This is a genomic window from Streptomyces sp. NPDC001787 (genome assembly GCF_040297465.1).
GTDB lineage: Bacteria > Actinomycetota > Actinomycetes > Streptomycetales > Streptomycetaceae > Streptomyces.
In genome coordinates this window covers 1-55168 of the sequence record NZ_JBEOZE010000040.1, presented here as the reverse complement: position 1 = coordinate 55168, position 55168 = coordinate 1, and the positions used below count along the sequence as shown (strand labels likewise).

Annotated in this window: 54 protein-coding genes and 2 pseudogenes (1 of these 56 cut by a window edge); 25 read left to right on the top strand and 31 right to left on the bottom strand. The window is 70.4% G+C overall.

Annotated features, from left to right (window positions below):
• The 5 genes in view from ABT170_RS35780 to ABT170_RS35760 are tightly spaced (each overlapping or abutting the next) and all read left to right on the top strand, a layout consistent with a single transcriptional unit that may run on beyond the window.
• On the top strand, positions 1 to 174 hold the 3' portion of the coding sequence (locus ABT170_RS35780) for an ABC transporter substrate-binding protein (protein ID WP_351874534.1). It extends 1392 nt beyond the left edge of the window; the window shows 174 of its 1566 coding nt (coding positions 1393-1566); its start codon lies off the left edge, out of view; the stop codon is at positions 172 to 174.
• On the top strand, positions 171 to 1130 hold the full coding sequence (locus tag ABT170_RS35775) for an ABC transporter permease (protein ID WP_351874531.1): 960 nt from the start codon (positions 171 to 173) through the stop codon (positions 1128 to 1130). Before ABT170_RS35780 ends, ABT170_RS35775 begins: the two co-directional genes overlap by 4 nt.
• A complete protein-coding gene (locus tag ABT170_RS35770; protein WP_351874528.1) occupies positions 1117 to 1989 on the top strand; it encodes an ABC transporter permease in 873 nt (290 codons plus the stop codon). The genes ABT170_RS35775 and ABT170_RS35770 overlap by 14 nt, the downstream gene beginning before the upstream one ends.
• Positions 1986 to 3029: an ABC transporter ATP-binding protein gene (locus ABT170_RS35765; protein WP_351874525.1), complete on the top strand. Its 1044-nt coding sequence runs from the start codon at positions 1986 to 1988 to the stop codon at positions 3027 to 3029. The genes ABT170_RS35770 and ABT170_RS35765 overlap by 4 nt, the downstream gene beginning before the upstream one ends.
• Positions 3026 to 4039: an ABC transporter ATP-binding protein gene (locus ABT170_RS35760; RefSeq protein ID WP_351874522.1), complete on the top strand. Its 1014-nt coding sequence runs from the start codon at positions 3026 to 3028 to the stop codon at positions 4037 to 4039. The genes ABT170_RS35765 and ABT170_RS35760 overlap by 4 nt, the downstream gene beginning before the upstream one ends.
• Positions 4040 to 4114: 75 nt before the next feature.
• Here the strand turns inward: ABT170_RS35760 and ABT170_RS35755 are convergent, their stop codons facing one another.
• Entirely contained in the window at positions 4115 to 4720 is a 606-nt protein-coding gene (locus ABT170_RS35755) for a TetR/AcrR family transcriptional regulator (RefSeq protein WP_329943510.1), read from the bottom strand.
• A 100-nt stretch (positions 4721 to 4820) separates the two neighbouring features.
• On the opposite strand from ABT170_RS35755, the gene ABT170_RS35750 reads away from it, so the two are divergent.
• On the top strand, positions 4821 to 5966 hold the full coding sequence (locus ABT170_RS35750; RefSeq protein ID WP_351874519.1) for an agmatine deiminase family protein: 1146 nt from the start codon (positions 4821 to 4823) through the stop codon (positions 5964 to 5966).
• Between the two features lie 42 nt (positions 5967 to 6008).
• On the opposite strand, the gene ABT170_RS35745 is transcribed toward ABT170_RS35750, so the two are convergent.
• The 4 genes from ABT170_RS35745 to ABT170_RS35730 form a co-directional block, all read right to left on the bottom strand.
• The gene (locus ABT170_RS35745) at positions 6009 to 6674 is read right to left on the bottom strand and encodes a HemK2/MTQ2 family protein methyltransferase (protein ID WP_329943508.1); all 666 of its coding nucleotides are present in this window, start codon (positions 6672 to 6674) and stop codon (positions 6009 to 6011) included.
• A gap of 39 nt (positions 6675 to 6713) precedes the next feature.
• The gene (locus ABT170_RS35740; RefSeq protein ID WP_329943507.1) at positions 6714 to 7703 is read right to left on the bottom strand and encodes an L-histidine N(alpha)-methyltransferase; all 990 of its coding nucleotides are present in this window, start codon (positions 7701 to 7703) and stop codon (positions 6714 to 6716) included.
• Between the two features lie 325 nt (positions 7704 to 8028).
• Positions 8029 to 8517 (bottom strand): GNAT family N-acetyltransferase, encoded by a 489-nt coding sequence (locus ABT170_RS35735; protein WP_329943506.1) that lies wholly within the window; start codon positions 8515 to 8517, stop codon positions 8029 to 8031.
• A 176-nt stretch (positions 8518 to 8693) separates the two neighbouring features.
• Positions 8694 to 9431: a DJ-1/PfpI family protein gene (locus ABT170_RS35730; protein WP_329943505.1), complete on the bottom strand. Its 738-nt coding sequence runs from the start codon at positions 9429 to 9431 to the stop codon at positions 8694 to 8696.
• 205 nt (positions 9432 to 9636) lie between these two features.
• On the opposite strand from ABT170_RS35730, the gene ABT170_RS35725 reads away from it, so the two are divergent.
• Complete coding sequence (locus tag ABT170_RS35725) at positions 9637 to 10656, top strand: GlxA family transcriptional regulator (protein WP_351874515.1); 1020 nt, start codon at positions 9637 to 9639, stop codon at positions 10654 to 10656.
• 53 nt (positions 10657 to 10709) lie between these two features.
• Here the strand turns inward: ABT170_RS35725 and ABT170_RS35720 are convergent, their stop codons facing one another.
• Both ABT170_RS35720 and ABT170_RS35715 read right to left on the bottom strand, forming a co-directional pair.
• The gene (locus ABT170_RS35720) at positions 10710 to 11372 is read right to left on the bottom strand and encodes a lysophospholipid acyltransferase family protein (RefSeq protein ID WP_351874512.1); all 663 of its coding nucleotides are present in this window, start codon (positions 11370 to 11372) and stop codon (positions 10710 to 10712) included.
• 73 nt (positions 11373 to 11445) lie between these two features.
• Positions 11446 to 13269, bottom strand: coding sequence for a flavin-containing monooxygenase (locus tag ABT170_RS35715; protein WP_351874509.1), 1824 nt, complete (start codon positions 13267 to 13269; stop codon positions 11446 to 11448).
• Positions 13270 to 13470: 201 nt separating this feature from the next.
• Here ABT170_RS35715 and ABT170_RS35710 point away from each other — a divergent pair, with 201 nt between their 5' ends.
• Positions 13471 to 14487, top strand: coding sequence for an SMP-30/gluconolactonase/LRE family protein (locus ABT170_RS35710; RefSeq protein WP_329943501.1), 1017 nt, complete (start codon positions 13471 to 13473; stop codon positions 14485 to 14487).
• A 12-nt stretch (positions 14488 to 14499) separates the two neighbouring features.
• On the opposite strand, the gene ABT170_RS35705 is transcribed toward ABT170_RS35710, so the two are convergent.
• From ABT170_RS35705 to ABT170_RS35690, 4 genes are all read right to left on the bottom strand, one after another.
• Positions 14500 to 15090 (bottom strand): TetR/AcrR family transcriptional regulator, encoded by a 591-nt coding sequence (locus tag ABT170_RS35705; RefSeq protein WP_329943500.1) that lies wholly within the window; start codon positions 15088 to 15090, stop codon positions 14500 to 14502.
• 185 nt (positions 15091 to 15275) lie between these two features.
• Complete coding sequence (locus ABT170_RS35700) at positions 15276 to 16016, bottom strand: hypothetical protein (RefSeq protein ID WP_351874505.1); 741 nt, start codon at positions 16014 to 16016, stop codon at positions 15276 to 15278.
• 251 nt (positions 16017 to 16267) lie between these two features.
• A complete protein-coding gene (locus tag ABT170_RS35695) occupies positions 16268 to 18097 on the bottom strand; it encodes an alkyl/aryl-sulfatase (protein ID WP_351874502.1) in 1830 nt (609 codons plus the stop codon).
• A 129-nt stretch (positions 18098 to 18226) separates the two neighbouring features.
• On the bottom strand, positions 18227 to 18649 hold the full coding sequence (locus ABT170_RS35690) for an arsenate reductase ArsC (protein WP_351874499.1): 423 nt from the start codon (positions 18647 to 18649) through the stop codon (positions 18227 to 18229).
• 90 nt (positions 18650 to 18739) lie between these two features.
• Between ABT170_RS35690 and ABT170_RS35685 the strand changes: the two genes are divergently transcribed.
• Together ABT170_RS35685 and arsB are read left to right on the top strand one after the other, a co-directional pair.
• Positions 18740 to 19048: an ArsR/SmtB family transcription factor gene (locus ABT170_RS35685; RefSeq protein ID WP_329943496.1), complete on the top strand. Its 309-nt coding sequence runs from the start codon at positions 18740 to 18742 to the stop codon at positions 19046 to 19048.
• Positions 19045 to 20208 (top strand): ACR3 family arsenite efflux transporter, encoded by a 1164-nt coding sequence (gene arsB, locus ABT170_RS35680; RefSeq protein WP_351874495.1) that lies wholly within the window; start codon positions 19045 to 19047, stop codon positions 20206 to 20208. The genes ABT170_RS35685 and arsB overlap by 4 nt, the downstream gene beginning before the upstream one ends.
• Positions 20209 to 20290: 82 nt before the next feature.
• On the opposite strand, the gene ABT170_RS35675 is transcribed toward arsB, so the two are convergent.
• Entirely contained in the window at positions 20291 to 20674 is a 384-nt protein-coding gene (locus ABT170_RS35675) for an ArsR/SmtB family transcription factor (RefSeq protein ID WP_329943494.1), read from the bottom strand.
• 105 nt (positions 20675 to 20779) lie between these two features.
• On the opposite strand from ABT170_RS35675, the gene ABT170_RS35670 reads away from it, so the two are divergent.
• Positions 20780 to 22174, top strand: coding sequence for an FAD-dependent oxidoreductase (locus ABT170_RS35670; protein WP_329943493.1), 1395 nt, complete (start codon positions 20780 to 20782; stop codon positions 22172 to 22174).
• A gap of 434 nt (positions 22175 to 22608) precedes the next feature.
• Here the strand turns inward: ABT170_RS35670 and thpR are convergent, their stop codons facing one another.
• Positions 22609 to 23211, bottom strand: coding sequence for an RNA 2',3'-cyclic phosphodiesterase (gene thpR, locus ABT170_RS35665; RefSeq protein ID WP_329943492.1), 603 nt, complete (start codon positions 23209 to 23211; stop codon positions 22609 to 22611).
• Positions 23212 to 23460: 249 nt separating this feature from the next.
• On the opposite strand from thpR, the gene ABT170_RS35660 reads away from it, so the two are divergent.
• From ABT170_RS35660 to ABT170_RS35640, 5 genes are all read left to right on the top strand, one after another.
• Positions 23461 to 23673: a hypothetical protein gene (locus ABT170_RS35660; RefSeq protein ID WP_329943491.1), complete on the top strand. Its 213-nt coding sequence runs from the start codon at positions 23461 to 23463 to the stop codon at positions 23671 to 23673.
• 470 nt (positions 23674 to 24143) lie between these two features.
• Positions 24144 to 24671 carry a hypothetical protein gene (locus tag ABT170_RS35655; RefSeq protein ID WP_329943490.1) on the top strand — a complete coding sequence of 176 codons (528 nt, stop codon included), beginning with the start codon at positions 24144 to 24146 and terminating at the stop codon, positions 24669 to 24671.
• Between the two features lie 117 nt (positions 24672 to 24788).
• Entirely contained in the window at positions 24789 to 25745 is a 957-nt protein-coding gene (locus tag ABT170_RS35650) for a GlxA family transcriptional regulator (protein WP_329943489.1), read from the top strand.
• Positions 25746 to 25852: 107 nt separating this feature from the next.
• Entirely contained in the window at positions 25853 to 26851 is a 999-nt protein-coding gene (gene gap, locus ABT170_RS35645) for a type I glyceraldehyde-3-phosphate dehydrogenase (RefSeq protein WP_329943636.1), read from the top strand.
• Between the two features lie 212 nt (positions 26852 to 27063).
• Positions 27064 to 27702, top strand: a complete 639-nt coding sequence (locus ABT170_RS35640; protein ID WP_329943488.1) for a LysE family translocator — start codon at positions 27064 to 27066, stop codon at positions 27700 to 27702.
• Positions 27703 to 27755: 53 nt separating this feature from the next.
• Here the strand turns inward: ABT170_RS35640 and ABT170_RS35635 are convergent, their stop codons facing one another.
• Positions 27756 to 28007, bottom strand: a complete 252-nt coding sequence (locus ABT170_RS35635; RefSeq protein ID WP_351874487.1) for a hypothetical protein — start codon at positions 28005 to 28007, stop codon at positions 27756 to 27758.
• A 560-nt stretch (positions 28008 to 28567) separates the two neighbouring features.
• Between ABT170_RS35635 and ABT170_RS35630 the strand changes: the two genes are divergently transcribed.
• Both ABT170_RS35630 and ABT170_RS35625 read left to right on the top strand, forming a co-directional pair.
• Positions 28568 to 29374 (top strand): hypothetical protein, encoded by an 807-nt coding sequence (locus tag ABT170_RS35630; protein ID WP_351874484.1) that lies wholly within the window; start codon positions 28568 to 28570, stop codon positions 29372 to 29374.
• Positions 29375 to 30099: 725 nt separating this feature from the next.
• Positions 30100 to 31506, top strand: coding sequence for a lamin tail domain-containing protein (locus tag ABT170_RS35625; RefSeq protein ID WP_351874481.1), 1407 nt, complete (start codon positions 30100 to 30102; stop codon positions 31504 to 31506).
• 124 nt (positions 31507 to 31630) lie between these two features.
• Here the strand turns inward: ABT170_RS35625 and fabV are convergent, their stop codons facing one another.
• The 3 genes from fabV to ABT170_RS35610 all read right to left on the bottom strand — a co-directional run bounded on the left by fabV (position 31631) and on the right by ABT170_RS35610 (position 34520).
• Complete coding sequence (gene fabV / locus ABT170_RS35620; RefSeq protein ID WP_351874478.1) at positions 31631 to 32845, bottom strand: enoyl-[acyl-carrier-protein] reductase FabV; 1215 nt, start codon at positions 32843 to 32845, stop codon at positions 31631 to 31633.
• Positions 32846 to 33047: 202 nt separating this feature from the next.
• The gene (locus ABT170_RS35615; RefSeq protein ID WP_351874475.1) at positions 33048 to 33845 is read right to left on the bottom strand and encodes a class I SAM-dependent methyltransferase; all 798 of its coding nucleotides are present in this window, start codon (positions 33843 to 33845) and stop codon (positions 33048 to 33050) included.
• Between the two features lie 141 nt (positions 33846 to 33986).
• A complete protein-coding gene (locus ABT170_RS35610; protein ID WP_351874472.1) occupies positions 33987 to 34520 on the bottom strand; it encodes a GNAT family N-acetyltransferase in 534 nt (177 codons plus the stop codon).
• 187 nt (positions 34521 to 34707) lie between these two features.
• On the opposite strand from ABT170_RS35610, the gene ABT170_RS35605 reads away from it, so the two are divergent.
• Positions 34708 to 35229 (top strand): hypothetical protein, encoded by a 522-nt coding sequence (locus tag ABT170_RS35605; RefSeq protein ID WP_351874469.1) that lies wholly within the window; start codon positions 34708 to 34710, stop codon positions 35227 to 35229.
• Between the two features lie 111 nt (positions 35230 to 35340).
• On the opposite strand, the pseudogene ABT170_RS40740 reads toward ABT170_RS35605, so the two are convergent.
• The 5 genes and pseudogenes from ABT170_RS40740 to ABT170_RS35585 all read right to left on the bottom strand — a co-directional run.
• Positions 35341 to 35573, bottom strand: a pseudogene (locus ABT170_RS40740) (IS982 family transposase); the annotation flags it as partial.
• An 18-nt stretch (positions 35574 to 35591) separates the two neighbouring features.
• Positions 35592 to 36251 (bottom strand): TOPRIM nucleotidyl transferase/hydrolase domain-containing protein, encoded by a 660-nt coding sequence (locus tag ABT170_RS35600; protein ID WP_329943635.1) that lies wholly within the window; start codon positions 36249 to 36251, stop codon positions 35592 to 35594.
• 167 nt (positions 36252 to 36418) lie between these two features.
• Complete coding sequence (locus ABT170_RS35595; RefSeq protein WP_351874466.1) at positions 36419 to 37732, bottom strand: mandelate racemase/muconate lactonizing enzyme family protein; 1314 nt, start codon at positions 37730 to 37732, stop codon at positions 36419 to 36421.
• A 13-nt stretch (positions 37733 to 37745) separates the two neighbouring features.
• Positions 37746 to 38711, bottom strand: coding sequence for a D-2-hydroxyacid dehydrogenase (locus ABT170_RS35590; protein WP_351874463.1), 966 nt, complete (start codon positions 38709 to 38711; stop codon positions 37746 to 37748).
• Positions 38705 to 39661, bottom strand: a complete 957-nt coding sequence (locus ABT170_RS35585) for a DUF6807 domain-containing protein (protein WP_351874460.1) — start codon at positions 39659 to 39661, stop codon at positions 38705 to 38707. The genes ABT170_RS35590 and ABT170_RS35585 overlap by 7 nt, the downstream gene beginning before the upstream one ends.
• Positions 39662 to 40174: 513 nt before the next feature.
• On the opposite strand from ABT170_RS35585, the gene ABT170_RS35580 reads away from it, so the two are divergent.
• On the top strand, positions 40175 to 41017 hold the full coding sequence (locus ABT170_RS35580; RefSeq protein ID WP_351874457.1) for an alpha/beta fold hydrolase: 843 nt from the start codon (positions 40175 to 40177) through the stop codon (positions 41015 to 41017).
• A gap of 177 nt (positions 41018 to 41194) precedes the next feature.
• Here the strand turns inward: ABT170_RS35580 and ABT170_RS35575 are convergent, their stop codons facing one another.
• The 3 genes from ABT170_RS35575 to ABT170_RS35565 all read right to left on the bottom strand — a co-directional run bounded on the left by ABT170_RS35575 (position 41195) and on the right by ABT170_RS35565 (position 45607).
• Positions 41195 to 42007, bottom strand: a complete 813-nt coding sequence (locus tag ABT170_RS35575; protein WP_502970617.1) for a L,D-transpeptidase — start codon at positions 42005 to 42007, stop codon at positions 41195 to 41197.
• Positions 42008 to 42252: 245 nt separating this feature from the next.
• A complete protein-coding gene (locus tag ABT170_RS35570; RefSeq protein WP_351874454.1) occupies positions 42253 to 44715 on the bottom strand; it encodes a choice-of-anchor A family protein in 2463 nt (820 codons plus the stop codon).
• 292 nt (positions 44716 to 45007) lie between these two features.
• Positions 45008 to 45607, bottom strand: coding sequence for a DinB family protein (locus ABT170_RS35565; protein WP_351874451.1), 600 nt, complete (start codon positions 45605 to 45607; stop codon positions 45008 to 45010).
• A 278-nt stretch (positions 45608 to 45885) separates the two neighbouring features.
• Between ABT170_RS35565 and ABT170_RS35560 the strand changes: the two genes are divergently transcribed.
• Positions 45886 to 46422 carry a hypothetical protein gene (locus ABT170_RS35560; RefSeq protein WP_329940717.1) on the top strand — a complete coding sequence of 179 codons (537 nt, stop codon included), beginning with the start codon at positions 45886 to 45888 and terminating at the stop codon, positions 46420 to 46422.
• A 148-nt stretch (positions 46423 to 46570) separates the two neighbouring features.
• Here ABT170_RS35560 and ABT170_RS35555 read toward each other — a convergent pair whose 3' ends face one another.
• Positions 46571 to 47035, bottom strand: a complete 465-nt coding sequence (locus ABT170_RS35555) for a PPOX class F420-dependent oxidoreductase (protein ID WP_351874448.1) — start codon at positions 47033 to 47035, stop codon at positions 46571 to 46573.
• Positions 47036 to 47117: 82 nt separating this feature from the next.
• Positions 47118 to 47690, bottom strand: a complete 573-nt coding sequence (locus ABT170_RS35550) for a dihydrofolate reductase family protein (protein ID WP_351874445.1) — start codon at positions 47688 to 47690, stop codon at positions 47118 to 47120.
• A gap of 229 nt (positions 47691 to 47919) precedes the next feature.
• Between ABT170_RS35550 and ABT170_RS35545 the strand changes: the two genes are divergently transcribed.
• On the top strand, positions 47920 to 48162 hold the full coding sequence (locus tag ABT170_RS35545) for a hypothetical protein (protein ID WP_329940720.1): 243 nt from the start codon (positions 47920 to 47922) through the stop codon (positions 48160 to 48162).
• A 139-nt stretch (positions 48163 to 48301) separates the two neighbouring features.
• Here the strand turns inward: ABT170_RS35545 and ABT170_RS35540 are convergent, their stop codons facing one another.
• The 4 genes from ABT170_RS35540 to ABT170_RS35525 form a co-directional block, all read right to left on the bottom strand.
• Positions 48302 to 49129 (bottom strand): alpha/beta fold hydrolase, encoded by an 828-nt coding sequence (locus tag ABT170_RS35540; RefSeq protein WP_329940721.1) that lies wholly within the window; start codon positions 49127 to 49129, stop codon positions 48302 to 48304.
• Between the two features lie 497 nt (positions 49130 to 49626).
• A complete protein-coding gene (locus ABT170_RS35535; RefSeq protein WP_329940722.1) occupies positions 49627 to 50559 on the bottom strand; it encodes an aminoglycoside phosphotransferase family protein in 933 nt (310 codons plus the stop codon).
• 153 nt (positions 50560 to 50712) lie between these two features.
• Positions 50713 to 51282 (bottom strand): GNAT family N-acetyltransferase, encoded by a 570-nt coding sequence (locus ABT170_RS35530; RefSeq protein ID WP_351874440.1) that lies wholly within the window; start codon positions 51280 to 51282, stop codon positions 50713 to 50715.
• A gap of 326 nt (positions 51283 to 51608) precedes the next feature.
• Positions 51609 to 53084, bottom strand: coding sequence for an amidohydrolase family protein (locus ABT170_RS35525; protein WP_329940724.1), 1476 nt, complete (start codon positions 53082 to 53084; stop codon positions 51609 to 51611).
• Positions 53085 to 53533: 449 nt separating this feature from the next.
• Between ABT170_RS35525 and ABT170_RS35515 the strand changes: the two genes are divergently transcribed.
• The 3 genes and pseudogenes from ABT170_RS35515 to ABT170_RS40735 all read left to right on the top strand — a co-directional run.
• The gene (locus tag ABT170_RS35515; protein ID WP_329940725.1) at positions 53534 to 54205 is read left to right on the top strand and encodes a class I SAM-dependent methyltransferase; all 672 of its coding nucleotides are present in this window, start codon (positions 53534 to 53536) and stop codon (positions 54203 to 54205) included.
• 243 nt (positions 54206 to 54448) lie between these two features.
• A complete protein-coding gene (locus tag ABT170_RS35510; RefSeq protein WP_329940726.1) occupies positions 54449 to 54967 on the top strand; it encodes a toxin-antitoxin system HicB family antitoxin in 519 nt (172 codons plus the stop codon).
• An 87-nt stretch (positions 54968 to 55054) separates the two neighbouring features.
• A pseudogene (locus ABT170_RS40735) lies at positions 55055 to 55168 on the top strand (DUF4097 family beta strand repeat-containing protein); the annotation flags it as partial.

The following is a 55168-nucleotide window of genomic DNA, read 5'->3' as shown; positions in this document are numbered from 1 at the left end:
CGAGGCACCGCCTACGACAAGGCGGCCAGGACGATCGTCGGGGATGCCCCGATGCTCTTCCTCACCGAGAACCGGACCGGCTTCCTCGCCACGGCCGAGGTCGGCGGCCTGCCCGACCTGTCCCGGCGCACCGTCATCAGCCTGTCCCCGGCCGGCCTGTGGGTGAAGAAGTGACCCCTCGGATCCTCCGCGCGGCAGCGCCACTGGGCCGGGCCGTCGCCGTACTGCTGCTGGTCACGCTCGCCGCGCTCACCCTGCCGCACCTGATGCCCGGCTCCCCGGCGCTCGCCGCGCTCGGGCCCACCGCCACCCCTGAACAGATCACCGCGTACGAGGCGCGGCTGGGGCTGGACGAGAACGTGCTGTCGGCCACCTGGCGCTGGCTCGGCGACGCCCTCCACGGCGACCTCGGGCAGTCCCTGAGCACCGGTGCCCCGGTCACCGGCGAGCTCGCGGACCGGATCCCGGTCACGCTCGAACTCTTCGTCGCCGCCCAGCTGGTGGCGCTCTGCGTCGCCGTGCCGGTGGCGCTGTTCTCGGCCTGGCGGCCGGACGGGCCGGTGGACCGGATCGCCACCGCCGGCGCCTTCGTCTGGCTCGCCGTACCCGGTTTCGTCCTCGGCCTGCTGCTGATCTGGATCGCCGCCGTCCAGCTGCGGATCCTGCCCGCGACGGGCTGGACGCCGTTCGGCGAGGACCCGCTCGGCAACCTGCGGCACCTGGTGCTGCCCGCGCTCACCCTGGGCCTCACCGAGGCCGCCGTCTTCACCCGCACACTGCGCGGGCAACTGCTCGACACCCTCGACCAGACCTACATCTCCGCCGCCCGCAGCCGCGGGATGGGAACGGCACGGCTGATGCTGAGGCGCGCGCTGCGGCCGTCCTCGCTGCCGCTGGTCACCCTGATCGGCATCGGCGTCGGAACCTCGCTCGGCGGATCCGTGCTGGTCGAGACGTTGTTCGGGGTCCCGGGCGTCGGCAGCCTCGCCGCCGGCTCCATCAACGCCCGCGACTTCCCCGTCATCCAGGCCGTCACCGTGATCAGCGCCGCCGCCGTCGTCGCCGCCACGCTCGCGGTGGAACTGCTGTACCGCACGCTCGACCCGAGGATCGCCCATGGCCACCGCTGACACCGCCCCGGCGAAGCCCGCCGCCACCGCTCCCGCCCGCACCGCCCGGCGGCGGCCCTCGGCCGGGGTGCTCGTCGCCGGCGCCTGGCTGAGCGCCGTCGCGCTCGCGGCACTGGTGCTGCCGCTGCTGCCCGGATTCGACCCGCTGCACGGCGACTTCGCCGCCCCCTCCGCACCGCCGGGCCCCGGTCACTGGCTGGGCACCGACGCCTCGGGCCGCGATGTCCTCCAGCGCACCGTCGCCGGCGCCCGCGCCTCCTTCGCGGTCGCCGGGCTGACGATCACGGTCGGTCTGCTCGGCGGTGGCGCGCTGGGGCTGGCCGCGGGCTGGTTCCGCGGCCCGGTCGACAGGGCCATCGGGTTCGCCACCGACGTCCTGATGTCCGTGCCCACGCTGATCCTCGTGATGATCGTGGTCTCGCTGCGCGGCCCCAGCCTGCCCGTGATCGGCACGCTGATCGGCGTGTTCACCGTTCCGCACTTCACCCGGGTGGTGCGCGCCGTGGTGCTCTCGCTCAGCGAGCGCGGCTTCGTCCAGGCCGCCCGGATGATCGGCACGGCGCCGCTGCGCGTGCTGCGCCGCGAGATCGTGCCGCATGTCGCGTCGGCCTCCCTGGCCTTCGCCTTCACCGCGACCACGGTCGCCATCGTCGCCGAGGGCTCCCTCAGCTTCCTCGGCTTCGGGCTGCGCCCGCCGGAGCCGTCCTGGGGCGGAGTCATCGCCGAGGGCCGCACCATGCTCGGCAGCGCTCCCTGGATCTCCCTCGCCCCGGCCGCGGTGCTCTGTCTGACCGTCCTGGCCCTCAACTACCTCGGCGAACAGCTGCGTTCGCCCGACCGGAAGGGATCACGCGCATGAGCGTCCCGACCCCCGTGCCGAGCGCCGCAACGGGTCCCGGCCCCCGCGCCACCCCGGTGCTGGACATCCGCTCGCTCGACACCACCCTGCACACCCCCGACGGCCGGGCGCTGCACATCCTGCACGGCGTCAGCCTCACCATCGACGCGGGCGAATGCCTCGGGGTGGTCGGTGAGTCCGGCTCCGGAAAGTCGGTCCTCGCCCGCACGGTGCTCGGTGTCCACCCCCGTACCACCACCGTCAGCGCCACCGGGCAGGTGCTCCTCCACGGCGAGGACCTGCTCGCCGCCGCCCCCGCACGGCGCTCCGAGCTCCTCGGCACCGGCGTCGCCATGGTCCACCAGGACCCGATGACCTCGCTCAACCCCGTCGTGCGGATCGCCGAGCAGGTCACCGAATCGATCACCAACCGGCGCCGGCTCTCCCGCCGCGCCCGCCATGAGCGGGCCACCGAACTCCTCGCCTCCGTCGACGTCCCCGACCCGGCCCGGCGCGCCCGCGCCTACCCGCACGAACTCTCCGGCGGTCTGCGTCAACGTGTCGGCATCGCCGCGGCCCTGGCCGGCTCCCCGGCCCTCCTGCTCGCCGACGAACCCACCACCGCGCTCGACGTCACCGTCCAGCGCACCGTCCTGGACCTGCTCGACCGCCACCGCGAGAACCGCGGCCTGGCCACCCTGCTCATCACCCACGACATCGGCCTGCTCCACGGCCGGGCACGCAGGGTCGCGGTCATGTACGGCGGCCGGATCGTCGAGACCGGCCCCACCGGGACCGTCACCGAGCACCCCGCCCATCCCTACACCGCCGCGCTGCTGCGCTCCGTCCCCCGCGTCACCGGCCCGCTGCGGCGCACCCTGCCGGCCATCCCCGGTACCCCGCCGGACCTCTCGCGTCCGGCGCCCGGCTGCCCGTTCGCGCCGCGCTGCGAGCGCGCCGAGACCGTCTGCGCCACGACCGCCCCGCCCGTCATCGAGGCGGGCCCCGGCCGCACGGCCACCTGCCACTTCCCCCTGACCAGGTCGGAGAACGCCGCATGACCGCCGTCCTGCACGCCACCGGACTCTCGGTGGTCCACCGCACCCGCTCCGGACCGCTGCACGCCGTCAGCGACGTCGACCTGACGCTGCACGAGCGCCGCACCCTCGCCCTGGTCGGCGAGTCCGGCTCCGGCAAGAGCAGCATCGCCAAGGCCCTGCTCCGGCTGCCCCCGCCCACCGCCGGCACCGTCAGCCTCGCCGGCACCGACCTCGCCACCCTGACCCCCCGTGCGCTGCGCGCCCTGCGTCCCCGGATACAGATGGTCTTCCAGGACCCGCTCTCCTCGCTCAACCCACGGCGTCAGGTCAGCGACCTGGTCGCCGAACCGCTCGACGCCCACCCCGACGCCTCTCGCGACCGCGCGGCCGTCATCGAGCGACAGCTCAACGCGGTGGGCCTGCCGCCCGCCCTGTTCGGCGACCGCCGGCCGGGCCAGCTCTCCGGCGGCCAGGCCCAGCGCGTCGCCATCGCCAGGGCGCTGGCCGCCGAACCCCGCGTGCTCATCGCCGACGAGGCCGTCTCCGCCCTCGACGTCTCCGCCCAGGCCACGGTGCTCAACCTGCTCCGCGCGCTCACCGAGGAACGCGGCCTGGCAAGCCTGTTCATCTCCCACGACCTCGGCGTCGTACGGGCGGTCAGCGACGACGTCGCCGTACTCCAGCTCGGCCGGCTCTGCGAGCAGGGCCCCACCGAAGAGGTCCTCGCAGCCCCGGCCCATCCCTACACCGCCGCGCTGCTCGCCGCCGTCCCCGAACCCGGCCGCCCCCTCGGCGACACCGGCCTGCTTCCCACCGACCCGCCGTCCCCGCTCGCCCCGCCCTCCGGCTGCCGCTTCCGCACCCGCTGCCCGCTCGCCGACGCCCGCTGCGCCGACGAGACACCGGCGCTGCGCGAGATCGCCCCGCGCCGAACGGTCGCCTGCCACAGGCCTCTGATCACCCCCAGCACACCACCGGCACCTCACGCGCCGACAGCCGCCCTGTCGTCCGGCCCCCGGACAACCGGCTGACGGACCCCGTGCGGGAACAACCGGCCCTCGGCGGTGGGGGAAGCGTCCGGGAACGGTCGGAGGTGCGGCCGGCGGTCAGTCGCGGTGCGGCTCGGTCTCCCGGGACGCCGGCCTGCGGAGTTCCATGGCGATGGCGTCACGGAGCAGCTCGTGGGCGCGTCGCAGTGGTGTGGTCCCGCTCAGCCATCGTTCACTCAGGCCCTCGACGAGGGCGGTGAGGCGTTCGGCCGCGGCGCTCGGGGCGATCTCGGGGCCGGCCAGACCGGCGGCTTGGGCCCGGCGTACGAGGTCTGCGAGGTCCTCGACCCATTCACCGGTCGAGGTGGCGAGCTGTTCCCGCAGGTCGGGGTCGAAGATCGCGGTGGCCCGGAACTCGCCCCAGGCCGCGCTGTTCTCCCTGACCCGGGGGGTGTCCTGCAGTTCCAGGAGCAGCATTTCGGTGAGCTGGGTACACGGATCGTCGGAGGGGTCCAGGGCGGCGTCGGTGTAGCGCACGGCGCGCTGGTTGATGAACTCCAGCGTGCGGCGCAGCAGCCCGGCGCGGTCCTTGAAGTGGTAGTAGATCAGTGCGGTCGAGACGCCCGCCTCTGCGGAGACCTCCTCGACGCGCAGTCCGCGCACGCCGTGCCGGGCGATCAGCCGGGCGGCGGCTTCGAGGATCTGGGTACGCCTGTCCGGCATCAAGTGCTCCCACTGCCTGAAGTGTCAACATGTGGCTCGGGTCGATCATGCCCTACTATCGTACTGACCAAATTTTCAGTCAGGGAGTTGGATCGTGCGAATGTCCAGGCGTCAGACCCTGCGGGCAGGGGCCCTCGCCGCCCTCGGTGTGGCGCTGAGTGCCTGTAGCACCCAGGACAGCGGCCGCCCGGCGCGGGACGGAGGGACGACGTCGGCCGGGGGGTGGCGGATGCCCGACGAGGCGCACCCCCACGAACTGACCTACATGTCATGGCCCACCCGGCAGATCTGGAAGTCGGACATCCACGGCGTGCGGGAGGACATCGCGCGGATCGCGCGGACGATCGCCGAGTTCGAGCCGGTGGTCCTCCTGGCCGATGACCGGGAGGTGAAGGCGGCCCGGAAGGCCTGCGGCTCCGGGGTGGAGGTCGTCCCGATCGCGGTGGACGACCTGTGGATGCGCGACATCGGGCCGACCTTCGTACTCGGGCCCGACGGCATCGCCGGAGTCGACCTCAACTTCAACGGCTGGGGCGACAAGCAGGCCCACGGCCGCGACAGTCAGGTCGCGGAGGCGATCCTGGACGACGAGCACATCAGCAGGATCAAGGCGCCGATCATCGGTGAGGGCGGCTCGATCGAGGTCGACGGCAGGGGCACCCTTCTGGCGACCGAGAGTTCCCTGGTCAACGGGAACCGCAATCCCGGCAAGTCCCGTGACGACATCGAGCAGGCGCTCAGGGCCCTGTTCGGCGTCACCGCGGTGATCTGGGTGGACGGCGTCAAGGGCAAGGACATCACGGACTACCACATCGATGGGCTGGCGCGGTTCTCCGAACCCGGCGTCGTGGTCATGAGCACACCGGACGAGGAGGCGCCACGAGACGTCTGGACCGACGCCTTCGACCAGGCCAGGAAGGTGCTTGACAGGGCCGTGGACGCCCGGGGCGAGCGGCTCGAAGTCGTCGAGCTGCCCGAACCGGTCGACATCGGGCGCCGCGGGGACGGATTCCTCGCCAGCTACGTGAACTACTACGTGGTCAACGGCGCGGTCATCGCACCCGGCTTCGGCGACAGGAAGGCCGACAGCGACGCGGCGTCCATCCTGCGCGATCTGTACCCGGGGCGGAAGGTCGTGCAACTGCCCGTCGACACCCTCGGCGAGGGAGGAGGCAGCATCCACTGCTCCACCCAGCAGCTCCCCAGACCTGCGGGGCAGGCGCTCGGGCAAGGCCGCGGGCGATGAACGACAGCTCTCGCCGCCCGGTGCCCGTGCTCCGATTCCGCGCTACGGCGGGGGATCGCGCCTGTCACCACGGATCACCACCAGTTCCTCTTCGCGTTGTCCGGCCCTGATGACCCCCCGGTCCTCCAGCAGCGCGATGCGGCGTCTCATGACCGGTCCGAAGGGAACCGTCCGCCGGGCCACCACCGCGGCCTTCAGGCCTCCGCCGCGCAGCAGTTCCACCGTGGTCTCCACCCCGCACACATCGGAGTGCACGATCAGCAGCATGCCGCCGTCGGCGAGCATCCCGGGAGCGTTGGCGCACAGGGGGTCCAGCAGTGCCCGTCCGTCCCGCGCGGCGTCCCAGGCCCTGGCCGGTCCGCTCCGGGGAAGCTCCTGCCGCGGGGACGGTACGTACGGCGGGTTGGCGAGTATCACGTCGAACTGCCGGCGGGCGGGGAGTGTCAGCGCGTCCCTCCGCTCGACCCGGACGGGGATCCGACGCACCCGGGTGTTGAACCGCGTCGTGAGCGCGGCACGGCGCGAGATGTCCACGGCCGTGATGTGCCCCGCGCCCACGCCGGCGGCGGCGATGGCCAGGGCGCCGGTGCCGGTGCACATGTCCAGGACCCGTGCGCCGAAGGGGATTCCCGCATCACGGAGCGTCTGGGCCAGCAACCAGGTATCGGCCTGGGGCCGGTAGACACCAGGAGGTCTCAGTAACCACACGGCACAATCCGCACATCGAAAGTACTGCCCTTTCCCATGTCAGATCTCATGCGTGCGCTCACGGAGATCGTGCGAGCGTGTGAAGAGGAAGATTCCGTACTGCCATTCCTCGTCGATCCACTCCGCGCGCAGGCCGAGACCGCGCGAGGTGACATCGGATACGAATTGCTCGCGCCGGAACTTGTGGGAAAGTCCGACGTTGATCGATTCTCCGCGCCTCAGGTTCAGTTCAAGATTCAATGCACGGAGCGCGACGAAATGGTCTTCCTTCGCGTAGACCCGGGCCTCGACAGCAGAGGCGTCGGGGTCGAAGTGGGCCCGCACCTCGAAATTACGGGAGTCGAAATTACCGTCGAAGCGCCGATTGAGGTGATCCAGGTGATTGAACCGGAATCGCGTGAACGCCGACCGGCCGGGCGGATCGTTGTAGGCGGCTTCGAGTGTCCCGGCCGACTTCAGGAGATCGACGGATACCAGGAATCCGTCGCCGGGCCGGAGCGTACCGACGATCTCGGACAATAGTCCGTCCAGCTCTGCCGGTGTCATATTCCCGAGATTGCTCCCGAGGAATGACACCACCACCGGCTCGGGCTCACTGTCCCGCAGCCAGGCCAGCCCGGCCTCGTACCGGCCCCACAGCCCCCGCACTCTCACGGAGGGGAGCGCGGCGGCCAGATCTCGCCCGCTGGCCTCAAGCATCTCGCGGCTGACGTCGATCGGCAGGTAGGAGGTCGGGCGGCGAGCGGCACAGGCCGCCAGCAACAAGCGGGTCTTCTTGGCGCTCCCGCTGCCCAGTTCGGCGATCGACCCGCATCCGATCAGGTCGGCCATTTCGTCGGCGTGCCGCTTCAGCAGCCCGAACTCGACGCGAGTGAGATAGTAATCGGGCAGCTCGGTGATCAACTCGAACAGGTCCGACCCGAGAGCGTCGTACCCGAAATGAGCTGGAATCCGTGGAGGCTCCTCCCCGAGGCCGGCCAGGAGAGCCGACCGGTCATCCCAAAATGCGGCACCTTTGTCAACCGCCACGATTTCGACTCGACTCAGCACTGCAACGCCCCTCCTGGCTCCCCGGACCGGCGTGCCCGATCAGCAGCCGTAGTCCCATGCCTGCCGTGCGTGCTCCGATCAAACAGGATGCATAGGCCGTCGACGTTCCGGCCGCCCCTCGTGGATTCTGCCACTGCTCAAGAGAGCGCAAACCGCCGCGTCCGGCGAATTCACCTTCCGGCTTCGGAGCGGTACAGAATTCGGCCATGGAACGAGTTCTTGGTCACCGATGCGCCGTCGATTGCCCGTGGGAGGAGCCGGCGCTCACTCATGTGCTCGCGCGAAGGCGCATCGGGACCTGTCTTCAGAGAAGGTCCTTACGCATCAGGGTGCACACCGTTTCGTAGCGGCGCACCGACCCGTCCGGGGCCTGCTCGTCCCACGAATCCGGCTGACGGTCATACGCGGCATAGCCCAGTCGTTCGTACAGCACCCGCGCCCGGGGGTTGCTCTCCTCCACGCCGAGCTCGGCGTGGAGGAGTCCCCGGGCCCTGATGCGTTGCTCCGCGGCGCCGACGAGGAAGGTACCGATCCCGCACGACTGCAGTGCGGGATGCACCGCGATCTGCCACAGAGTGCCGACGCCCCGCTTGGCCAGGTAGTCGACACCCCCCTTCGCCACGGGGATGTCCGTCACGGGGCAGACCGCGAGGTAGTCGACCTCTCCGAGCCGTACGCGGTCCAGCTGCTTCGCGACGTCGGCCAGGTGGTGTCGGGACCCCGACCACCCGCACGACGCCAGGTCCGCGGGCACCAGATCGCGCGCCGACAGTCGCAACTCCACGCTGAACATCCTCAGATCTCCCCAGTCGTACGTCGATCGGCTCCGGCGACGACAGGGCTCCGGGTGACACCGGCCGGAGGCCGCCCCTGCCCCGGAGCCCGTCGTCGCCCGGACCATGTTCCCCTGCGGCCGGCGGGCACGCGCGAGCAGGTGCCCCTTCCTTCAGGGCAACCGCGGCCGGTCACTCACTGATCGCTCAGCTGTGCCAGCAGGGCCGGGTGGCCGGCCAGGGCGCTCTGGAGCAGTTCGCGGGCGAAGGGCGCGTACTGCCCGCTGTCGGCGGCCTTCCAGTCGATCGGGCCGAAGGGCGGCTCGGGGTCGTACTCGATGAACAACTGGACCATCCGCGCGACCTCCTCACCGGCGAGACGGCCGACGAGGTGCAGCGCCATGTCGATGCCCGCCGAGACTCCCGCGGCGGTGATGACATGGCCGTCCTCGACCCAGCGCCGGGTGACCGGGGTCGCCCCGAACCTGGCCAGGAGGTCGCGGTACATCCAGTGCGTGGTGGCCCGGCGGCCCTCCAGGAGCCCTGCCGCCCCGAGCAGCAGCGAGCCGGTGCACACGGAACCGACGACCTGGGACCGCGCCGCGGTCTCCCGCAGGTTCCGCAGCAGATCCTCGTCGGCCATCGCGGCGAGGGTGGGAACGAGGCCGCCGGGCACGATCATCGCGTGCGGATCCGGTATCCCGTCGAAGGTGTGACTGGGCACGAGGGACAGCGGGGTGTCGCTCGCCATCGGCTCGATCCGCTCACCGACCACGACGGTGCGGTAGCCGGGAACGAGATCGCCCAGCGCCGCGAAGACCTGTAGCGGGCCGACGATGTCCAGCGGAGTGATCCCGGGGTACAGCACGAACGCGATGGTCTTCGTCGGGTCCTCGGTCGGCGCGGGCGAGGCTGTGGGTGAGGTCTCGGTCATGACAGGGCTCCTGGATACAGGCGGGCGGTTGGCGGATTCCCGGCGGATTCTCCGGGCGGCGTGCTGCCGCCCGGCAAGCCTCGCCCGTCCTCGGCGCCGAGGAGGTACGGCTCCGGGCTTCGTGTCCGAATTTCTGGGATACCTGTCCTCCGGACACATGCGTGCGCCCGCCGGGGACCACGGGACAGCGTTTAGGGTCGTCGGCATGACGAAAGCTGTCCGCCACCACGTGGTGGTCGTGGCCTACGACGACGTGGAACTCGTGGAGGTCGCCTGTGTGACCAGCGCCTTCGACGGGGCGAACCGCCTCAGCGCGAACCCGCCCTACGAGGTGCGCCTGGTCACTCCGGAGGGCCGCCCGGTGCGCTGTTCCTCCGGGCTGGTCCTGGGCTCGCAGGCGGCCCTGGAACGTACCCGCGGCCCGGTCGACACCCTGCTGGTGGTCGGCGGTCCGGGCCATGGGGCGGCGGCGCGGAACGCCCGGCTGGTCGAGCATGTGCGCCGTCTGGCGGGTCTCGGCGGCCGGGTCGCGTCGGTGTGCACGGGCGCGAGTGTCCTGGCGGCGACGGGCCTGCTCGACGGCCGGCGCGCCACGACCCACTGGGCGTACGCGCACGACCTCGCGGAGCGTCACCCGGCCGTCCACGTCGACGCCGCGCCGCTCTATCTGCGCGACGAGCACGTCTGCACTTCGGCGGGGGTCACCGGGGCGCTCGATCTCGCCCTCGCGTTCGTCGAGGAGGACCAGGGACCGGCCCTCGCGCGGACGCTGGCGCGGATGATGGTGACCTATCTCCAACGTCCGGGAAATCAGGCCCAGATCAGCATGTTCGTCGACGCGCCGGCCCCGGGGCACCGGACCGTGCGGCAGGCGGTGGAGCACATCACCGGGCATCTCGACGGCGATCTCACCACAACGGCCCTCGCCACGCGCACCGGAGTCAGCGGGCGCCATCTGGCCCGGCTGTTCCTCGACCACCTCGGGCAGAGTCCCGCACGGTTCGTACGGACCGCACGGGCCGAGGCCGCCGCCCAGCTCCTCGTCTCCACACCGCTCTCCCTGGCCTCGATCGCGAGACGCTGCGGGTTCAGCTCGGCCGAGACGATGAGGCAGGTGTTCCTGGAGCACTACGGAACCACACCGAGCCAGCACCGAACGGTCCACGGCTCCGCACGGCACACGCCCGCCACCGGCGATCCGGTTCCCCGCCGGGACGGCCGGTAGGACTCCCTCCCGTCGCCGGCCGGCCAGCGGCGTGAACCCGCGGCGAGCCCGGCCTACACGGCGAGGGCGGCGGGTTCGCCGAGGCGGGCGGCAGCCGTGCGCCACGCCGTGGTCACCGCGCTCCGGGCCCGCGTGGTGCGCATGGCCCGGTCGCCGCTCAGTTCCAGCGGTGCCCCCACATGGACGTGCAGAGCGGGCCGGCGCAGCGGTGCCGTGGCCAGCCCGGCGAGCTGCTTGGCCACGCTTCCCGAGGTGACGCGGCGGGCGCCGGCCTGGCCCACGGGCACGACGGGGGCGCCGGTGCGTTCGGTGAGCCGGGCCAGGCCGCTGTGGAAGGTGCCCGGGGCCGCCTCCGCCGCGTCCGTGCGCCGGGGCAGGCCGCCTTCGGCGTAGATGAGGATCAGCCTGCCGTGCGCGAGAGCCTCCGCCGCCGCGTCGATCGCCCCCGCGGCACGCCGGTCCCGGCGGAACACGGGGATGTGCCCCTCCCGGGCGAGGATCCGGCCGAGCAGGGGAACGCGCCACAGCCCGGCCGCCGCCATGACGACGGGCTCGACGCCGAGGCGGTACAGGGCGGCGAGCACGATGGCGGGGTCGGCGAGCGAGGTGTGGTTCGCGACGATGATGCTGCCCGGCGTGAGGCCGGTGCCGGAGTCGGTGGTCACCGACAGACGGCCGACGCCCGGCGCCAGGACGCCGGCGATACGGCTGAGCATGCGTGGTCTCCGTTTCGACGATGGTGTTCCTCATCGTCGGCGGCGGGAGGCGCCGGGGCGTGAGTCGTCGTACTCATCTTCCCGGCCGCCGTGGCGAGTTCCCGTTCCCGGCCCGGAGGATTCCGGCCATGGACTCTTCGCGCCATCGCCTCAGGAGCTCGTGGAAGGCGTACGCGCCATGAGGGTAGGCGATCGGGCCGTTCGGCCGGCCGCGCCCTTCGCGGTTGTAGTAGCCGGGGGTGCACTCCGCGTGGAACCACTCGTGGTCGGGGGCGTCCTCGGCCAGGACGGCGAGCCAGGCGTCCTCGGCCGCGCGGGACGGTTCGATGAGCGCGCCCTCGGCTTCGGCCGCCGCGACGAGCGCGGCGGCATGGACGGCCTGCTCGTCCAGAATGTGCGTGAAGTTGACGCTGCTGGCGTTCTGGAGCGTCCCCATCTGGATCAGGTTCGGGAAGCCGTTGCTGGTGAAGCCGTGCAGAGTGCGCGGGCCCTGTCGCGCCCAGGTGTGCAGCAACTGGGCGCCGCCGCGGCCGTGGACGGGGAGCTTGCCGGAGTGGATGCCGGAGGTCCCGACGGAGAACCCGGTGGCGAAGATCAGGCAGTCGAGCTCGTAGGTGGTGTCGCCGACCACGACGCCGTGTTCGGTGACGCGCTCGATGCCATGGGTGTCCGCGGTGTCGACCAGGGTGACGTTGGCGCGGTTGAACGCCGGGTAGTACCTGTCGGAGAAGGTGGGGCGCTTGCAGGCGTAGCGGTACCAGGGTTTGAGCTTCTCCGCCGTGTCCGGGTCGGTGACGGTCTGTTCGACGCGGGTGCGGAGTTCGTTCATCTTGGCGGCGTCGGCCGCCTCGTAGGCGGCTTCGAAGACCTTCCGGTCGCCCTGCCGGCGGAAGCTCGGCAGGAGCTTCTCCAGGAGGTGGGCCGACATGGTCCAGCGGTCCGCCACGAGATCCCGTTCGGCCGTCTCGCCGGAGACGATCCGCAGATAGTTCTCACGGCGTTCTCGCGCCCAGCCGTCGTGGTCGGCGCCGACGTCCCGGGCGGTGGTGGGGCGGTTGGCACGCACGTCCACGGTGGAGGGGGTGCGCTGGAAGACGTGGACGTGCCGGGCGTCCTCGGCCAGCATGGGTATGACCTGGACGCCGGTGGCCCCGGTGCCGACGACGCCGACCCGTTTCCGCGCGAGACCGGTCATGCCTCCGTCCGGGGTGCCGCCGGTGTAGGCGTAGTCCCACCGGGACGTGTGGAAGGTGTGACCCCTGAAATCCTCGATGCCGGGTATCCCGGGGAGCTTCGGCTCGGAGAGGGTCCCGGTGGCCGTGACGACGTACGTGGCCCGGAACGCGTCGCCGCGGTCGGTGGAGACGGTCCATGTCCCGGACGCCTCGTCCCAGGCGAGTGAGGTGACCGCGGTGGAGAACAGTGCGTCGGTGTAGAGGGTGAACTTCCGTGCGACCCGCATCGCGTGGCGGCGTATCTCCTCACCGGGAGAGTACTTCCACTCCGGAACGTACCCGGTCTCGTCGAGCATCGGCAGGTACACGTGCGACTCGATGTCGCAGTGGATGCCCGGGTACCGGTTCCAGTACCAAGTGCCCCCGAAGTCACCGCCCTTCTCCACGATCCGGACGCGCTCGACGCCCTGCTGCCGCAGCCGTGCCCCGGCGAGGATGCCGCCGAATCCACCACCGACCACCGCGACGTCGACGATGTCGTGCAGCGGCTCCCGCCCGGCCGGCTCCCCCGCGTACGGATCTGCGGCGTAGTAGCCGAACTCGGCGTCGGTGTCGCGGTATTGGCGGGCGCCGTCGGGCCGTACGCGCCGTTCACGTTCGAGGCGGTACCGCTCCCTCAGCGCGGCGGGTCCGTCGGGGGCCGACGCTTGAGAGGTTGTCATGTGGGGGGACCTCAATCCTGTCGATCGGGGCCGCCCCGGATCGAGCGGCCGTCCGCTACGGTAGCAACTACCGGACAACGGTGTCCGGTTGACGCACGGGTGCACACGGCGCTCGTCCGGAGCCCGTCCGCGCCCCGGGCGGCAGCCGCCGGGCCCGGCCGAAGGCACCCGCACACCGCGGACAGGAAGAGTGATCCCCCCATGCCACGACTCTCCATCCGGCCCCTGGCCGTCCTCGCCATGACCGGCACCCTGATCCTCACCGGATGCGGCACCCAGACAGGTGACCCGGGCGCCGGGGCGGCCGTCGGCGCGGACAGGATCATCCGCGCGCACAAGGTCATGCGGCTGACAGAGGTGCATGAGGAGACCGGGATGACGCTGCTGGAGGGCCCGGTCTTCGGCGAGGACGGCGACCTGTTCGTCGTGGACGTCACCGCGCCCGCGGGCCGTCCCAAGGTGATACGCGTCGATGTCGGGAAGAGGACGTCGCGGGCGGTCCACACCGACGACCGGGGGGCCTACACCTCGGCGCAGTTCAGCCCGTACGACGGACGGCTCTACCTGACCGACTACGCCCACGGCGAGGTCGTGAGCCTGGCCCCGGAAGGCGGTGATCCGCGGACCTTCTTCTCCGGCGAGGTCGACGGGGCACGGATGAACCCCGACGACATCGCCTTCGACGAGGAGGGCAACCTGTACGTCAGCGACTCCCGCGGCCTGGCCGAGGGCGAGAAGCACGGGCGTGTGGTGCGGATCGACCGCGACGGCGAGAAGGCCACCGTCCTGGCCGGGAATCTGGCCTCGACGAACGGAATCTCCTTCGACGTGGACTACCGAGGGCTGTGGATCAGCGAGCTGACCGAGAACCGGATCTCCTACCTCCGCCTCGACGGAAACGGGGGCGTGGCTTCCCGGCACACCGCCATCCGCGTCGACGGGGGAATCGCCCAGACCGACTCGATCGCCGTGGACGCGGACGCCAACCTCTACCAGGGACTGCACGGCAGGGCCGCGATGGCCGTGTACGACCAGCACGGTGGGCGCATCGCGACGGTGGAGATCCCCTCCCGCGCCAAGGGCCTCGAATCGGTGACGAACGTGGCGATCACACCCGGCGGGACCAAGGCCTACATGACCGTCAGCGGGCCCGCCGGAGGGTTCCTGTACTCCTTCGACGCCCCGGCGGAAGGGATCCGGCAGTCCAACGGCGGCTGACGCCGGCCGCGCTCATCCCTCGAAGGGCCGTACCGGTCCCACCTCGACGCCGAGCAGCCGCCAGGCGGCCAGCGCCCGGTGCTCGCGCTCCTCGCGGGTGGGGCCGGTGACCGCTCCGGAGACCATGGCGACCGCGAGCATCAGGTCGTTCGCCCCACCCAGCCGGTGGCCGTCCGGCAGGTGTCCCCGCAGACCGCGCTCGACCCGCTCGGAGAGAGCCAGGGCATGCGCGCGGACACCGGAGCGGCTGCCGGCCCCGTCGGCGTGCATGAGGCCGATGAAAGCCGCCGATTCCGTGAGGTGCCACGTCATCACGCCGAGGACGCCGGCCAGGGTCGCTCCCTCGGCTGCCGCGGCCTGTTCGATCTGCCGTACGTTCTCCTCCAGAACCGCGGTCGCCACGGCGGCGCGGTCGGGAAAGTGCCGGTACAGAACGCCCTGACCGACCCCGGCACGACGCGCGACGGCGGAGAGCGGGGCGTCCAGACCGGACTCCGCGTAGACCTCCCGCGCGGCGGCGACCAGAGCGGCGCGATTACGGGCGGCTGCCTTCGGCCCGTCGTTCGCGGGCCGCCGCTCGTCCGCCCTGGGCTGCTGTTCCACCCCGGAAGGGTACCGGCCGGACAGGGACCGCTCAGGCCTGCCCGCGGGGCGGGCCCGGACACGCCGGACGAGCGGGGCACAGGGAGGGGGCCGCCGGGCGAGGTGGCGGGAGCGCGCCCGGACATGCCCCGCCCCGGCGGGCGGAGCATGCCTGGGAAGTGCGGGTCCGTACGTGCGGGCCGGCCTCAGGCCAGCGTGTATCCCAGCATGCCGCCGTGGATCTGACCCTCGCAGTTCAACTGGATCGAGTCGAAGATCTGGCGGTTCTCGTTCCGCAGGCAGCGGAGCAGCGGAACGGTGGCCACGCCGGCCGGCTGGGCCGTGTAGAGCCAGCCGAGGCGGGTCACGTACTGCTGGCCCTCACAGCCGACGTCCGTACTGGTGAAGTGGTCGCCCCTGACCTGGCAGAGATACAGCGGCACGGTGTCCGGGGCGGCGTAGGTGTACAACGAACCGAGCGGCCCCTGCAACTGGTAACCGCTGGGGTGGTACCAGCTGTTGCTCTGGGTGTCGGAGCTCTTGTGATAGCGGTTCAGGACGAACGTCGGTCCGGGGGTGTGGGGATCCCCCGCGCAGAGGTACTCGACCGCGACCTGCACATAGCCGTTCGGGAGCTGGTTGACGACGGTCGGGCCCTTGACCAGGTTGCACCGGGCGGGGTCGAACCCCTTGGCCACCGCACTGTCCATCGCGGTGCCGACGGCCGACTGCACCGCGACGTTGTACGGGCCGCTTCCCAGGCCGCCGATGTAGAGCTGCACCGGTCCGACGGACGCGGCTGCCCGCTCCGCGGGGGCGGAGCCGGGGGCGGAGCCGGGGGCGGAGCCGGGGGCGGAAGCGGGAGCGGCGGAAGCCGGAGTGAGGAGGGACAGCGTGAGCGCGGCGATGGCCGCGGTCATGACGGTGAGACGTCGGGCTAAGCGCATGAAGGCCTCTTCCTCGGGTGGATGGAATCGCACGGTGAGCACGGGGCTATGCATGGGACACCAAGGTGAGGGGGCGTGATCCGCGGCAGGCCCGCGCGCCATAGCTAAGCATGAGCGTGCCATTTCGACCAGAACGCCGCGCAGGCCACGGAAGGGGGCGGAAAGCCGCCTATGGCCGCCCGCTCCCCTGTGCGTGTGCGGCTGCCCCGGGCCGTGGCCCGGGGCAGCCGCTTCGTTCGTGTGGTCGCGGGTCAGGGCGTGACGATGGCGAAGTCGGGATCGGGGGTGTCGAGCAGGTCGGCGAGGGTGGCGAAGACCTGTGGGTCGCCCTGGACGTCGACGTCGTCGAAGTCTCCGCCGGCGAGGACGCCGAGCAGTTGCCGCTTCGTCAGGGTCAGCGTCAGGTCGGCGGCCGGCGCCGATCCCCGCGTGCCGGATGCCTCATCGGTGCTGCGGTAGGTCAGTGCCCCGTTGGACAGCAGCAGGTGCCAGGTGCGGCCTTCGTCGGTGACGTTCCAGGTCATCCGGAGTTTCTTGTCCCACGCGCGCGGCCCGTCGATGCGGATGGCCAGCGAGTCGATGAGCATGTCGACGGTCAGCGCCATCGCCATCTCGGGGTTGGTCGTCTCCAGGGCGGTGTGCGCGACCGCACCGCGCAGTTCCTGGGCTCCCATCAGGTAGAAGTTGCGCCAGGTGCCGTTCTCCGAGCCGTGGCCGAGCTTCTCGTACACCGAGGCCAGCGCCTCCTTGGCCGCCGCGTCCCCGGGTTCGGCGAACACCGCGTGCCCGAGAAGCGTGGCCGCGAAGCGCAGGTCTCCCGCGTGCGCGTACTCCTCGCCCTTGGCGACGAGTGCGGCGACACCTCCGTAGTCCGCGGCGAAACGCCGGGCCTGCTCGGCCGGCGGGTGCTCCCAGAGGTGGGCCGGGTTGCCGTCGAACCAGCCCATGTACCGCTGGTAGATGGCCTTGACGTTGTGGCTGAGCGAGCCGTAGTACCCGCGGTTCGCCCACCGGCGCGCGATGGCGGGCGGCAGTTCGATCCGCTCGGCGATCTCGGCTCCGGTCAGCCCCTGGTTGGTCATGCGCAGGGTCTGGTCGTGCATATAGGCCCACATGTCGCGCTGGCCCGCCAGGTGGGCGACGATGCGGTCCTTGCCCCAGGTCGGCCAGTGGTGCGAGGCGAACGCGACGTCGGCGACGTCGCCGTACAGCTCGATGGTCTCGTTGAGGTAGTGGGCCCAGATGCGGGTGTCCCGGACCAGTGCTCCGCGCAGGGTCAGGATGTTGTGCATGTTGTGCGTGGCGTTCTCCGCCATGCACAGTGCGCGCCGGTCGGGGAAGTAGAAGTTCATTTCCGACGGTGCTTCGGTGCCCGGTGTCATCTGGAAGACGATCCGTACGCCGTCGACGGTCTCCTCCTGGCCGGTGCGGGTGATGTCGAGCGTCGGCGGGATGAGGGTGATGGTGCCCGTGGAGGTCGTCATGCCCAGGCCCGCGCTGATCTGGCCGGCGGGCCCCTTGTCCAGTTCGGCGCCGTACATGTACACCGCGCGGCGGGTCATCGCGCCTCCCGCGTACACGTTCTCCGCGACGGCGTGTTCCAGGAACCCCGCCGGGGCGATCACGGGCACCGGGTCGTGGCCGTGCGGCAGGACGCCGCGCGAACCGCCGAAGTGGTCACCGTGCGAATGCGTGTAGATCAGCCCGGTGACCCGGCGGTCGCCGCGGTGCTCCCGGTACAGCGCGAGCGCCGCCGCCGCGGTCTCGGCGGAGATCAGCGGGTCGATGACGATGACACCGGTATCGCCCTCGACCAGCGTCATGTTCGACAGGTCCAGGTTCCGGACCTGGTAGATCCCCTCGGTCACCTCGAACAGGCCCTGTTTGTCGCACAGTTGGCTCTGCCGCCACAGGCTGGGGTGTGCGGTGTCCGGGCATTCCCCGGCCAGGAACGCGTACGCGCCGCCGTCCCAGATCACCCGGCCGTCGTCAGCCCGGATGACGGCCGGTTCGAGCGCGGCGACGAAGCCCCGCTCGGCGTCGTCGAAATCGGTCCTGTCGGAGTAATCAGGTTCATCCATATGGGATAAGTAGCCTGAATCGCACAGAAATACTCATCCCATCCATTCGGAGACGAAGGCTCCGAACATGGCGGCCGGTGGCCACCGGTGCCCGCAGGCATGCGCGATCGGCGGAGCCGCGCATCGCGGTCACACCGCGGCCTCCGGCGCGATGTCGGCGATCAGGCCCTCGACCAGGGTTCTGATCTCGTCCCGGATGGGGCGGACCGCCGCCACACCCCGGCCGGCCGGGTCCTCCAGTCTCCAGTCGAGGTAACGCTTGCCCGGGAAGACGGGGCAGGTGTCGCCACAGCCCATGGTGATACACACGTCCGACTCGCGGACCGCGTCGGCGGTGAGGACCTTCGGGACCTCGGCCGAGATGTCGATCCCCACCTCCGCCATGGCCTGGACGGCGGCGGGATTGACGGCATCACCGGGGGCGGAGCCGGCGGAGCGGACCTCGACGCGGTCACCGGCCAGGTGGGTCAGCCAGGCGGCGGCCATCTGGGAGCGGCCGGCGTTGTGGACACAGACGAACAGGACGGTCGGCCTGCCGGAAGGCGCGGGCATGGGTGACTCTTTCGTCTCGCGGCGGCGGAAGCCGCCAAATGAATCAGCCCTCACTGTTATCAGCGGGTGATGATGTGAGAGTATCAGCGCATGCTGACTTCAGTCGATCCTGATCTGATCCGGGTGCTGGGCGATCCGCTCCGCCTCCGGATCGTGACCCTGCTGGCACGCGAGACGCTCTGCACGACGCACCTGGTCGAGGAGACCGGCGCGAAGCAGACCAATCTGTCCAACCATCTGAAGGTCCTGCGCGAGGCCGGCGTGGTGGAGACCGAGCCGTGCGGACGCTTCACCTACTACAGGCTGCGCCCCGAGGTCCTCGCCGGCCTCTCGGAGCAGTTCGCGGGACTGGCCGAGTCCGCCCGTACCGCGGGCCGGAACAAGAGGGCCTGCCCATGACCGCCGAGCGCACCACGACGGCCTCCGCCGCCGATCAGGCCGCCGCCGATCAGGCCGTCCCGGATCGGGCAGGAAGCGAAGGCGAGGGCGACTCGATCGTCCGGAAGCTCTCCACCCTCGACCGGTACCTCGCGGTGTGGATCCTGCTCGCCATGGCCGTCGGCCTCGCCCTGGGCCGCCTCGTCCCGGGGATGAACGACGCGCTGGCGAAGATCGAGGTCGGCGGGATCTCACTGCCGATCGCGCTGGGCCTGCTCGTCATGATGTATCCGGTACTGGCCAAGGTCCGCTACGACAGGCTCGACACCGTCACCGGCGACCGCAGACTGATGGCGTCCTCGCTGGTCATCAACTGGGTCGTCGGCCCGGCCGTCATGTTCGCCCTCGCGTGGGCCTTCCTTCCCGACCTGCCCGAGTACCGGACCGGCCTGATCATCGTCGGCCTCGCCCGCTGCATCGCCATGGTCATCATCTGGAACGACCTCGCCTGCGGCGACCGGGAGGCCGCGGCCGTTCTCGTCGCACTCAACTCCGTCTTCCAGGTCATCGCGTTCGGTGTGCTGGGCTGGTTCTACCTCGACCTGCTGCCGCGGTGGCTCGGCCTCGGCGACGGACAAGGACTGGACGTTCCCGTCTGGCACATCGCGCTGAACGTCGTCGTCTTCCTCGGCGTACCGCTGCTGGCCGGGTTCCTCACCCGCCGCGTCGGCGAGAAGAGGATGGGCCGCGAATCCTACGAGCAGAGGTTCCTGCCGAAGATCGGCCCCTGGGCCCTGTACGGCCTGCTCTTCACGATCGTGATCCTGTTCGCCCTGCAGGGGAAGACGATCACCTCGCAGCCGCTCGACGTCGCCCGGATCGCGCTGCCGCTTCTCGTGTACTTCGCGATCATGTTCTTCGGGTCCTTCCTCCTCGGCAAGAGCCTCGGACTGGCCTACGACCGCACGAGCACCCTCGCGTTCACCGCGGCGGGCAACAACTTCGAACTCGCCATCGCCGTGGCCATCGCCACCTTCGGCGTCACCTCGGGCCAGGCGCTGTCCGGCGTCGTCGGCCCGCTGATCGAGGTGCCGGTACTGATCGGCCTCGTGTACGTCGCGCTCGCCTGGCGCAAGAAGTTCGCACCCTCGGAAATCACCACACCGGGCAGGGCCGGCTGACACACCGCCCCGGCGTCCGGGCACCGACGTACGGACACCGGCCGGCCGCACCGGCCGACGGGCAGGCCGGGCGGCCCGGCGGTCAGCGGCCGCGAGCGGGGGCGGTACGCAGGTCGAGCATGGCGGACATGGCCGCCACCACGGACGGGGCGACCTGGTAGTAGACCCAGGTCCCGCGCCGCTCGGAGGTCAGGAGCCCGGCTTCGCGCAGCTTCTTCAGGTGGTGGGAGACGGTCGGCTGGGAGACGCCGACGTCGGAGATGTCGCACACGCATGCCTCGCCGCCCGGATGGGAGGCGACCTTGGAGAACAGGCGCAGTCGCACCGGGTCGGACAGCGCCTTGAACATGGCGGCCATCTTCTCCGCGTCGTCCCGCGACAGCTCCCCGGCGGTGATCGGCGGGCAGCACGGAACCACCGCGGCGGGGTCCGGGACCGGCAGTTCCACAACCTCAGACTTCGACATATATCTATGTTGACACTCATCAATACCGGGTGGCAAGCTTCGAATATCGACAGCAATCGAAACAGCGACCGGGACAGGTCGCTCATCCCGGAGGACATCACCGCCATGACCACCACCGCAGACCTTCCGGTCGCCGTCATCGGAGCCGGCCCCATCGGGCTGGCAGCCGCCGCCCACCTCACCGAGCGCGGCATCGAACCCCTGGTCCTGGAGGCCGGCCCCGCCGCCGCCACCTCGGTGCGCGACTGGTCACACGTACGGCTGTTCTCCACCTGGGGCGAGATCACCGACCCGGCCGCCGAGAAGCTCCTGGCACCGACCGGCTGGACCAGGCCCGACGCGGACACGTACCCGACGGGAGGGGACTGGGCCGACCGCTACCTCCAGCCACTGGCCGACGCGCTGGGCGACCGCGTCCGCTACGGCGCGACCGTCACCGGGGTCTCCCGCACCGGCCGCGACCGCATCGTCGACGCCGACCGCGACAGCCAGCCCTTCGTCCTGCACCTCACCACCCCGGACGGTGAGGAACGCGTCTTCGCCCGCGCCGTCATCGACGCCTCCGGCACCTGGACGACCCCGAGCCCGGCCGGGGCGAGCGGCCTGCCCGCCCTCGGGGAGAAGGCCGCCGCCGACCACGTCACCTACCGCGTCCCGGACCTCAAGGACCCTGCCGTCCGCGCCCGTTACGCCGGCAGGCGCACGGCCGTGATCGGCTCCGGCGCCTCCGCGTTCACCGCCCTGGCCGCCCTCGCCGGCCTCGCGAAGGACGAAGCCGGCACCCACGCCGTATGGATCCTGCGCCGCGGAATCAACGGCTCCACCTTCGGCGGCGGGGCGGCCGACCAGTTGCCCGCACGCGGCGCCCTGGGACTCGCCGCGAAGGCCGCCGTCGACGACGGCCACGCCGACGCGGTCACCGGCTTCCGCACCGAAGTCATCGAACGCGACACCGACGAGCGCCTCACCCTGACCGGCGAGGACGGACGCCGCCTCGACCCGGTCGACGAGGTGATCGTCCTGACCGGATTCCGCCCCGACCTCTCGTTCCTCTCCGAGATCCGCCTCGGCCTCGACGAACGCCTCCAGGCACCCACCGAGCTGGCGCCGCTGATCGACCCCAACCAGCACTCCTGCGGCACCGTCTACCCCCACGGCCACCGCGAGCTGTCCCACCCCGAACCCGGCATCTACCTCGTCGGGATGAAGTCCTACGGCCGCGCCCCGACCTTCCTCGCCATGACCGGCTACGAACAGGTCCGCTCCGTCACCGCCGCCCTCGCCGGCGATACCGACTCCGCCGACCGCGTCGAACTCACCCTCCCCGAAACCGGAGTCTGCGGCGGCGCAGGCCTCTTCGACGACCCCACCGCCGACCAGACCGACGGCGGAGGCTGCTGCGCCCCGGAGCCCGCACTCGTACAGCCCGTCACCGTCGCCACCGCCCTGCCCATCGTGACCACCCCGGACGAGGAATCATCAGGCGGCTGCTGCTCGTGACCGAGCCCCGTGCCCGCGGGGCCACGACCGGGACTGGTACACCGGCCGCGGCCCCGCACCGTGCTCCGCGCGGCAGGAGCGGATGTACGACGAGATCGAGCGAGGGCCGTCCGGCGGCCCCGGCACGACCTACGCCACGGCCGCGATCATGTGGGGCTTCCCGGCCGGTCCGGGCGTGGCCTTCCCCCGGTTGGGCCTCGCGCCGGCCTTCGCCGCGGCCGTCGCGCTGCAAGAGCGCGCAAGCCGTGATCCACCCCCGGCCATGACGCGCTGCGGCTCCCCGCCAGCTGGGCCGCCACCGAGGGCATTCCCGCCCACGAGCATTCCTGATCCCTCCGGCCGGCGGAACCGGTGAATCGTTTGCCGTGACCGCCCGGCGGGACGGCACCGGTGCCGCTGCCGGTGCCGGTGCCGCATGTCACCAGCCGACCGGTTCAGGTTCCGGTGCGGTTGCCATCGCCGCCGCCGAGCGCCCAGGCCTCGATGTCGCGGTAATGGATCGGCCCACGGCTGCGGCCGACGTTGCTGCCCACCAGGTGCAGACGTTCGGCCGGCCATGCGCGGCCGGTGAATCCGGCGAGCGTCTCGGCGACTTCCCCGGCCGAGGTCCGGTCCCCACGGCGGGCACGGGCCAACGTGAGATGGGGGCGCAGGGGTCGGTCCTCGAAGGCGACACCGCAGCTCTTGACCGCCGTACGCACCTCGGCGGCGAGCATGTGCAGCTCGTCGAGGTCTCCGTCGACTCCGCTCCACAGCACCCGGTCGTCGAAGCTCCCGCCGCCGCGCAGTGCCAGCCGGGGTGGCCGGTGGTCCGCCGCGAGGCGGGCGAGCGGCGGGCGCAGGAACGGGACCGTCCCGACCGGCAGCTCCCCGAGGAACGCCAGGGTGATGTGCCAGTCCTCGATACGGTTCCACCGCATGTCCGGATGCGTGTCATAGGCGGGGCGCAGCTCCCGGGCCAGCTCTTCCTTCGCGTGGTCGGGCGGGGCGAGGGCGATGAACACACGAACGGTCGCGGGCTGAGTCTGTTCGTTCACACCGGACTTCGTACCGCATCCGGCGGGCGCCCCGAGGACCGGGGTCCGGGCGGCCGCAGAGCGTGCCGGTGGACCCTGCGGGCGTGTTGTTCGTAGAGCCCGGCGAATGCTTCACGTTCGCCGGGGAGCACCGCGGCGCGGACGAGGCCCCCCTTTCGGATGGTCCGGTACGGGGCAGGGCCCGTGTGCCGGGGGCGAGTTCGACGGGGCGGGGGCGGGGCCCGGCAGCGGAGGCGCCAGACTGGGGGAATGTCTCTTCCCCGTACGGAGTGCCCCGAGCCCGGGTGCGGCCGCGATGTCGCGGTCACCCCCAAGGGTCTCGTCTACCGCCACGATCCCGCGTCGGGCAGGACCGCGGAGCTGAAGTCGTGCCCTGGAAGCCTGAAGCCGGTCCAGGCACCGCAGGGCGACCCGGTGCTGTTCGTGGTCCCGGCGATGCCGGAGCCGGTCCGGCTGTTCTGATCCCGTGCGAGTGCCGCGAACGCCCACTGGTTCCGGTCCCCCGGCCCGTCACCGGAGAGGACGCGAACGGGCGTGCCGCGTACCGCATGCCGCATGCCCCTCCCGGCAGTTCCGCAGGACGCGCGCCTCATCGCCCATTTCTCCGGCGGCGGTGCGCACCACTTCCTCCGGATTCCGACGCCGGAACCCGGAGGGGCCCTGTCGTCGTCCGCCGCCGGGGTTTTCGGGACGGCCTCAGCGACGTCCGCCGTGCTGACGCCGCCATGCCGGTTCCGCCGAGTCCGGCGAGCCTTCCCGGCCCGAGTGCCACAGTCGGCCAAGGCCGGTGGCACGTCCTCCCGCCGGTTGGGGCAGAGTGTACGGAGCCGGGAACTGGAACTTTCCGGCTCCTTCGCACGTTGCGGAGGGCGTCCCGATTCGTTTGATGTGTGACACGACAGAGTGCTCTCGTCGTGGGAAGTGAGCAACACATGGCCATGGTGGGCCTGTTCTGGATCGCCGGCGGCGATGTGTATGTGGGCGCGAAGCCGTCCGGTCTGGGTCCCGGGGTACGCCTGACCTCCGAGGGCGTGGTGGCTCTCGGCGACGGGCAGTCCGGCCTCTACCTGTGGGAGGACGTGCGAGCCCTGACAGTGGCCGACGTCCCCGTGAAATCCCTCGGGCGACAGGTCGGCGCGCTCAAGGACATGGCCGTGGGCATGGTGCTGAACCTGGCCGCGCCCGTGGGCCTGGGCCGTGCGGACGAGGCCCCGGCGATGATGTCGGTGCGTGTGGAATCACCCACCGGTAGCCACGAACTCAATGCCTATGTGGCCGCCGCTGTGGGCTACTCCCCCACAGAGGTCGAACTTTCCCGGGCGCTCCTGTCCCGCTTCACCGAGGGCGCCGCGACGATGTCCACGGCGCTGGCGGCGATGTCGGAGTGGGGCCGCGCGTGGGAGGGGGGCTCACCTCGCGAGGCCGAGCGGGAGCAGCTGTTGCGGGGATGGGTGGGCTAGAGGCGGTCCATCGGATCCACGTGAGTGCGGTCCATCGGATCCGTGTGAGTAGAGAGGCGCCTGCGCCGCTCGGGCAACCGGGCCGACGCGCTCCGCGTCCCCCGTACCCTCTTCCTCGTGCCAGCCTCACTCCTGTATCGCGTCGCCGTCCTCGTACTCGAAGGTGCGAAGCCTCTTGATGTCGGTATTCCCGCGCAGGTGTTCACGACGCGCGCGAGCATGCCGTACGAGGTGCGCGTGTGCGGCGCGGCACCCGGTCTCGTGGCCGGCGGCGACGGCCTGTCGTACTACGTCGCCCACGGCATCGACGCACTCGCGTGGGCTGACATCGTCTTCGTTCCCGGCTACCGGTACCCGGACCGTGACGACCCGCCGCAGGCCATCGTTGACGCGCTGATCGCCGCCCACGATCGGGGCGCCCGGCTCGCGGCCATCTCCACGGGCGCCTTCGCGCTCGCTGCCACGGGCCTGCTCGACGGCAAGCGCGCCACGACTCACTGGCACTACACACGGGCACTCGCCGCGAAGCGTCCACTGGTTCAGGTCGACGAGAACGTTCTGTTCGTCGACGAGGGCAGCGTGCTGACGTCAGCCGGCGCCGCCTCGGGCATCGACCTGTGCCTGCACATTCTGCGCCGCGATCTGGGGGTTGCCGCCGCGAACCACGCGGCGCGGCGCCTGGTGGCCGCCCCCTACCGCAGCGGCGGTCAGGCACAGTACGTGCCTCGGAGTGTGCCCGAGTCGCTCGGCGAGCGGTTCGCCGCCACGCGGGAGTGGGCGCTGCACCGGCTCGGCGAGCCCCTCACCCTTGACGTGCTCGCCCGGCATGCGGCGGTGTCGCCGCGCACGTTCTCGCGGCGCTTCGTCGAGGACACGGGGTACACGCCGATGCAGTGGGTCATGCGAGCCCGCATCGACCTGGCCCGTGAGCTGCTTGAGCGTTCACAGCGGAGCATCGAGCAGATCGCCGCCGACGTCGGCCTCGGTACCGGTGCGAATCTGCGGCTGCACTTCCAGCGCATCCTCGACACCACGCCGAGCGAGTACCGGCGCACCTTCACCCAGGGGCAGTAGCCCGTCCCCACCACGTGGCGCGATCCTTGCGGACCATGGCGATCACGCCGCTGTTACCAGCGGATGCCGCGCGAGAACCTGATGGCGAACCCGAAGGGACACCACTCATGACTCGCATCGCCATCAACGGATTCGGCCGCATCGGACGCAATGTGCTGCGCGCACTGCTCGAACGCGACAGCGATCTGGAGGTCGTCGCCGTCAACGACCTCACGGAGCCCGCCACCCTCGCGCGACTGCTCTCCTACGACACGACGGCGGGCCGGCTCGGCCGCCCGGTGACGGTCGACGGGGACGCCCTCGTCGTCGACGGCCACCGCATCACCGTACTCGCGGAGCGCGAACCGGCGGGGCTGCCGTGGGCCGAGCTCGGCGTGGACATCGTGCTTGAGGCGACCGGCCGCTTCACGTCGGCCACGGCCGCCCGCGGCCACCTCGACGCGGGCGCGAAGAGGGTGCTCGTCAGCGCGCCGGCCGACGGTGCCGATGTCACGCTCGCGTTCGGGGTCAACACCGATGCGTACGACCCCGCCGTGCACACGATCGTCTCGAACGCCTCGTGCACGACCAACGCGCTTGCCCCGCTGGCCAAGGTGCTCGACGATCTCGCCGACATCGAGCACGGATTCATGACGACGGTGCACGCCTATACGCAGGAGCAGAACCTGCAGGACGGTCCGCACCGCGACGCCCGCCGCGCCCGCGCCGCCGCTGTCAACATCGTGCCGACCACGACAGGCGCCGCCAAGGCGATCGGCCTCGTGCTGCCGAAGCTCGACGGCAAGCTGTCCGGCGACTCGATCCGTGTGCCCGTTCCGGTCGGATCGATCGTCGAACTCAACACGACCGTCGCTCGCGACGTGACGCGCGAGGACGTGCTGGCGGCATACCGCGCCGCGGCGCAGGGGCCGCTCGCCGGCGTACTCGAGTACTCGGAAGACGCGCTCGTGTCGTCCGACATCACGGGCAATCCCGCCTCGGCGATCTTCGACTCGGCCCTTACCCGCGTCGACGGCCGCCACATCAAGGTGGTCGCCTGGTACGACAACGAGTGGGGCTTCTCGAACCGCGTGATCGATACGCTCGAACTCCTCGCCACCGGCTGACCGCGCACCGGCGGCGCGCCTGCGCAGGCCACCCTGTCCAGCACCCTTCGTGTGAGCGCTCCGGTCCGCCCGCCGGACCGACCGGAGCGCTCAGCCGGTTGTCTCCTGGCAAGGTCGGACGCCGTGATCCCGAAGGAGTCCTTCTGGGCGTACGGGGACAATCCCGGTAATGCCGCGAGCGTGCGCGCCGGGCCTGTGCTTGCATGAGCGCCATGGTGTCTATTGAGCGTCTGCTCGCCTTCGCGGCTATGTCATTCCTGTTGATCGTGATCCCCGGCCCCAGTGTGCTGTTCGTGATCGGGCGGGCGTTGGCGCAGGGGCGGCGCGCGGCGCTGGCCACCGTTGTGGGGAACACGATGGGCGCCTATGTACTCATCCTGGCCGTGGCACTCGGGATCGGGTCGATCGTGGAGCGCTCCGTCCTGGTCTTCACGGTGCTCAAGCTGGCCGGTGCGGCCTACTTGGTGTACCTGGGTGTGAAGGCGTGGCGGCAACGCGGCTCGCTGCAGAGCACGTTCACTGCCGGTCAGGCCCAGCAGGGCGGCCGCCGCACCATATGGGAGGGGTTCGCCGTCGGTGTGGCCAACCCCAAGACCCTTGTGTTCTTCGCCGCCGTGCTGCCGCAGTTCGTCGATCGCGCCCAAGGAAACGTCGTGCTCCAGATGCTCCTGCTCGGGCTGGTCTTCAACATCATCGCCATGGCCTGCGACAGTCTGTGGGGACTGGTCGCGGCAACCGGACGGGACTGGTTCGCCCGCTCACCTCGGCGGCTCTCCCTGGTCGGAGGGGTCGGCGGACTCACGATGATCGGCCTCGGTGTCACCGTGGCCGCGACGGGGCGCAAGGACTGATCGTCGGCCGCCCGAACGGATGCCGTGAGCGGGCGGCCTCTGGGGGACGGCTCTCAGTCGAGCCCCTCCGCCTTCAGTTCGTACACCAGGAGGAGCGTTCGATAGGCCTCGTCGGGCACGTCCAGGCACGCCTTCGGCCGGAAGCTGAGCGTCGAGTGGTTGTCCAGAGCCCGTTCGCACGTGGCACGCACCTCCGCTTCCGACTGCGTGCAGGCGGTGAGAGACATGACCAGGAGTGTCGCTGCGAGTGCCGCGGCGACGGTCGTACGGATGCGCATGGTCTCCCTCGGGGCTATGTCCGACAAGGCAGACATTGTCATCCAACAGCGGTGATCCAGGGCATTCCTTGGCGTCTCATACACCCGAACGTGCCTCCTGGCGAGGCATGCTGACGAACGTGCGGTGCCCTGCGGCCGGTCCGGCGGCGATGCCGGGATCAGCGTTCGACGCACAACCGCGGCAGCACCTTCCGGGCCCCGGCGGGTAGGGCTGGCCCCACCCACAAGTGTGCGGCGGACCCCCGTGACCGGACGACCACCGGTACGGAAGGGTGGCCGGGACGGCAACAGCACCTGGGGGCCGCCCCCAGCCGGTTCCGCGTCCCGCGTCCCGCGTCCCGCGTTCTTCGTTCTTCGTTCTTCGTTCTTCGTTCTTCGTCCCGGGCGTGTGCCCCGGCGGCGCGACCACACCTCGAACGATCTGGTTGCGCGTTGCCGAACCGCGCTCATCAACCGGCCGGCCCTCGGTCCGGCATGCCGACCACGCACTCGATCGAGCCGAAGGATTCCCCTTGCACAGCGCAGAAGCACCGCCACGGACCGCAGGGATACCCGGTCGCACACTCGCTGCGCTCGTCGCTCTCACGGTGGCCCTCATCGCCGCCTTCGTCATCGCCCCGCGCACGCTGGCGGCACGCACGTCGGGCAGCGGCTTCGACGACGAACAGGACCTCGCGGGATCCTTCCGCAGGGCGTTCGCCGGATACTGGAGTTCCGGCGACCGGGAGTTCTCCCCGGGCCTGGAAAGGGTGGTCGATCACTGGTTCCACTATCACGTGGCAAAGGGCGTGATCGCCACGATCCTGCTGGTCGTACTCGTCGCCCTCGGCATTCTTCTCTGGAAGGCATTCCTCGGAGCTACCGGTGACGAGACGAACGGGCGGGCCGTCCTCGCGTCGGCCGGCGTTCTCGTCACGGTGCTCGCACTGCTCTCGCTGGCGGCGGTCATGGCCAATATCCAGGGTGCGACAGCGCCCTTCGCCTCGCTGTTGCCGATGCTGGGCACCGGCACTGGCGCTGGCGCTGGCGCTGGCGGGCAGAGTCCCACCGATACGTTCGATCAGGTCAGGCAGCGACTGGCCGACTCGCTGAGCACGGATGGACCATCCTCGCCCGTCCTCGATGTAATGATCAGCGATTTCGCTCGATACCACGTGGTGATGGTCGTGCTGTCCGGCATCGTTGCGGTCCTCCTCATCGGCCTGAGTGTGATGTCGTTGAGGAAGGCCGCGGGAACCAGGCTGTCCGACAGACGGACGAGACGCGTACTGAGGTCGTACGGGGTCCTCTCGGCGGCACTGGCCCTGGTCCTGGCTGTTGTCGCCGTGGCCAACACGACCACTGCGGCAGACCCGGCGCCGCCGCTCCTCGCCCTCTTCGAAGGTGGATGGTGAGGCCGCCCGCAGGCGGCCCGGATCCTGACGCAGGTCGGCAAATCGCGTCCGTCGTCCACGCCGGGCAGGGCGGGCGGGGCGGGCCTCCCCCTCACATGGCCGAACACCCGGAGCAGCCCCGAATCCGCCCTCGAAGCACATGGTCGGCTCGTCAGCGACACCTATGGCGCCGGAGAACCTCAGCGTGGCATCCGCTGCACGGAGACGGGCACCCGGACCCGCGAATTCACCTGCGCCGGAACGGTCTGCCGGGCACTCGCGCGGGGGCGCTCGGCAGGATCTCCACCCCCGATCCGGTGAATCTCGCCCATGGCGGGCGGACTTCACTCACGGGCCGGATCGCCGAACCGGAGCTGGTGACGGGGACCGCGCCGCGCCCCGGCTTCCCGCCGAGCCACACCGGGGACATGGAGGGTTCCCAGGCCGACGCCGCACGGCTGCGTACACTCCAGTGGTTCCTCGCCGCGGCCCGGCAACGGCCGCTGCGACGGCGGGCGTTGCTGCGACATCACCGGAGGGACGGCGTTGACCGGAAGGCGGCATTGCCCGGCCTTCGGCGGCGAACCGGTCAACCGGCGGGCCCGCCAACCGGCCAAGCTCTTTCCACGAGTTCCCCGCAGTGTTGTGACATGTTCATCCCATGGCCGTCGGTATGGCCGAAGCTTCGCCAGGAGCGTGAGCGCGCTCCTCCACCTGCCCGACCCCTGAAAAGAGGACCGGCCACCTTGCGTACCCACTGGCGTGGACAAGCCCACATCACCGCCGTCGCCCTGACCCTTCTGACCCTCGGCCTGTCCGGTGCGCCGGTCTCGGCGCAGGAGCAGTCCACGGTGCGGATCAACGAGGTCGAGTCGAGCGGCGGCAGCCCCGGCGACTGGATCGAACTCGTCAACACGGGGACCACCGCGGTCGACGTGTCCAAGTGGGTCGTCAAGGACAACGACAACTCCCACTCGTACACAATCGGCAAGAACACGTCATTGGCTCCGGGCGCCTTCCTGGCACTGGACGTCGACTCCTCGTTCGGTCTGGGCAGTGCGGACTCCGCGCGGCTGTTCACGGCGGGCGGTTCCACCGCGGTGGACACGTACACCTGGACCGACCACGCCACCACCACCTTCGGGCGGTGCGAGGACGGCACCGGTGCGTTCCGCACCACCACCGCCCCGACCAAGGGTGCGGCGAACGCCTGCGGCGACACCGGCGGCGGTTCCGGCACCACGTGGCCGGGCGGCGCGGCGGTGACCGTCGCCGATGGCTCGAACGTGTTCGGGGAGAACCTCAGCGGCCTCTCGTTCGAGAGCCCGGGTGTTCTCTGGGCGGTGCAGAACGGCCCCAGCAAGCTCTTCCGGCTCGTGCCCGACGGTGCGAAATGGCGGCCCGACCCGGCCGGGGGCTGGGCGTCCGGCAAGACTCTGCGCTACGCGGGCGGCAGTGGTGAGCCCGATGCCGAGGGTGTGGTCGTCACTCCCGACGGATTGTTCGTCGCCACCGAACGCGACAACAGCAAGGGTTCCACCAGCGCTCCGAAGATCCTGCGCTTCGACACCTCCTCCGCGGCGTCCTCGCTGAACGCGGCGGCGGAGTGGAACCTCACCTCCGATCTGCCCTCCCTGCCGGCCAACGCCGGGCCCGAGGCCATCTCGTGGATCCCGGACACCTTCCTGACCGCGAACGGCTTCCGTGACGAGCGCACCGGTGCCGCGTACAACCCGGCCGGCTATCCCGGCCACGGCAGTGGCCTGTTCTTCGTCGGGGTCGAGGACAACGGCACGGTCTACGCCTACGCCCTCGACCAGACCGGCGGCGGATACACCCGGGTCGCCACCCTCACCAGCGGCTTCTCCGGCGTGATGGACCTGGAGTTCGAGCCCGCCACCGGACACCTGTGGGCGGTCTGCGACGACACGTGCGAGGGGCGCAGCTCAACCCTGGGGATCAACGCCCAGGGCAAGTTCGCCATCACCCACACCTACGACCGCCCCGCCGGCATGGGCGACTACAACAACGAGGGCTTCGCCATCGCCCCGAACACAGCCTGCAGCGGCGGCCACAAGCCGGTCGTCTGGTCCGACGACGCCAATGACGGCGGCCACGCGCTGCGCGCCGGCACGCTGAACTGCACTCCCTGACACCGGCCAATCGGCCCGGCTCCGAGGGCTCCGAGGGCCCCGGCAGATGATCTCCATCGCCGGGGCCCTCGTCCGCTGTGTGCCCATCGCGGGGGCTTGGGGGAGACCCGTGTCGCAGCCGGGGTCAGGCCGTGTGGTCGGGCCAGGGGATGTCGGTGGCGACAGCGGCGGCGTAGTCGATGCCCGGCACGGAGAATCCGTAGAGGCGCTGGACTTCGGAGCGGAACCAGGCGAGATCGGCGAGGTCGGCGATGCTGTCGGTGGTGGCGGCCTCCCAGCGTTCGGCGACGGCCGCCTGGACGTCGTCGGTGAGCTCCCAGGTGTCCAGACGGATACGTCCTTCGTCGTCCAGATCCGACGGGGCGGCGCCGGTCAGCTGATCCCACAGAGCGGCGAGCTGGTGCACCGGCGGGACCAGGTCCTCCCCGAGTACGCCGCGCAGCAGGCCGGTGTACAGGGCGATACCGGGAATGGCGGTGGAGGACTGGGTGACGGCGGCGCCGTTCACGGAAGTCACGGCCCGGCCGCCCACCGTCCTGCCGAGCCGCTCGTTCAGGCTGCGGGCGGTGGCCTCCAGGTGCGCCTTGGCCGTGCCGATGGTGCCCTGCCGGTAGATCGCCGCTGTCAGCGGCGAGCCGATGTACGACAGCGCGGCGGTCGCGAAGCCGTCGGCGAGCAGGCCCCGGCCGACCAGTTGATCGATCCAGCGTTCCCAGTCCGTGCCGCCCATCACCGCCACAGTCTGCTCGACGTCGTCGCCCTCGGCCGGCCCGGTCTCGACCTCGCGGACCTCGGGCACGCCCTCACCGTCGAAGACAAGGGTCTTGGTGCGGTTCGCCCGGCCGATCGGCTTGAGGACGGAGGCGTATGTGGTGCCGGTGGCGGGGTCGGTACGCCGGGGCGCGGCCACCGAGTAGATCAGGTAGTCCAGCCTGCCGCCGAACCGCTGCTCGATGAGGTCGGCGACCTGGTTCTTCATCGTGTCGGAGAACGCGTCGCCGTTGAGGAAGACCAGATCCCGCCCGGCGGCGCGGGCGATGTCGGCGGTGGCAGCGGTGCGGTACCAGCCGGCCGTACCGGTACGCCGTTCGGTGGGGGCCTTCTCGAAGGAGACCATGATGCCGCGGATGCCGGCGCGCTTGAGTCCGGCGAGGGTGGCCGCGAGGCCGTATCCGGCCGAGGAGCCGATGATCAGAGCTACTGGCCCGTCCCCCTCCGGCATATCGGCAGAACCGGGGCAGGCCTGCCACATGTCGGTCACCAACCGCTCGCAGCCCGCCGGGTGGGAGTCCAGGAAGAGGAATCCCCGGTTGCGGGGAATGAGAACGCGCTCGCTCACGATGGCAGTCCTTGGGGTCGGCCGGGACGGAAACGTGGCGGCCCGCAGGGCCGCCGCGTCCTGCAAGTCTGCGGCAGGGCGGACTCGGACAGCGGTCCCACCAGGGACAACGATCACGAGCCGGTCTTGGAGTGTTTCCACCACTTCAGGCGGGGCGACTCGACGTACCGGCGAACACTCGGCCCGGGGCCCGGTCCCGGAATCAGTCGGTGTGCTTCCAGGCAGTGAGCTGGAAGAGCCGGGCCGTGTGCATATACGGCGGGCGTGCGGTGGTGGCGAGTTCGAGGCGTTCGAGGTCCGCGTAGAAGTCCGGTTCGTACTTGCGCGCGTCGTCGCTGATGTAGTCGCAGAAGCTGCGGATGCCGTAGTGGGCGATGTCCCGGCATCCGAGCGTCCGCAGGGTGGGAATGATCTCCTCGGCCGTGTGGAGTGTCAGCGCGGAGTCGAACATCCGGGTCCGGGCCTGATCGGTGTCGAGTGCGGCGAGAGCCGCCACGGGGTCCATCTCACGGACGGCGATGGTCAAGGGTGCCGAATGCCGGTTGATCGCCATGACGGAGACCAGGCCGCCGGGCTTCAGCGGGGCAAGCACCGCCGCCAGCGTTCCCGGGACGTCGTCCATGTAGGGCAGGAGGTTGTGGCAGAGCACGACATCGAACTCCCCGTCGGCGAGGTCCCGGGGCAGATCGGTCGCGTCGGCTTCGACACAGTCGATCAGCTCTGTCACCCCGCCTGCCACGGCGCGCCCGGTGGCCGCGGCGAGCATGGACGGCGCGTGGTCGACGATGGTGACATGGTGCCCGCGGGCCGCGAGACGCATGGCATCGCCGCCGTCGCCACCGGCGAGGTCGAGAATCCGCAGCGGCTCGCCACCCGCCGCGTCGAGGTGGCGGAGCAGGTTCGCCTCGGCGATCGAGTAGCGCAGTCGGCCCCAGGGGGCGTCCTGCCACTCCTGCCAGGTGTTCATCGTGGCGTCGGACTTCTCAGGAGCTACAGGCATCCAGCGACGATAGCGGCCCGGCCGGACCGGTGCCGGGTACGGGGGCTCGGTCCGGCGGGCGGGGGTACGGGCAGAGACCCGGGGGCCGGCTCCACCTGCCGCTCCGGACAGGCGGAACCGCCCGGCTCCTGGCCCTCGCCGTCAGCCGAGCCGTCGGGCCAGTACCTGTCCCGGCCAGGCCTCGGACAGGAACCGGTCGGTGGGGACGAACCCATGACGTTCGTAGAACGCGACCAGTTCGCCATCGCCGCCCGCCCAGCAGTCGACCCTCAACAGCGCCACGCCTGCCCGACGCGTCTCTTCCGCGGCGTGGGCCAGCAACGCCGCTCCGATTCCCAGCCCGGCGTACCGCCGGTCGGAGACAAGCAGTCGGACGTACCGCTCGGGTTCTCCGGCAGGCGCGATCGGCATCTGGGCACTGGGCCCGCGGTCCAGCACCAGCGCTCCGGCAGGTACCCCGCCCAACTCTGCGACATAGGGGGTGTTCTCGGTCATGTACCGCTCGACGCGCTCCGCCCCGCCCGGCTTGCGCGAGAACGGCGTCGTACCCCACTGCTCGGTGTTGCCGCGCTCGTTCATCCAGACAACCGCGGAGTCGAGCATGCTCAGCACGGCAGGTGCGTCGGCCGGGCTGCCCGGTCTGATCCGAATGCCGTGTTGGGTGGTGTCGTTCACAGCGGAAGCCTAAAGGCTGTCCCGGTGTCTCTGATGGATCAGCCCCCGGCGTCGGATGCGGTGGCGTCGCAGGGTGGAGCGACGTCCGCATACGGGATGTACGCGGACGTTCCGACAACGCCGCGAGGTGCCGTAGCCGTCGTCGCGCGCCTGCCGGGGACTACGGGACAGCCTTAGGCTGGTGTGCGTGGGGACGCGGGGGCAGAGGTATCGGTATGTGGGTCCGCTTGAGCCGAAGGCTCTCGTCCGGGCGTGTGGTGATGGTCGGAGCATCCGCTCGTCTGCGGACTTCGGCGAGTGGGTCTCGGCACTGCCCTTTGATGAGTTGGCCGAGCCGTTCACGTTCGTCGTCGATGGCGGCGGGGTGCTGCGACTGGCTCCGCGCCGCAGCGAGCACGTGGTGTGCGCCGGCGGCGGAGAGGTACTGAGCGCCGGTGAGATGAGCTTCCGTGAGAAGTCCGGGCATTGGGTGGTCGAGGAGGTCAGCAACCAGTCGACCGGCTACTGCCCGGACGTCTGCTCATGGCCGGCCGTGGCCGAGGCCCTGGATCGGATCGGGATGCATCGACCGTCCGGGTTCACGCACGAGGTGGTCTTTCGCCGATGCCGCTCCTGCCAGGAGCTCAGCATCGTGCGGGAGGAGGACTTCGTCTGTGTCTTCTGCGGCGAGGATCTGCCGCAGGAGTGGAACGTCAGCGAGCCCGGGTGACTGGTCAGACCGCGAAGATCCCATCACGCTGCGAGTGCGGCAGCATGGCGGTGCGACAGGTGAACCAGTGCATCCTTCACGATGAGTTGCGGTGGGACTCGGAGTTCTCGTGCGGGTCGTATGGCACAGGGACTCGCCCCTGCGGCGCTCCTCCCGCTTGAACGACGGACGCAGCAACTCCGCCCCACGCAGGGCCAGATCGGCCTCGAACTCCTCGAACTCCTCGGCCTTCCGGGAAGCAAGGCACCTGTCCGCGACCAGGAGAAGGCCGGGCCGGCCGATGGCGGCGTCCGCCTCGCGTCCGGCATCGCCGTCAGCACCTCGCGCTCGTCCAGCTTCGGGTTCCGCTGTTGGACTCACGGCTACAGATGTGCGAGCAGTCGGTCCAGCGGCCGTGGCACGCGACCGAGGTCCAGGGCATCGACAAGTGATCGCGCGTACTGGCTCTTCCGGCCGCTGATGGTGCCCATGAAACGCCGCAGCTGCCGCTCAACGCTCCGCTCCCGCTGGGCGGGCTGTTTCTGGAAGATGTGGAACGCCCGCAGATCGCCCTGTGCCTCGACGACCCGTTGCACAGAGGCGGAACCGAGAGTGCGGATCAACTCCTCTTCCAGGTCGGCGACACACACGTGGAAACCGAGCGGCTCCATGTCGGCGCGAGTGAGGTCACGGCCGAGGCCCGCCCGTTCCAGGGCACGCGCGAAGTGGCTTTCCTCTCCGGCGTCGCACAGGCCCGCCAGTCCGACGTCGAGCCCCTGAGGACCGAGGAGATTCAGGAATCTGCCGATGCTGGTCGCGCCTCCGAGCGGGATGACGGAAATACCCTCCGCCCCGAGGGAACGGCCATGACGCGCCGCCAGGGCTTCGAGCGCGACCTCGTCGCTGACTCCTTCCACGAGTACCGCCGTACGCACAGCGCCACGGGCAGCCACTTCATGTGCGGCCTCGGCCGCCACTGGAGCCCCCGCACCGCCCGCTGCCCACTCGATGACCGCCCCACGGAACCGCTCTATCGCATCCATGGGCACCAGTTTCCCAGCCGTAGCCGCGCGGACCGCAACGACCGCCTCGCGCAAACACCTCACGGTTCCCCTGACGTATCCGCCCGCCTTCCCCACGCGCCTCGACCGACGGCGGCGCCCGCACACCCGCGACCTGCGGGCACGCGCAGCCCGGCGGTGGCGCACACCTAACGGAAAGCGTTTTCCAGCAGCTCGCCCGAGAGGCCGGCCCCATCGCCCGGACGGCTTCCGCGTCTCGGTCGGGCCGCCCGCCATCGGCCCGGTACGGGCGGCGGCAGCGCGGTCGGACAGCGGTAGACGGCATCACTGCGGAAGGCGTAGCGCTGCTCGGTCTCCGGAGTGAGCCGGACTCCGAGCCCCGGCGCCCGCGGGGCGAGCAGATGGCCCGCTTCGATACGGAACGGCTCGACCAGGAGTTCGGACCGCAGGGAGTAGGCGGGCAGGGGCCACTCGGCCAGCCGGCCGCCACCGACGAACGCGGCGTGATAGTTGGCCGCCTGGCACACCGCACTGCCCCAGCAGTGGACGACCGTGTCCACACCGTGTGCCTCGGCCGCCGCGAAGACCGCCAGTGTCTGCCGCAGCCCGCCGACGACCGTGGCGTCCGGCTGGACCATGTCGTAGTACCCCGAGGCCAGGCGCCCCAGCAGTTCCCGCGCCGTGGTGACGGTCTCCCCGCCCGCCACCGGGCAACCGGCCGCCCGTCGCAGGGCGGGGTACTCATGCGCGCGGGCAGGGCCCAGCGGCTCCTCCAGGAATCGCAACGGCTGTCGAGTGCCGGTCTTCACCGCGTCGAGAAACGCCAGCGCGTCCGCCACGGACTGGCCGGGGTCATCGAGGTTCTGCGCCATGTCGACGGCGATGCCGACGCCGTGCGGGGCCGCGTGGTCCAGCGTCCACACCGTCTTGTCCGCCTCGTGACCCCGTGCCCTGATCTTGAAGGTACGGATCCCGAGGGCGGCGACAGCGGCGATCTCAGTCCTCATCGCCGCCGGGGAAGTCGAGTCTCCCCCGCTGGCGTAGAGCCGGATCCGGTCCGTACGACGGCCGCCCAGCAGCTCGTACGCCGGTACGCAGGCCCGTTTGCCGAGGGCGTCGACCAGGGCCGCTTCCACGGCGGAGATGACATGACGGGCCGCGCCCTGGAGACTCCAGTACCCCGTGACGAGCACCATGTCCCGGTACCGTTCCGCGAGGTCCGCGGCCGGCCGGCCGAGCAGACAGGGCGTCAGCAGGTCGACCGTCGACACGAAGACCTGCGGTGCGAACACGGCGAGATATCCCTCGCCGAGACCGGTCGTGCCGTCGTCCAGGGTCACCTCGACCAGCCCCGTCGTACGCCACCCGGTGGGCAGGGCGACGCGCACCTCCAGATTCTCCGGATCGGCATACGGGGCGCTGAGCAGGACCGGCCGGACCGCCGCGATACGTACCCCGCTGTCGGCGAGCGCGGCGAGGTGCGCGGAAGTCGGTTCGGGCATGTCGGTCACGTCCTCAGAATCCTCTGGACCACTGCACGGTGTTGCGCAGTGGGGCACCGCTCCGGAACCGGCTCAGGTTGTCGGCGAACACATCGACGACCCGTGCCCCCTCGTCCGTCGAGCCGCCCGCGGTGTGCTGCGTGAGAATGACGTTCGGGCAGGTCCACAGGGGGTGCCCCGCAGGCAGCGGCTCCTGCGCCGTCACGTCCAGCACCGCGCCGCCGAGCCGCCCCGAGGACAGCTCGGACACCAGTGCCTCCTCGTCGACCAGCGATCCCCGGCCGGCATTCACCAGCACTGCCCCCGGCCGCAGCATCGCGAGGCGTCGTGCGTCGAGCAGCCCGCTCGTCCCGGGAGTCCCGGGCAGCAGCGCCACCACCACGTCGAAGCCGGGCAGCCGCTCGTCGAGTTCTGCGAGGGTACGGATATCGCCCGAGCCACGCGCGAAGTGCGACACCGGGCAGCCGAACGGCCCCAGCAGTTCGGCGAACCTCCTGGCGATGGACCCCCTGCCCAGCACGAGGACCCGCGCGCCGGACAGCAGGCGCAGCCGAGGCCGGACGGCGGACTTCGCCCAGGTGCCGTGCGTGCGCAGCCCGGTCAGCTCGTCGATGCCGCGGTACAGGGCCAGGACGCCCGCGAGGCACGACTCCGCCACCGGGTCGGCGAAGACATCGCCCAGGTTGGTGACGGTCAGCCGACACCCGAGGACCGGCCAGTCGAGGGCGAGATAGCCGTCGATCCCGACCGAGGCGAGTTGCAGCCACCGGAGTCGGGAGGCTTCGGCCACCCAGGCCGCCCGGGGGTTGCCGAGCGCGATGTCGGCGTGGGCGAGCGCACGGGAGTCGGCCGCGGAGGCGGTCCCCGGTTCGGCGAACCACACGGGCCCGGAACCGGGACCGCCCAGGCGAGCACGGCCGGAATCGTCGAGCGGCAGTTCCACGTACAGGGCGAGGCCGTCCTCGTCCCCCTTCACCACGGGTGCTCCGCGAGGTACTCGGCGATCCGCACGCGGTCCCAGGCTCCGTCCGCGACGGTGACCCGGTAGCGGCGGGACAGGGTGTCGCCCGGGGCGAGTTCCAGTTCGTCGTAGAAGGCGAAGGAAGGCGCGACCGCCGCGAAGGGCTCGTTGCGGACGAACCAGTGAGAGGGGTGGGTGCCGCGCTCCCCCGCGTGATCGTTCTCCGGGGCGTGCTGGAAGATCAGTGTGGCGTGCCCGTCGGCGCCGTCGTGCTCACCGCTGTAGGCGAGCCAGGGCGCCTGCGTTCCCATCAGTTCGGGGCCCGCACCGTCCGGCCCGAGGATCTGCCCGCCCCGGAACGCGCGCGGCCCGCGCCAGAAGAGACCGGTGTAGCCCGCCGCCTCCCGGCCGTGTGTCGTGGGGCTGCCGAAGCACAGCGGCTCCGTGCGCCGATTGGTGATCGCGCTCTGCCAGGTCAGCGTCCAACTGCCGCCGCCACGCGCCGCGTCGGTGCCGGAACCGGCGTGCTCCACATCGTGGAGTTCGATGCGCCGCCGCTCGTCCGCCCAGTGCGTACCGTCATGGTGACGCCATGCCAACCGCTCCGCGATGACCGCGTGTCCGGCCTCCGCCGCCACCTCGTCGAACCCGACATGTGCCATCGATCCGACGCGTTCGGGCAGCGGTTGGTAATCCTGGCCGTGTACATAGGTGTTGCCTCCCCACAGGTTCTGCCCGGAGAGATGGGAGGCGGTCATCTGAATGCCCTTGTGCCAGCGGTGGTCATGGGGCCGATAGTCGGTGACAACGTTATCAGCCAGCGTACGCAGGGGATGGATGTACGGCTTGGGGGCCTCCCAGGCCGCTTCCGGGCGGTACACGTAGCTGATCAGATCGATGCCGCCCCGCTCCTCCGTGACCGTGATCCGGTCACCGTGGACGTGCGTGATGCCCAGTGGACTGCTCATGTGTCCGTAGTCTCCCGTACGACTGGAAAGCGCTTACCAAAAGCTAAGCCCTTCGCCGGACGGGCGTCAACAGGAAGCCGAACGGGCAGAAGCGAGAGGTCTTTTCGCGGCGGTCGACATGTCACCCGTCCGCCACCGGCTGTGGCAACCCGGCTCGCGTACCCGGTCTCCCCCGGGTCCGGCACCGGCCGGTGCGGCACAGGAGGACAGATCCGACTGCCCGCAGGCCCGCCTCATCTGGGGCATCGTGGCCCCTGGCCCCTGGCCCCTGGCCGCTCGGCAGAGTGCGGCCGGGCGGCCGTCGGGGCGGCTCAGATGTCCTGTCGGCACGCCCGATCACGAGACCCCGTACAGCGCACAGCTTCCTCCGTCCGCCGGAACACCGGAACACCGGAAGTGGGGACGTTCCGACAGGCCGCGAGGTGCCGCAGCTGTCGTCGCGTGCCCGCCGGAACTACGGGACTACGGGACTACGGGACTACGGGACTACGGGACAGCCTTTAAGGTGATCCGATGGCCACCGTGAACGCGAATGAGGTCGCTCTGGGCGTCGAGTCCTTCGGCGACGGCGACGCACCACTCGTCCTGCTCGCGGGCGGGACGACCATGCTCTCCTGGCCCGACGCGCTCTGCCGGCGACTCGCCGACGGTGGGCGACACGTCGCGCGATACGACCTGCGGGACAGCGGGGAGTCGACGACGGCGGACCCGGAGGCGCCCGCCTACACGCTGCGCGACCTCGCCGCCGACGCGGCGGCCCTGGTCGGCGCACTCGGCGGCGGTCCCGCGCACCTCGCGGGGATCGGCGTCGGCGGAATGGTCGCCCAGGTTGCCGCGCTCGACCACCCGGACGCGTTCTCGGCTCTCACCCTGGTCGGCACCCGTCCGGTCGCGCCCGGCCCGCCCGACGACGACCTGCCGGATCACGACCGAGCCACGATGAGCCGGCTGTTCGCGCATGCGATGCCCGACTGGACCGACCGTGAGGCGGTGGCGGAGTTCGCCGCCGCCGGGGCGGAGATCCTCGGCGACGACCCCGACGCCGCTCGTACGACCGCCGCACGCGTCTGGGACCGCACACCCGGCACCGCACCGCCGGTCCAGATGGCCAACCAACTGGGCATGGTGTTCTCCAGGCTCGACTGCGGACCCCGTTGGCGCGAGCGCCTGTCCGGGATCGGTGTCCCCACGCTCGTCGTCCACGGCCGCCACGACCGGTTCTTCCCCGTCGGCAACGGCGAAGCGATCGCGCACGAGATCCCCGGGGCACGCCTGCTCGTCCTCGGTGGGGCGGCCACGGCGATCCCCGACACAGCGGCCGACGAGATCGCCGAGGCGATGCTCGCACTCGGATAGCGGACGGCGCGTGCTGCGCGGTGCGGCATACGTGCAGCGGGGGGTGTCCGAGCCTCGACACCGCCGGCGTACGCGAGCAGCCATCAACTCATCGGCTGTCCGGTCTGCCCAGCACGCGCAACCGGCACACCCGAACACGTCTCCCCCGGTGCGTCTCCCCCGGCGCCGACTCCAGGGTCAGTCGGCCGTACCCGGCTTGGTCCCCCAGATGTACAGCGCGTCGTCGATGTCCAGCAGGTCCCACAGCGCCGCCGCGTCCGCGAGCCGCAGGTTCACACAGCCCGCCGACCCGCCCCCGTCGAACAGGCCGTCGGGGCGCCCGTGCAGTGCCTGACCGCCGTCGAAGAACTGCGAATACGGCATGGGCGCGTTGTTGTAGATCGTGGAGACGTGGTCGCGGTCCCGCCAATAGACGGCGTGCCAGCCGGTCCGGGTCTCCTCGCCGTCGCGCCCGGTACGGATCGGAACGGGGTCGAAGACGACACTCCTGCCCGTCTGCACCCACAGGAGCTGACGTTCGAGGTCGACACACGTGACGCGGTAGGAGCGCTGGGGGCAGTCACCGGCGGCGTTGGGGTTGGCGCGAGCTTGGACGGCCGTCATCGTCCGGTAGGTGACGAGGTTGGCGTAGCCATCGGCGGGGGTGATCGACCGGGACCGCTGGAACGTACGGATCGCCGCGCAGTCCTCGGGGGACTGTGCACCGTCGACGGTCAGCTTCAGGTACTCCTCCATGGGCCGCTGGTAAGGGCCGGTGGAGGCTGCGCATGTCTCTGCCACGGGCGCCATCGCGGGCCCTTCCACAGCCGGCGCCGTCGTGGCCGCCGCAGTCCCGGGGAGCGCGGCGGTCAGTCCCGCACCCACCACGGCCAGTGCCGCGATCCGCCGCCGCACCGTACCGCTGCGAAGCCCTGCCCGCGCGCGTCCGGCCCGCGCGCGGCTCCTCCGGATGCCTCTCCCCCGTACCGCGGTGGCCCGGTCGCCCTCCATGGCCGAACCGCCCCTACGTCCGATGGCATCCGTAAGCCTCATGCCGACCTCCACACCTCATGCGGCACACGCTTCGGCGGCGTGTGGCCACCCCTGCACACCGGGCGACCCTCGCCCCTGTACCCCACAGCTATCAGGAGCGGTCCGTCCGCGCCCCGCGGGGTTAAGCCGAACCGGTGAGGCCCCCGGGACGGCACGCGCTGAGCGCGGCGGTCCGGGGGCCTCACCGGTCGGAGGTAACCGGGTCACTTGTACTTGCCGGGCTCTCCCCGCTTGTTCGCGACCTTGACCGTCACGGTCTCACCGGCGTTCTGCTCGGTGATCACGAACGGCCCGTTCACCGGGTCTCCCGGCAGGACGTACCCCTCGGGTACGGCCGTCTCCAGCAGGTAGTACGTCCCGATCGGCAGTTCGTCGAAGACACACGATCCGACACGGTCGGTGGAGCAGCCCGGACCGGTGCGGGTGTCCGGCGGTACGGTGCCGTTCGGCAGGGTCTGCAGACCCGTGACCCCGTTGGACTCGCGCCACAGCTCGAAGACGGCCCCGGCGAGCGGCCGGCCGTTCTTCGCGTCGGTCTTGACGACCTTGATGGTCGACTCCCCGGGCGGCACCGAGGACTTGGTGTTCTCCGCGGTGACGGTGACACCGTCCGACGCATTCTCGTCGGTGAGCACCAACGGTCCGAACACCGCAGGGTCAGGCAGTTCATAACCCGGCGGGGCAGCGGTCTCACGCCAGTAGTACGTGCCCAGGTCGACCGTCCGCGTGCACTCACCATCAGCGCCGGTGGTGCAGGAAGCACCGACCTGCGTGTCGGGATTCCCACCGGTGGTCTGAAGACCAGTCACACCATTGGTCTCCTCCCACAACTCAAACACCGCACCCGCAAGAACGTCACCCGTCGCCGAGTCCTCCTTGACCACCGTCACAGAACCCGAAACAGCCGTCCTGACATCCTCAACAGTGACGGTGACACCCTCCGACGCATTCTCCTCGGTGAGCACCAACGGCCCGAACACCGCAGGGTCAGGCAGTTCATAACCCGGCGGGGCAGCGGTCTCACGCCAGTAGTACGAACCCAGGTCCACCGTCCGCGTGCACTCACCATCAGCGCCGGTGGTGCAGGAAGCACCGACCTGCGTGTCGGGATTCCCACCGGTGGTCTGAAGACCAGTCACACCATTGGTCTCCTCCCACAACTCAAACACCGCACCCGCAAGAACGTCACCCGTCGCCGAGTCCTCCTTGACCACCGTCACAGAACCCGAAACAGCCGTCCTGACATCCTCAACAGTGACGGTGACACCCTCCGACGCATTCTCCTCGGTGAGCACCAACGGCCCGAACACCGCAGGGTCAGGCAGTTCATAACCCGGCGGGGCAGCGGTCTCACGCCAGTAGTACGAACCCAGGTCCACCGTCCGCGTGCACTCACCATCAGCGCCGGTGGTGCAGGAAGCACCGACCTGCGTATCAGGAGTCACACCAGTGGTCTGAAGACCAGTCACACCATTGGTCTCCTCCCACAACTCAAACACCGCACCCGCAAGAACGTCACCCGTCGCCGAGTCCGTCTTGACGACCGTTACCGGTGCTTGGGGTGTCGGGCCCGCGCACTCCGGCAGGTCGCCGTCGAACGGGTAGGCGTGGAACTCCTGGCCGCCGCCCCCAGCGGGAGGGCTGGTGTGGGTGAGGGAGCCGGTCGTGAAGAAACGGCCGTTGACACCCGGCAGGGAGACGGTGGCCTCCGAGGCGGGGTTGCCGATCAGGACACTGCCCTGGAACTGGCCGGTTCCGGCCAGGTTCACCGTCGTGGCGTCCGGGAAGTTCCACAACAGACGCGGACGGAGCTGGTTCAGCGGGTCGGAGTCCGCGATGCCGCCGCTGAAGGTGCTGAGTGTGCGGGAGGTGCCGAGGACGTTCACCAGGACAGTGGCGCCCGCGGGAATGTCCTCGAAGACGAGGCCCTGCTGAGCACCGGTACTCGTGGTCATGTCGAAGTCGACGTTGAAGACCTGGAGAGCCGAGGTGTTGTCGCCGGTGAAGAGGGTCTGGCCCCCCTGGTTGACGGCGGTGCCGGTGGCGGGCCGCGTTCCGCTCTCGGTGCGCGCGTAGCACTGGCTCGCCGTGGTGAGCTGACCGCGAAGCGCGCTGTAGGGCGCGGCGGCGTCCGGGTCGGCGATGACCGTGCCGGTGATGGTGCCGGTGGCGGTGCCCGCGTGCCGGACCACCCCCTCATCGGCGAGCAGGCGCTGGTCGGTGGCCACGGTGACGTTGCCACCCGTGGTGAGGAAGTCCGCGCCGACCGGCGGAGGGACCCGCGAGCCGACGCCCACGATGCCGATGTTGTAGATCGCGCTGCCCGCGGCGCTCTTGTTCTGGTCGAAGTCGCCCAGAACCACGAGGCGGCCCTCGGCCTCGGCGGCACGGTCACGGACGCGGTAGTCGCCGCCCGTGAAGATGTTGATGCCGTTGTCACGGCCCACGATCGGGCCGTTGCTGATCGGCGGGTACGGGTCCGGGCAGTCACCTGGGACGCAGGGTCCGAGGCCACCGGGGAGAGGAGCCGCGACGGCCGGTGTCGCCGTGGCGCCGAGGGCGATCACGGGGGCCGACGCGGCGGCGACCACATAGGCGAGACCGGCCGCCCAGGCACGGGTGCGTCTGGTGTGGCCCCGGCCGGATAGCTGGGTGAGGAGTTTCATACCTGGCGTTCTCGCACGCACGCGGGGGTCGGTCCGTACGGGACACTCGCTCAGGACCGTTTGTCTCACCACAGATCACCCGACCGGGCCGGTGGGTTCCGGGCGGAGACCGGTTCGCGGTCGGCGCTCGTCGGGGCCGCAGCTGTCCTTCCTCCGGCCGACGGATTCCCGTCCCTACGCAGTTCCCCGAACGGCCGCTCGTGAGACTTCCTGCGGGAGTCCCGCGCCACGAACGTGGGTGGTCCGGCCACTGATGCGGCAGTGGCCGGCGCCCGTACGGCTTTGGGCCGACTCAGGCGTTGCCGGCTTCCCGTGCCACGCGTTCCAGCCGACTCCGGTGGGTCTCCCAGTACGCCTGGTCGCCCGGCGGGATGCTGTCGTTGCCGTTCACCCACCCGACTGCCCCGTCGATGAGTTCCCGCACGATGTCCGCGTGGCCGGCGTGCCGGCTGGCATCGGCGATCACTCGCACCAGGAGATGGTGCAGTGTGGTCTCGCGCCGTTCCTCCGGCCACCACGGAACGTGGCCGACCGCGTCGAGCGCCAGCGTCTCGATCGTACGGTCCGAGTGCTCCCACGCCCGGCGGTAGAGCGCCACGATCTCTTCGCGGGACTCGTCCGCCGTCGCCCACATGTCGGCGTTGGGGTCGGCGTCCTCCGTGTACCACCAGGAAGGCGGCTCCTCGCTGAAGAACGGCCGGCCGAACGTATCGCCGAAGTACCCCAACTCCACGCCCGCACAGTGCTTGACCATCCCCAACAAGTTGGTGCCGGTGGGTGTCAGCGGGCGGCGGACATCGTATTCCGAGAGCCCTTCGAGCTTCCACAGCAGGGCTTCACGAGCGTCTTGCAGATAGCGGCGAAGGTCCGCCTTCGGGTTAGGTTCGATCATGCCGGGCAGTCTCGCATCCGGCACTGACAGTCGGACGGCACGGGCCCGCCGCCCCACCCCTCCCTTGTCCAATAATTTGGCTAAGGGCTGTCCCACAATTCCTGGTGGATCAGCGCGCGGCGTCGGATGCGGTGCATCGCAAGGCGGAGAGGCGCCCGCATACTGGATGTATTCGGGTGTTCCGACAACGCGGCGAGGTGCCGTGGCTGACGTCGTGCGCCCGCCAGGAATTGCGGGACAGCCCTTCGGCATGCCTGACTTTCTCTAGGGTGTCCTTCATGGGCTTCTGGGAAGCGGCAAGGGTGGGCATGGGCTACGCGCTTCTGCTGGTGACCTTGTTCGCCGTCGTCGTCGTAGGGTCTCTCCACGTCTCCCGGGACTCCTTGCTCCCGGACTACCCTCACGCCATCCGCGAGAGATACGGACCGCAGAGCGCCCGGGGCCGTCGGACGGCGGCAGCGGCCGGGCTGCTGAATCTCCTGGTCCTGATCGTGGTGCCCGTGATCGGCGTACTCGATCTGCACGACCGGGCGGAGGGCGCTCTCGGCTTCTGGCCGCCGTTCGCCCTCGGCGCGGTCGGTTTCCTCGCTCTGACGCTCTTCGACCTGGTCGTCCTTGACTGGTGGTTGTTCTGCACCGTGCAGCCGCGCTTCATGGTGCTTCCCGGTACCGAAGGCATGGCCGAGTACCGCGACTTCGCCTTTCATGTGCGTGTGCTCGTTCCCCGCCCCGTGCCATGGCCGCTGATGGCCATACCGGGATACGGGGCGGCTGTGGGCGCAGTGGCCTGTATCGCCGAAGCCCTCACCGGCTGAGGAAGCGGACGTATCCGCCATCCGGCAGCCAACCCGGTCAGCCCCTCGGCCCCTCGGCCAGTCAGTCAGGATGGCGCACGGCCGATGAGCGCATGCCGCAGCGGAGGTGGGCTGCGGCTCCCTGCGTCCGCAGCCCCTCGGCGCAGTGTCAGCGTGTGTCGGACGGGTCCTGCACTCCGGGCGCCCCGGGCGCCCCTGCGGGGAACGGCTCGACTCCGACCACTCGGCGTACACGCGTCGGCTCGATCAGCACGATGACCCGCTGCTCGCCGGGAACGCGCCACTCGAATCGCTCGGTGCCCAGGTAGACGCGCGCCAGCCTGTCCATGTTCCGGTCCGCCTCCGGGCCCTCGACGAACCGGACGGCACGGCCGCGGATCTGTACCCGGTCAAAGGGATCGGCGGCATCCGCGTGGGACAGGCACACGCGCGGGTCACGACGCAGATTGCGTTCCTTGATACGGCCGATCGCGGTGTTGAACAGGAGCAGATCCCCGTCCATGCCCACCCACATCGGGCTCACATGGGGCGCCCCGTCCGGGCTGACCGTTCCGACGTACCAGATGTGCGGCGCCTCGACCCGCAGGCGGATTTCGTTCGACAGTACGACCATGAACCGACTACTGCCCCGGAACGACGCTTCGGACACTCACCGGTCATGACCGTCCCGACAGTCGCCCCGCCCGGGAGCGCTGTCAGCGGACGACGTCGAAGACGTTCTTCTGCAGGCCGTTGGCGTACACCTGGTGCTCGACGAGCTTCAGCTTCTGGGTGTCCTTGTCCGTGTCGCTGAACAGGCGCTTGCCCGCGCCGAGGAGCAGCGGGAACACCAGCAGGTGGTATCGGTCGATCAGCCCCGCGTCCGACAGGTTCCGGTTCAGGGTGGCGCTGCCGTGGACGATGATCGGACCACCCTCGGTCTCCTTCAGCGCGGCGACCTCGTCGAGCGAGCGCAGGATCGTGGTCTCGCCCCAGTCCGTGACCAGCTCGTCCTCGGTGAGCGTGGTGGAGACCACGTACTTCGGCATCGCCCTGTAGCCGGCGAAGTCCTCCATGCCCGGCCAGACCGGGCTGAACGCCTCGTAGCTGACCCGGCCCATCAGCATCGCGGTGGAGTCCTCCTGCTCCCGGCCCTTGATGGCGAACGCCTCGGGGAGAAACTCCACGTCCTTGAAGGTCCAGCCCGAGTTCCGGTAGCCGGGCTCTCCGCCCGGTGCCTCCACGACCCCGTCGAGCGAGATGAAGGCAGTGCTGATCAGGGTACGCATCGGTGTCTCCCGGTGTTCTGTCTTGTTCTCGGCCGGTTCGGTCGGTGTACACCTCGACCGGACCGGCAAGCGCGGCGTACTGAGTATTGCTGACGGAACGACTTCTGTTCATGGAGAAAATCATCGGACGCCGCCCACCGCCAGGACGTTGCCGTGCGCACCGCCCCGCCGTTCCCGTACCCACTGCCCTGCTGATACCCGCTACGCGGCAGCCGCGTAGCGTGACGCCATGACCAGCGGAAATCGACAGCGCCGCCGCGATGGTGCTCCCAAACGCGCCCAGCTGACCAGCGGCAGCCACAGCGGGCCGAAGGACAAACGCAAGGGGAAAGGCAAGACGGGCTTCGTCGATCCGCCCGAGCAGCAGAAGCAGGCTGCGGCGAAGCGCCAGTGGAAGGCGCTCTTCGCGCGCCTGGAGGACGTCAGGGCACGGGAGCAGAAAAGGGAGCAGCATCGCGCCGCCGGAGAGTAGCCACTGGCCGCTGCCGTCGTCTCCGCGCGTCCGTCACGGAAGGGCAGAGGGGCAGGAGGCAGGGGGCAGGGCAGGGGGACAGGGGGGCAGAACAGACTTCCGTCGGCCCGTTGCGCCACCTCACCGCGGTCGCCTTCCTTCAGCCCTTGAGGAAGTCCAAGAGGTCCTGGTTGAACTGTTCCTTGTCACCCGGGACGAGCGCGATGCCGTGGGAGCCGCCTTCGTAAACCTTGAGCGTCGCGTTCGGGATGAGCTTCGCGCTCTTGCGGCCGGTGGCTTCGATCGGTACGACCTGGTCGTCATCGCCGTGCACGACGAGGGTGGGGATGTCGAACTTCTTGAGGTCCTCGTGGAAGTCCGTGTGTGCGAAGGCATCGACACAGGCGACGCCGCCCTCGATGGTCTCGGCCATGGCCATGTACCAGAAAGCGTCCTTGTTCCCCTCCGTGACCTTGCTACCCGGACGCCCGGCGGAGAAGAACCCTTCCGAGGTGTCCTGCCAGAACTGTGAGCGTTCGTTGAGGATGCCTTCCTTTATGCCGTCGAAAACGTCCTGCGGCACGCCCTCGGGGTTGTCGGGCCCCTTGAGCATCAGCGGGGTGATCGCGGACAGCAGGACCGCGGACCTGATCCGCCCGGTGCCGTGCCGTCCGATGTAACGGGCCAGTTCCCCACCGCCCATCGAATGGGCCACGAGTGTCACATCGCGCAGATCGAGAGCGTTGATGAGGTCGTCGAGGTCATCGGCGAAGGTGTCGAAGTCGTAGCCTTCGTACACCGGGGTGGAGCGGCCATGACCGCGCCGGTCGTGCGCGATGCCCCGGAAACCGTTGTCGGCCACATACTTGAGCTGGTCCTGCCAGGCGTCACCATTGAGCGGCCAGCCATGGATGAAGACGACGGGGCGCCCCTTGCCCCAGTCCTTGTAGAAGATCTCGACACCGTCACGTGTGGTCACCGTAGGCATGCGTCCGTCCTTCCGAAGGTTCGAGGCGGACCGGCGCCGAGGGCCTTCGTACCGGAGCGGGGCGGCATCGGTCGGGGAGCTTCCGGGGTGGTACGCGCGCTCCGGGCCCCACAAGCCATGCTGAAGGCGGACCACGCCAGCGGCAACACGAGCACGTAGGAGGTGGTACGCGAGAGAACCGCCTGCCCTGGATCGGCGGCGTCGACGTGGGTCGCGGGGACGACGGGCCGGGCGTTCGGCCCGGATCGACGACGAGCTCACCGAGGCGGATCGGGCCTGGGTGAGGGAGCACCACGACGGCCCCGCCCTTGTGCACCGGATCGGCCCCGGACGCGGTCTCGCCGACGACGACTTCACCGCGCTGACCCACTGGGCGACAGGAGTGAACTGAACCACGGGCGCCACGAGCACAGTAGTCTCCGCGTCTGTCCGCACACCTCACAGTGACCGACGGGAGCATGTGCTCCTGCCGTCCCACCGACCGGCACCATCCCGGTCTACGGGCGTTCCGTGAGCAACTCCGCCAACTCGTCGGTGAATTCGGTGAGCCGGCTCAGCCGTGGTCCGCCGCGGGCGACACTGAATCCGTGGCGGCGGCCCCAGAAGGAACCCTGGACCGCATGGAACTGGGCCCATCGCCGGACGCGTTCGCGGTCGAGTTCCGCGGCCTCGGCGAACACGTCCAGGACACGGCCGACCGCCTTGTGCAGGTCGTCCGCCGCGAGGAGCGCGAACGCACGGGACTTGAGCAACGTACCGCCGTCGTACGCGGGATCCCCCACATACCCCTTGGGGTCGACGGCCAGCCATGGCTCGCGGTCGGCGCGCAGGATGTTGCGGGCGTGCAGGTCGCCGTGGATGAGAGTGTCGGGCTGGTGCCGGCCCAATTCACCCACGGTCGCCACGGCGGCGTCGACCACACGGTGCGGGAGCGCGTGGGGAAGCTCCGAGGCATCGACGCGCAGTTGCTCCACCCAGGCGTCGGCCTGTGTCCGCAGCCGTGGCAGGCCGGGCGGAGCGGGGACGGCCAGGCGGCGGCTGAGCCCTCCGGCCACCGCCACCACCAGGTCGCCGTCCTCGATCTCCGCCAGGGTCGACGTCCGGGCCCGCTCCAGCAGCATCGCGAACCGGTCGTCCGCGCGCTCGTGGAGCATGACGGCACCGCGCCCGCCCCACGCCGTGAAGGCATCCGGCTCATGGACATTGCCGGGATGCGGAAACGACACCTTCAGTACGGCGGCTGCCCCGTCCCTCCGTCGGACCGGGACGATCACACCGACGCCCCCGTGCACGACCTGGCCGTCCGGAACGCACGCCCAGCGCTCCAGCAACTCTTCAACGGTCCGGGGCAGTTCGGCCAGCCACGTCGCCCCGGCTTCTCCCTCGCGTTCGGCGGTGCAGCGCGCGAACGCCTCTGGAATCGCGATCATCCCGGCACCTTACGCCCGGCGCGGTCCACCACGAGCGGCTGTCCACCGTCTCGTCGCGGTACGCGTGACGACGGCCATCCGCCCCCGTCCGACTCCATCACGCCTTCCCGCGTGGAGTCGATGGAAGATCGCGAACAGGAGGCGGTACCGGGCTCAACTGCCTGATTGACCGCCGATGTCCGCGGCCAGCGCCGCGTAGATGTACTCGCTGCCCCAGCGATCCCCGTCGAGGTCGTTCTCGACCAGGTGCGCCTCCCGACGCATCCCGAGGCGCTCACAGACCCGCACGGAACCGGTGTTCTCCACATCCAGCCGTGCGTAGAGCCGGTGCACGCCCAGTCTGTCGAAGGCGAACCCGGCGAGCGCCGCGGCCGCCTCGGTCGCATAGCCGTGCCCCTGGTGACGTGGATCGATGGTCCAGCCGATCTCGGCCTGGGCGGCGCGGGCATCGGCCAGGCCGAGGCTCACCTCGCCGAGGAGGCCGGGCTCATCGCGTCGGCACACGGCAAGCGCCAGCTTGTCCCCGTCGGCGTACCAAACCGAGTGCGCCGCGCGCTCGGCCGCAACCTGCTCGCTGCGCTCCCGCGTGTGCGCCGGCCGGTACAAGTAGCGCGCCACACTCGGCAGGCTCTGGTAGGCGTACAGGTCGTCGGCGTCACCGGGAGTGAACAGACGCAGCGACAGCCGGGGCGTGGTCATCGGCAGCAGCGAGGCGATGTCCATACGGACCTCCGGGACGCGGATTGGATCAAGATGCGGACCGATTGTCGCATCACGGCCGAAGGGCAGCCACGCCTTTTCCACAGCAGCGCCCGACAGCCACGCTTCACCACGAGGCACGGCATTCCAGGACTTACTGCCCCACGCTCCCATCTGTCCGTCGTTCGTCGCGCCCGCCACAGCCACAGCCACAGCGGCGGCTCGGAAAACGGTGCGTGCGTCGTGACCCGCCGCCACTGCCCGCTGGTTCGCGAGCCGACGACGGGGGCTCCGTCTGCGGAGCCCCCGGGCATCGCGTCACACCGCCGCGCCGGCGCCTGACGGGTACGTCAACGCGACTCGCCCCTCAACGGCTTCCCCGGAAACGCTTCGACCTGCAACTCCCCCGCGCTGACCACCGGCACACCGCCGACGAACAGGTGCCGCACACCCACGGAAGGCCGCGTGGAGTCGACGTACGTGGCGGAATCGGTGATCGTCGTGGGGTCGATGACGACGATGTCGGCGTCCGCGCCGATTCCGAGGTGCCCCTTGGCCCGCGCACCGGGCGCCACCTCGTCGAGGACGCGCGCAGGAAGATGGGCACACCGCCGGAAGGCCTCCGGCCAGTCCCAGGCGCCGCTCTCCCGCACCATCACCCGCAGCGACCTGGCGAACGTACCCGCCGTCCGCGGGTGCGTCCGCCCACCCGGCGGAAGCGGCCAAGCGGTGCTGTCGTGGCTGCCGTCCTTCCAGAAGACCGGCATCGCGTCACTGGCGACGATCGCGTCCGGGAAGGCAAGAGCGCTGCGCAGCATCCCCAGGTCGCGCGGGTTCCCCTCGTCGAGGAACTCCAGAATGCACGGGGCCCCGGGGTCGCTGCTCCGCAACTGCCGCAGGCGGCCCTCGTCGGCGATGCGCTCTCCCGATTCGAGCATCACGACACTCGACGGGGACAAGCCCTTCATCCGCAGCCGTTCGGCGTCGAGGAAGGCGGCTCCGATCGCCGTGCTTCCCGCACCGTACGGATATGCCTCGACGGTCACGCGCGATCCCGACCGCCGCGAGCGGTCCAACGTGCTCAATACGCGATCGATGTGGTGGCCCGATGTGCTGTTGACGTGGCAGTGATGCATCGCGGCGCCGGTCTCGGCCGCGGCGATGACGATCTCCTCGGAGCCGTCGGCGGGCGTGCCGGGGTCCATCTCGACGAGTTCGCGGACATGTGTGTACGTCGGCACTCCGGCCCTCGCCGCGAGCCGGGCGACCGCGAGGAACTCGGCGGGCTCGCTGTGGGGCGCGTACCCGAGGAGCACCCCGATGCCGAGCGCTCCGGCGGCGAGCTCTCCCTCGATCAGTGCCAGCCACTGCGCGAGTTCACGATCCGAGGAAGAACGCTGCCACGTGAGATGTCCCAGTACCGCGAGGCTGCTCACCGCCCCCGCGTCGGGCTGGATGCCCGAGAGCACCTGTGCCCTGGCGCCGCTCCACGAGGCCGAGAACCCGTAGTGCAGGGGCCGTCCCTCCGCGGCGGCCTCGGCGTACGCCCGCTCGATGGGCATGAGGCCGGCTTCCAGGTCGAGCGCTGTCGTCACGCCGTCCATGGCCTGGAGCCGCTGCCCTGCCACCGAGTGCACATGACTGTGCAGGTCGACGAACCCCGGGCCGACGATCAGACCCGTGACGTCGATGAGCGCGCAGCCCGGCGGCGCGTCGAGCCCCGGGGCGACGGCGCTGACCACGCCATCGGATACGAGCACATCGGCGATGGTGTCGAGCCCTGTTCCCGGGTCGATGACACGGCCGCCGCGCAAAAGTGTCTGCACGCTTCGTCTCCTCAAGATCGCGGAGCACCGGTTGGTCTTTCGGGCGACCCTAGGAGAGAACCCGGAACCGCTGTTCATCCGAGCGGACGAAACCCCGGCGGCCGGTTCGTGCGCCCCGACGATTCCAGGAGGGCAGGAGCCGTGCCGGACTCCAGGAACGCCCGGATCCGGTCGCCCGCCCCGTGGTGAAAGTACCTTGGCGTGCCCGATGTCCGCTGGGTAGCGCCGGTGTCCATGACCCCGGTTCTGCTCACAGTCCATGCCACCGTGGCCGCGTCGAACATCGGCTCGCTGGCCCTGCTGGGCGGACTCGGCTTCGCGCACCTCCGGGACACCGTCGAGGACAACGGCAGCACCACGCGACTGCTGACGCGCTCCCTCGCCGCGAGGGACGGGGCTTCCGCCGCCTCTCGGGCAGGAGACGCCGGAGAGGGCACTAGATTCCCGGCATGACTGAACCCGCCTACCTCGCCGCGGTCCGGGAGTCGTACGACACCGTCGCCGCCAGCTACGCCGACCGCGTCAAGTCGCCTGCCGAGCTTGATCCCTTGTCACGCGCGATGCTGACCGCGTTCGCCGAACTCGTCCGGGTCGCCGGCCTCGGACCGGTCGCGGACCTGGGATGCGGGCCCGGAAAGGTGACGGCCCATCTGGCCGAGCAGGGAGTGCCGGCGTTCGGGATCGACGTGTCGCCGAAGATGATCGAGCTGGCCCGGGAGGCCTTTCCGCACCTGCGGTTCGCTGTGGGCTCGATGACCTCACTGGAGCTCGACGAGGACGGACTCGGCGGCATCCTCGCCTACTACTCCACGCACCACACGCCACCCGAACTGCTGCCGTTGGTGTTCGCCGAGTTCCATCGCACCCTGGCGCCAGGCGGTCATCTGATGCTGGTCGGCCATGTGGGGAACGACGAGATTCGGCGCCCCGCGCAGGCCTACGGCGGACATGCCGTGACGTACGAGTCCCACCTGCTGCCGCCGGCCCGGATCGCCGAACTGCTGGGCCTGGCCGGGCTGGCCGTCGGCGCGCGTCTGGTGGAGGAGCCCTGCGACGGGGCGACGAGGACGATCGCCACCTTCATGGCACGCAAACCGGAAGCCCGTTCCGAACTCTGGTAGATCAAGGGATGCGGGTCGGCGCCACCCGGCAACCACCTGACACTCCATGGCACCATCCCGCACCGCGTGGCACCAGGTGGCGCCACTTCCCGCCTCAAAGGGTGCATGGACACGAGTGACGCCATACCCACACAGCAGAGAATCCTAACATTACCGCAGGTCAGAACGCCTCCTTCTACTCCCGCCCCATAGACACCACCTCACGGCTTGCATATAGAGCCATAATGATGCCATGATGGCGTCATGGACCTCACGCCGTATATCGACAACCTCCGCCGCGAGCTCGCGGTGGCCGCCGAAGCCGGTGGCGACGAAGCCCGCGAGCTGGCGGAGCGGCTGACCGCTCCGCTGGAGTCGGCCACCCGGCTGGCCATGCTCCATGTGCTCTCCGCCGCGACGGACGAGATCACCCGTGAACTCGCCCCCGGTTCGGTCGACGTACGGCTGCGCGGGCTCGACCCCGACTTCGTGGTGACACGGCCGCCCACCGACGGCGACGCCCCCGCCGAGCCGGCCTCGCCCGTCGAACCGCTCAACGCGCCGACGCCCGCCGAGGGCGACGAGGGCGGCACCGCCCGCGTCAACCTGCGCCTGCCGGCCCACCTCAAAGCCCGCGCCGAGGAGGCCGCGACCCACGAGGGCCTGTCGCTCAACGCCTGGCTGGTGCGCGCCGTGTCGGCCGCGGTCGACGGCGGCACCCGGACACGTACGACGGAGAAGGCCAGGACCGTCGGCCAGAGCTTCACGGGCTGGGTGCACTAGCGGCGCCCCCGCCCCGTACTGCTTCACCCACCCAACACACGTCCCATCAGCGAGGGCGTGCCAAAGAGCCAAGAGGACGGGACAGCCATGCCTTCATTCGACACTCCCCAGCCGATCTCGGTCACCGCCCGGGTGGACGCGGGATCCATCCAGTTCACCGCCGCCGACCGCACCGACACGGTCGTCGAGGTACGGCCCCGC

What these genes read in the sequence shown, in the direction of transcription:
- ABT170_RS35770 (WP_351874528.1), top strand. Translation starts at nt 1,117, where the DNA reads ATGGCCACCGCTGACACCGCCCCGGCGAAGCCCGCCGCCACCGCTCCC.
- ABT170_RS35765 (WP_351874525.1), top strand. Translation starts at nt 1,986, where the DNA reads ATGAGCGTCCCGACCCCCGTGCCGAGCGCCGCAACGGGTCCCGGCCCC.
- ABT170_RS35760 (WP_351874522.1), top strand. Translation starts at nt 3,026, where the DNA reads ATGACCGCCGTCCTGCACGCCACCGGACTCTCGGTGGTCCACCGCACC.
- ABT170_RS35755 (WP_329943510.1), bottom strand. Translation starts at nt 4,720, where the DNA reads ATGCCGGACAGGCGTACCCAGATCCTCGAAGCCGCCGCCCGGCTGATC.
- ABT170_RS35750 (WP_351874519.1), top strand. Translation starts at nt 4,821, where the DNA reads ATGTCCAGGCGTCAGACCCTGCGGGCAGGGGCCCTCGCCGCCCTCGGT.
- ABT170_RS35735 (WP_329943506.1), bottom strand. Translation starts at nt 8,517, where the DNA reads ATGTTCAGCGTGGAGTTGCGACTGTCGGCGCGCGATCTGGTGCCCGCG.
- ABT170_RS35730 (WP_329943505.1), bottom strand. Translation starts at nt 9,431, where the DNA reads ATGACCGAGACCTCACCCACAGCCTCGCCCGCGCCGACCGAGGACCCG.
- ABT170_RS35725 (WP_351874515.1), top strand. Translation starts at nt 9,637, where the DNA reads ATGACGAAAGCTGTCCGCCACCACGTGGTGGTCGTGGCCTACGACGAC.
- ABT170_RS35720 (WP_351874512.1), bottom strand. Translation starts at nt 11,372, where the DNA reads ATGCTCAGCCGTATCGCCGGCGTCCTGGCGCCGGGCGTCGGCCGTCTG.
- ABT170_RS35715 (WP_351874509.1), bottom strand. Translation starts at nt 13,269, where the DNA reads ATGACAACCTCTCAAGCGTCGGCCCCCGACGGACCCGCCGCGCTGAGG.
- ABT170_RS35710 (WP_329943501.1), top strand. Translation starts at nt 13,471, where the DNA reads ATGCCACGACTCTCCATCCGGCCCCTGGCCGTCCTCGCCATGACCGGC.
- ABT170_RS35700 (WP_351874505.1), bottom strand. Translation starts at nt 16,016, where the DNA reads ATGCGCTTAGCCCGACGTCTCACCGTCATGACCGCGGCCATCGCCGCG.
- ABT170_RS35695 (WP_351874502.1), bottom strand. Translation starts at nt 18,097, where the DNA reads ATGGATGAACCTGATTACTCCGACAGGACCGATTTCGACGACGCCGAG.
- ABT170_RS35690 (WP_351874499.1), bottom strand. Translation starts at nt 18,649, where the DNA reads ATGCCCGCGCCTTCCGGCAGGCCGACCGTCCTGTTCGTCTGTGTCCAC.
- ABT170_RS35685 (WP_329943496.1), top strand. Translation starts at nt 18,740, where the DNA reads ATGCTGACTTCAGTCGATCCTGATCTGATCCGGGTGCTGGGCGATCCG.
- arsB (WP_351874495.1), top strand. Translation starts at nt 19,045, where the DNA reads ATGACCGCCGAGCGCACCACGACGGCCTCCGCCGCCGATCAGGCCGCC.
- ABT170_RS35675 (WP_329943494.1), bottom strand. Translation starts at nt 20,674, where the DNA reads ATGTCGAAGTCTGAGGTTGTGGAACTGCCGGTCCCGGACCCCGCCGCG.
- ABT170_RS35670 (WP_329943493.1), top strand. Translation starts at nt 20,780, where the DNA reads ATGACCACCACCGCAGACCTTCCGGTCGCCGTCATCGGAGCCGGCCCC.
- ABT170_RS35660 (WP_329943491.1), top strand. Translation starts at nt 23,461, where the DNA reads ATGTCTCTTCCCCGTACGGAGTGCCCCGAGCCCGGGTGCGGCCGCGAT.
- ABT170_RS35655 (WP_329943490.1), top strand. Translation starts at nt 24,144, where the DNA reads ATGGCCATGGTGGGCCTGTTCTGGATCGCCGGCGGCGATGTGTATGTG.
- gap (WP_329943636.1), top strand. Translation starts at nt 25,853, where the DNA reads ATGACTCGCATCGCCATCAACGGATTCGGCCGCATCGGACGCAATGTG.
- ABT170_RS35640 (WP_329943488.1), top strand. Translation starts at nt 27,064, where the DNA reads ATGGTGTCTATTGAGCGTCTGCTCGCCTTCGCGGCTATGTCATTCCTG.
- ABT170_RS35615 (WP_351874475.1), bottom strand. Translation starts at nt 33,845, where the DNA reads ATGCCTGTAGCTCCTGAGAAGTCCGACGCCACGATGAACACCTGGCAG.
- ABT170_RS35600 (WP_329943635.1), bottom strand. Translation starts at nt 36,251, where the DNA reads ATGGATGCGATAGAGCGGTTCCGTGGGGCGGTCATCGAGTGGGCAGCG.
- ABT170_RS35595 (WP_351874466.1), bottom strand. Translation starts at nt 37,732, where the DNA reads ATGCCCGAACCGACTTCCGCGCACCTCGCCGCGCTCGCCGACAGCGGG.
- ABT170_RS35585 (WP_351874460.1), bottom strand. Translation starts at nt 39,661, where the DNA reads ATGAGCAGTCCACTGGGCATCACGCACGTCCACGGTGACCGGATCACG.
- ABT170_RS35580 (WP_351874457.1), top strand. Translation starts at nt 40,175, where the DNA reads ATGGCCACCGTGAACGCGAATGAGGTCGCTCTGGGCGTCGAGTCCTTC.
- ABT170_RS35575 (WP_502970617.1), bottom strand. Translation starts at nt 42,007, where the DNA reads ATGGAGGGCGACCGGGCCACCGCGGTACGGGGGAGAGGCATCCGGAGG.
- ABT170_RS35570 (WP_351874454.1), bottom strand. Translation starts at nt 44,715, where the DNA reads ATGAAACTCCTCACCCAGCTATCCGGCCGGGGCCACACCAGACGCACC.
- ABT170_RS35565 (WP_351874451.1), bottom strand. Translation starts at nt 45,607, where the DNA reads ATGATCGAACCTAACCCGAAGGCGGACCTTCGCCGCTATCTGCAAGAC.
- ABT170_RS35560 (WP_329940717.1), top strand. Translation starts at nt 45,886, where the DNA reads ATGGGCTTCTGGGAAGCGGCAAGGGTGGGCATGGGCTACGCGCTTCTG.
- ABT170_RS35555 (WP_351874448.1), bottom strand. Translation starts at nt 47,035, where the DNA reads ATGGTCGTACTGTCGAACGAAATCCGCCTGCGGGTCGAGGCGCCGCAC.
- ABT170_RS35550 (WP_351874445.1), bottom strand. Translation starts at nt 47,690, where the DNA reads ATGCGTACCCTGATCAGCACTGCCTTCATCTCGCTCGACGGGGTCGTG.
- ABT170_RS35545 (WP_329940720.1), top strand. Translation starts at nt 47,920, where the DNA reads ATGACCAGCGGAAATCGACAGCGCCGCCGCGATGGTGCTCCCAAACGC.
- ABT170_RS35540 (WP_329940721.1), bottom strand. Translation starts at nt 49,129, where the DNA reads ATGCCTACGGTGACCACACGTGACGGTGTCGAGATCTTCTACAAGGAC.
- ABT170_RS35535 (WP_329940722.1), bottom strand. Translation starts at nt 50,559, where the DNA reads ATGATCGCGATTCCAGAGGCGTTCGCGCGCTGCACCGCCGAACGCGAG.
- ABT170_RS35530 (WP_351874440.1), bottom strand. Translation starts at nt 51,282, where the DNA reads ATGGACATCGCCTCGCTGCTGCCGATGACCACGCCCCGGCTGTCGCTG.
- ABT170_RS35515 (WP_329940725.1), top strand. Translation starts at nt 53,534, where the DNA reads ATGACTGAACCCGCCTACCTCGCCGCGGTCCGGGAGTCGTACGACACC.
- ABT170_RS35510 (WP_329940726.1), top strand. Translation starts at nt 54,449, where the DNA reads ATGGACCTCACGCCGTATATCGACAACCTCCGCCGCGAGCTCGCGGTG.